Here is a 57,671-nt window from a genome sequence, read left to right as displayed (position 1 = left end):
CACCCACACAAACACCTAACGCGTACGCGGATATCAAATGACCGGCAGTAGCGATGCTAATATGCATATCGGCGGCGATATCGGGCAATATTCCCATCATCACGAACTCGGCAATACCCAACCCTAAGGTTCCGAATGCCAAAGCAACAAGACTCTTTTTCATACACTTCCTTTTATAAACAGAAGTCATACGAAATTTTCAAAGATCGTGTGACTGTCTTAATGCAGAAATAAGTAATATTAACATTCAAACCTCATCGTACCGTGATATGGAAACACCCCTGCTTATACTCGTAACGGACGTAGCATTTCTTCTGCAAGCGCAAATCCTGCAACACGTCTGCCAGCACGCTCTTCAATTTATCCCCGGGGGCATCTTTTCGTCCGTCCTTTTCAAAACGGGCGTACGCGATATCAAACGTGGTACCGTACACGTGGGCAGAGTTGGCACTGGCGTTAATGTTCTTTTTCCGCAAATTCTTCACGCTCGAACCCGTGCGCAACACGCTGGTCACGACAATACTATGCGCAGGCAAGCCCTTTTGGTAAAGCGAATCTTTAAAATTACGGGCTATCGTTCCCAGCAACTCACAAGCCTCCGGCACCAGATAAGGCTCGGAGTGCGTGAGCTTGTCGACTTTGAACAAGCTACAAGTCTTTATCTCTTTCAGCGTCCTGTCGGCTTTACTCAACTCCCCCGATGAAGTCAAGGGAGTTATCCCCAAGCGTTTTGCAGAGGACAGATGCCGATCATTCAGATCATTAAAAGTACGCTGATAATTTGTGAAATACACGAAGGGGCGTTTGCTTTTCTGTTCCTCCTTACAAGCCCCGAATAATACCGCCACGCAACACACCGCGACATACCACCACACGATTCTTCTCATTCTTCAATCTTTCCATTTTTCACAGGTTCCACGTGTACCGCCACATGAGTACGCTTCCCGTACCTTTCACGCAAACGGTTCTCGATGCCCGTGGCCACCACGTGCGCCTCCCGAACCGTCATATCCGGCAGCACCCGGATATGCACCTCGATTGCAAAATCGTTACCGATACGACGAGTACGCAAATTGTGCGGATCTTTCACCTGTGGATCTTTATTTATAATAGTAATAATTTCTTTCTCGACTTCCTCCGGTAACGAACGTTCCAGCAGATCATTCATACAGGGAATCAGCAATTGGATGGATACTTTCACGATAAAAACACTCACGATCACCGCCGCTATCGGGTCAAGAATATGCCAATCCTTCCCCAGAAAGATAGCCCCGGCAATACCTAAAGCCGTACCGATCGAAGAGAAAGCATCCGAACGATGATGCCACGCGTTGGCCACCACCGCCTGACTCTGCACCCGCCGCCCCGCGATCGCGGTATAGCGATAAAGCACCTCCTTTACCACGATTGAAACAATTGCCGCGATGAAAGCGATCATATCGGGACTCCCGATCTCCTCACCTTTTGAAACGGCAATAATCTTGCTTAATCCACTCCAGAAAATCCCCGTCCCGACCATTAACAGCACCAAACCGATGATTGCCGTGGCAAGCGTTTCATACTTCCCGTGCCCGTAATCGTGTCCGGTATCTTTCGGTTTGGCAGAAACTTTGACAAATACCAAAACAATAATATCCGTGATGAAATCGGAAAGGGAATGCACGGCATCGGCAATCATGGCGCTACTCTTCCCGAGTATCCCTGCCACGAACTTGAAAACCAAAAGCCCGAAATTCGCTATCGAACCGACAATAGTGACCCTATATATTTGCTTTTCCCTATTTTTCTCTTCCATTACATCCATTTTTACCCTCACAAAATTACAATAATAATGCAAAATTCTCCCTTCATTTCTACGCAGATAAAAATAATTCATGTAGTTTTACAACATTTTGAGAGTTTAACCGTTCAAATACACAAATTATATAACCAAAAAAATATCGAAATATGAAACTCTTGGATGAATTCAAAGCATTTGCCCTGAAAGGGAACGTGGTGGATATGGCAGTCGGTATCATTATCGGTGGTGCGTTCGGAAAAATTGTATCCTCTCTTGTCAGTGATATCATCATGCCTCTCGTGGGTATGTTGATCGGCGGTATTAACTTCACGAACCTGCACATCGTGCTAAAACACGCCCACACGGACGAGGCGACCGGGAAAATGATCGAGGCTGTCACCGTTAATTATGGTAATTTTATACAGACAACGCTCGATTTTTTGATCATCGCTTTCTCCATCTTTATCGCTATCAAGTTCATGAATAATTTACGGACAAAGAAAGAAGAAGCCCCCGCGGCACCTCCCGCCCCCACGAAAGAAGAAACATTACTAACCGAAATCAGAGATATACTGAAAGAAAAGAAATAAGACAAAAAGAGAGCCGGCTTTTTTAAGTCGGCTCTCTTTTTGTCTTATCTTATTTCTCCAATCTTACAAACTTCAATAAACGAAGCTCCCTTTCCCCGTCCGAAACTACCGCCGACAACCACGACATAATCGTCGTCCTTGATACCCTGCTTCATCAACATTTCGGGAAGGTCGTTCATAAACTCATCACGGGACATCGGTTTTTCCGTGTAATAAGGATATATACCGAAAGACAATGCCAATTCCCGCATCACCCGCTCGTTATAGCAACGGGCATACACGGGCAGATCACTCCGGAAAGCCGACAGGTAACGTGCCGTACGACCGGACAAAGTATCCACCACGATAGCCTTAATGGGCAGCATCAAAGCCGTTTTCACCGCAGAACGGGCTAACGCCGCGGTAATCTCATTATTGATACGTACCAGACTCCTCCCGGCATCCGGCGGCACAGTACCCTCGTTCTCCTCCGCCACTTCCCGCATCACGGTTACTGCCTCCACCGGGTATGCCCCGTAAGCCGTTTCACCGCTCAACATGATAGCATCGGTACCCATGTAGACAGCGTTGGCGATATCACTGATCTCCGCCCGCGTAGGTCTGGGATGCTCGATCATCGTGTGCAACATCTGCGTGGCGATAATCACAGGTTTCTTGCTCTCGATACACTTCTTCACGATATATCGCTGAATCTTCGGTATCTTCTCCGCCTCGATCTCGATTCCCAAATCCCCGCGGGCAACCATTACCCCATAGGCATAATCCAGAATCTCGTCTATATTATCCACTCCGTCCTGATTCTCTATTTTGGCAATCACCTTGATTTTACTGTCACGGGCATCCAGTATCGCCTGTACAGCCATCACGTCTTCCTTGTTGCGCACGAAAGAGTGGGCGATAAAATCCAAATGATTATCCACCGCGAAATCAATAAAAGCCCGGTCTTTATCACTTAAAGATTGTAATTTCAACGAAGCCCCCGGCACGTTCACGCTTTTCCGGTTCTTGATTGTAGCCTCGTTCGTCGCCATCATCTGTAAACTGTGGTGATGTTTTTCCACGACCACAAGTTCCACGTCCCCGTCGTCAATCAGCACCTTGTCCCCCACCTTTATATCTTCCGCAAAATACGGGTAGGAAACATGAATTAATTTACCTTCCATCTTCAACTCCGGATCACCGGTCAGGTAAACCGTTTCTCCCCGGTCCACGTGCATGGGGTCGTCCATCAACATGGTGCGTACTTCCGGTCCCTTCGTATCGATCAATATGGCTATATCGTCAGAAACTTTCCGAACGTTTTCCACTACCTTCAACGCCTGCTCGATATCTTGGTGAGCGGTATTCAACCGCACGACATTCATCCCCGCGCGGTATAAACTCTCCAAAAACTCCACATCACATCTCTTGTCGGATATGGTAGCCACAATCTTTGTCTTCTTCATATTCTATATTATAAATCTAAAAAATCATTCGTCCAATAAAGCCTGCAACGCCAACTCGTAAGATTTCAAACCGAATCCGGCAATCACCCCCCGGCAAACAGCCGTCAAGTAAGAAACGTGCCGGAAAGGCTCCCGTTTCGCCGTATTCGAGATATGCACCTCAATCACGGGGCATGAAATAGCCGAAATAGCGTCCGCGATAGCTATCGAAGTATGCGTGTAAGCCCCTGCATTGAGAATAATACCGTCACACGCGAAGCCCACCTCATGAATTTTATTAATCAACTCCCCCTCCACGTTAGACTGGTAATAATCGATCTCAACCATCTTGTAAAACTCTCTCAACCCCGCCAGATAATCATCGAAAGAAGTTTCTCCATAAATACTTTTTTCTCTGACACCCAACAAATTGAGATTCGGTCCATTTAAAATCAATACCTTCATAACATTTGTTTTTAATCTTTCGCGAAATTAACAAAAAAACGACGAACGGGGATTCCGCGTGCCGCATTTCGGCAATTAAATTTTTATTACAAAAGCCTTCATGGATTTTTTTTACGTTAAACTCGACAAAAGTGTTACAAGTCACGAAAAAAACTTCTATCTTTAGCTGGCGAAAACTTATATAGTTCTCTTTATATAGGTGAAAGTGGTGAATTAGAATTTGTATTATTTATATTGTAACACGGTTAAACATGACTTGGAACGAAACGATAGATAGTTTTCGGACATATTTGGTCTTAGAAAAATCGCTATCTCCAAATTCGGTAGAGGCCTATCTGAACGACATCAGAAAGTTAGCAGCTTATTGCGAAAAATTGACTCCTCCATTAGATCCAAAAGAGGCGTCTTATAATGTATTGAACGAATTTCTCATGGTATTGAAAGATACCGGGGTTACCCCTCGCACGCAAGCGCGAAGTATTTCGAGTATAAAATCTTTCTTCAAATACTTGCTGTACGACGGGACTATCGGACTTAACCCGGCAACTTCTTTGGACTCCCCGAAAATCGGACGTTCGCTTCCAAGCATACTAAGCGTTGAGGAAATCGAAGCGATGATCGACAGTATCGACATGAACAAACAAGAAGGTCAACGCAATAAAGCAATTCTGGAAACTCTTTATTCTTGCGGCTTGCGAGTATCCGAACTCGTGAATTTGAAACTCTCCCAGATCAATTTCCGCACCGGATACATCAAAATCGAGGGAAAAGGCAACAAGGAACGGATTGTTCCGCTGGGAGCAAGAGCTAAAGACGAGATTCGTTGCTATCTAAAGAAAGACCGGGATAAAATGAAAAAAGCGAGAGGACACGAGGACATCCTGTTCTTGAACAAGATGGGAAAAGCCCTCTCCCGCGTGATGATCTTCAATATCATCAAAGAAACGGCTCGCCGTGCAGGATTGAGCAAGGTCGTATCACCCCATACCTTCCGTCACTCGTTTGCATCCCACCTCGTGAACGGTGGTGCGGACATTCGTACGGTGCAGGATATGTTGGGACACGAATCTATTTTAACAACAGAAATTTACACGCATTTGGATAACAACTTCACCCGGGACACGGTTACAAATTTCCACCCCAGAGCGAAGAAATCCCGTAAATGATCCTTATATTTGTATCCGATACTTCCGAGTATCGGATACATTTTTATATATAAGGACAATATGGAAAATAAACAAGATATACTAAAGCAATTGGCAGATAGCGACATGGAAGTCGTGAAAAGTGCCATCGAGCAAATCAAACAAGAAGGCGATATCTCTATCGCGTCGGAATTGCTGGATATTCTATTACGCAGTCAAGATACAACCGTAATAACAAACATCACGTCATTACTTTCAGACGTGAAAGATTCCGACTTCAAAACCATTTTGATGGACAAACTTATCAACACGACAAGCGAGTCGGGGAAAGCAAACCTCCTGCGTATTTGTTGGGAATCCGCCATTGATTTCTCTGAATACCTTGATGTATTCGTGGACATGTTATTAAACGAAGACTTTATCACGGCACTGGAAGCCTCCACCGTAATCGAAAATCTAGGAGGTAAAATCCCCGAAGAAAAAATACATATCGCCATCAAACGCCTCCAAGCAAACAGTGATGAAAACAAGAATTTCCTGCTGGAAGACACGCTCCTGCACCTCGAAGAACTACTTCGCCACGACGATGAAGAAGAGGACGAGAATGACGACCATCACCACCATGATCACCATTGCGGTTGCGACGGGCACTGATTCATCCACTCCATCACCTGCCCGACTTTCTCGTCAAGCGGCATATTGCCGTCGAGCCATTTAATATCAAAACCGTCGCGTTCCATCTTGCGAAACCAAGTCATCTGGCGTTTGGCAAATTGGTGAATAGCGATATTCAATTGCTCCACCATATCGTCATAACTCAATTCTCCGGTAAGATAAAGAGTGAGATACTTGTATTCCAAACCGTAATAAATCAAATCCTCCGGTTTAATACCGCTATCCAGTAATCCTTTCACTTCCTCCACCATGCCGGATTGCAAACGCGCGTGCAGCCGCTCCGTGATTCGTTGACGGCGACTTTCCCGGTCGAACAACACCCCAACAACCAGCGATTGAATTTCGGGGAACTCGCCTTTCACCGGTTCATGTGTTTTATAATACTCCGCGATCTCTATAGCCCGGATAGCCCGTTTGGCGGTATCGGTATCCGTCGTGTTATGCAGATCGCGATAAGACGCCAGTAATTCTGCCAACTCCGGTAAAGACTTCCCGGACAAACGTGCCCGTAATTCCGGATTCTCCGGAACCGGAGTCATGCGATACGCTTTCAATATCGACTCCACGTACAAGCCGCTTCCCCCGCACATCACGGGAAACACTCCCCGACTCCGACAATCATTCCATACCTTCAGAAATTCCTGCTGGTACATGAAAAGATTAAAACGGAAACCTGCATCCGCGATATCAATCAGATGGAAAGGCACCGGCTGCCCCTCGTAAACATATTCTCCCAAATCCTTCCCCGTACCGATATCCATTCCCCGGTAAATCTGCCGAGAATCCGCCGATATGATTTCACCCTTCAATTCCGCCGCCAACCGTACAGCCAAAGCTGTTTTCCCCGTTGCGGTCGCTCCCACGATAGATAATAAATTATACATGAACTACGAGCTATTACAATTCTTGATTCTTAACCTGACAAAGGTAATATTTTTTAATTTATTCCTTGATTTAACAACAACCAAAGCGGGAAATTGCTATATTTGGAAGCGATAAAATGAACTTATACACGAAAATTATACAACAACTATGGTAAAGGATGACACTATTCGCTTGAGAGCCCTCGAACCGGAGGACTTGGAATACTTGTACAAGTGGGAGAACGATATGGATTTATGGGAAGTCAGTGATACACTCACCCCATTCTCTATATTCACGTTAAAAAAATACATTGAAACGTGCCATCTGGATATCTATACCACCAAGCAATTACGCTTGATGATAGAACGGATTGACCCCCAAACGCGTGTAGGATTAGTCGATCTTTACGACTTCGATCCTTATCACCAACGTGCAGGTATCGGTATCATGATTCACGACAGCGAAAACCAGAAACAAGGATTCGCTACTTCTGCTATCCGCCTAATGATAGACTACTGTTTCGAAACGCTGGGACTGAATCAGATATACAGTAGCGTGCCTAGTGGCAACATCGGCAGCCGGAAACTATTCGAGAAACTCGGTTTCGTGCAAACCGGTTACCGCAAAAACTGGCTGCGCCGGGGTAACGGGTGGGAAGATATTGTATATTTCCAACTACTAAATCAATAAACCAGACGAGAGGCTGTTTATGACAGCCTCTCTTAGTTTATAAAGTTCATAAAGTATCCCTTGCGGGAGCTAAAGTTTATAAAGTCAAGAAAACCACTTTATGAACCTTATAAACTTTACAAACCTTATAAACCCATTATCATGAAACACTCTTTATTATTGGTATGTTTATTTACAGGGCTTATCGCAAAAGCCGAGATTCCGGAGAAAACAATACAAGCCACGATCAACGCCATTCAAACCAAAGGCGGTACCGATAAAACTCTCATCGAAGCCGGAGTGCGTCAAACGGCACACCTTTGGCAGACGCAAGATGGGACGGATACAGAATTTCAAGAGTTTTGCGTGAATAACTATATCACTACCGCGGCAGAAAAGGAACAAGTATTCCAAAAAGTAAGTCATTATTTTGAAGCCCTCTGGGGGCATTTCAACGAGATATCGCTCCAGTTGCAGTTGAACCTGCACCAAGATAACGGCCCTCTTCATGACATCGACCCCATGTTCGGGGCATACAGTCCGGGGGCACACCTCATCAACGATTTTTACAACAACAAGATCGGGTTCATCATCGCCCTCAACTTCCCGGAAGTTCCCTTGCAGGACAAGGAGAAACTGGGTACAGACCGCACGGCATGGGCATACGCCCGTCTGGGTGACGTATTCACGGAGAGAGTACCCGCCGAACTACTGCAAGCAGGAGCCAAAGCGGAAAGCGACGCCGACGTCTATATTTCCAGCTATAACATCTACATGGGACATGTGTTGAATCCCAAGGGGCAAAAACTATTCCCGGAAGACAAAATACTACTTACCCACTGGAATTTACGGGATGAAATCAAAGCCAATTACAACAAAGGAAAAGAGGGACTGGACAAACAACGTACGGTGTACGAGGTAATGAAGCGTATCATATCCCAAGAAATCCCGACACAAGTGATCAATTCCGGTGCTTACGACTGGAATCCTTACACGAACACTCTCGCTCAAAACGGGCAATCCGCCACCGGGACACCGGAAGGCACGGAACGTTACCAACGGATGTTGAATAACTTCCACGCCATGCAAGCCATAGATCCTTACGCCGGAAAGAACTTTATCGACCGTAAATTCTCCGGAGAAATGGAGGTTTCCGTGGAAGACGTGAAAGCTCTGTTCAATCAATTTCTCACCTCCCCAGAATTAAAAGAGGTCGGCAAAATTATCTCCAAACGTTTGGGAAGAAAGTTGGAAGCCTATGATATATGGTACGACGGTTTTAAACCCCGCAGCAATCTGGATGAAACCAAACTGGATGCGCAAATACAAAAACTGTATCCCGATGCCGGGGCATTCAAGGCAGGACTTCCCTCTCTGTTAATCCATTTGGGCTTTACCCCGGAGCGGGCGAACGAGATATGCGACAAGATTGCCGTGGATGCAGCCCGCGGCTCCGGTCACGCGTGGGGAGCCGCCATGAAAGGTCAACAATCCCATCTCCGCACCCGTATTCCTTCCGAGGGAATGAACTACAAGGGATACAACATCGCCGTACACGAGTTCGGGCATAACGTGGAGCAAACGATCTCCATGTATAACGTGGACAATTTCATGATGGCAGGAGTCCCTAACACGGCTTTCACGGAAGCCCTCGCTTTCGTGTTCCAGAAACGGGATTTACAACTTCTTGGTATTGAGAACAACGATCCGGAAAAAGACAAAATGGACATCCTCGACAAGTTCTGGAGCCTGTACGAGATCATGGGTGTTTCCATGCTCGACATCTCCGTGTGGGAATGGATGTACGCCCATCCCGATGCCACGGCGGAACAACTCAAAGAAGCCACAATCACACTATCAAAAGAGATATGGAATAAATACTACGCTCCCGTCTTCGGTAAAAAAGACGAAACCGTACTGGCAATCTATTCGCACATGATCAGCTACCCGCTGTATCTATCCGCCTACGCTTTCGGACAAATCATCGAATTTCAATTGGAAGACTATCTTAACGGCAAAAACTTTGCCCAAGAAGTAGACCGCATCTATCGCTTGGGACGCCTCACCCCGAACGAATGGATGATCCAAGCCACGGGTAGCCCTCTAAGCGTGGAACCTCTGGTACACGCTTTACAAAAAGCAATAAAGAAATAAACTCTAAATCGCCTTCGGCGAGTTACAGGTTTCAAGGCTTAAACGTCAGAGAAGCAACCTGCAACTCGCCGAAGGCGAACATATAAAGTTACGATAGCCAGAACCATCCCCCATAAGGTTACGAACAACACCACTTCCCCGTCGGAAAATACTCCAAATAAGCCACTCTTTCCCGAATCATTATATCTAAATTTATTATGCACAAGAATGACCTTTCCACTTCCGTGGTATAGTACATTCTTTTATCGGATGCGACAAATTTGTGATGGAAGAACTTGATTTGATTTTAGAGGGGATAAATAACAGGGAAGAAAAGAGTTGGAAACAACTCTATACCATCTGTTACAAAGCGTTATGTACCTATTCGGAAACAATCGTCAACAACTTTGACGACGCAAAAGATATTGTACAAGACCTCTTCATTAATATATGGTATACAGATACCCGATTCCCGACCTCTCGGGAATTATTAAGTTATCTCTACAAGTCAACATATCGTAATTCACTGATTTTCATTCGTGACAAGAGAAATCAATACCATATTTTAAACAAAATGAAACAAGAACACTACCCGGAAGAGTTTCCGCTGGATTTCTTACTCAAAACCGTTCAAGTCGAAATCATCAGACATTTGCACGCGTATATAGAAAAACTGCCACCCATGCAAAAAAGAATCATAGAACTGAGTATCGCCGGACTATCCGGCAAAGAGATTGCCGCAAAATTAGGAATCAGCATAAACACGGTAAAAGTCCAAAAAAGCAGGGGATTGAAATTTCTCCGGAAACATTTAAAAAACAAATAAAGAATGCCGCCCGAACGGAAAAAACGTACCCGGGCGACCTCTCTACTCACTTTCTCGACTTAATGACTAAATCAACACACTGTGCACTACCAAAAAACTTACGGGCAAAAGACAACACATCTTTAGCTTTTATTCTATCAATAAACGATTCAAAATAATAAGGTGAATCCATTCTTTTCCCTGTTTTATTATAAAATTGAAGATTCTCCGTCCAGAAAGCAATCGTGTTATAAACGGCATCATCCGCAGCCTTCTTCTCCTTCTTTATAGCTAGAACAAAATCTTCCACAGCTTCTTCCGACAGTCCTTTTTCCAGAAATTCCCGCACCTGTTCATGAACAAGTGCCCTCATCTGCGGTCCTTTATCCAATGAAGTCGCAAAGCGGATAAATAATTCTTGCAAACAATGGGGAGAAGTCGTCGTTCCTCCTAAAACCTGAACACCATAAGCAGCCCCTTGCTCACCCCGGATTTTATCCTGCAACGAATATTGGAAATACAATTTCAGTACATGCATACACACTTCATCTATCGGACGAGTTTTTAATGTATTCTGAAACTCTATACTTACCATATATTTTTCATCGGGCATATCAACCTCCACGTCCTCGGTAATATTCCCCAGACGATTATAATTATAATCCACCGCTTTCTCTTTCCGGTAAATAGACGGGAGTGCCCCGATGTATTTAGCCACTAATTCTTGAGCCTCTTCCCGTTTGATATCTCCCACCAGATAAAATACGAAATCGGATGCATCCCGGAAACGATCTTGATAAATCCGAATCATTCGGTCATACTCCATTGCGGCATAGTAAACCGAATCCTTTTTCCAAAGACGCGGTGATTCCACTCGCCGGATTGCACCAAGCACCTCTCGGATCGTATCATTCATCGTTCGACGAGCGTTAGACTGAGTCATTTGACCAACCGTTACAAAGCGATCAAAAACTATCCGGTCGAATCTCGGGTGCTCCATTGCCAAATAAAACAACTGAAAAGCGAAATCAGCATCTTTCAATACCGCCGAAACACTAATACTTTCAGCACGTTCATCCAAAGAAACGTTCATATTTACCGTGCGATCCTTCATCAAATATTTTAGCGTCTGCATATCATACTTGTACAAACCGGATTCTAAAACTAACGCGGACAAAGCATCCGCCGAAGGCAAATCCTCTGCCGCCAGCAAAGAACGTCCGCCGACACTTCCAGCCAATAGGTTAAAAGTTCCCCTATCCCCGTCTGTATATTTATAATACACTTTTGCCCCATTATTTAAAACCCACTCTTCCGCATCCAAATCCTTTAATTTCCTCTCTTTTACAACTCGTCCGCCTTGAATTTCAAAATCAACCAACTCGGTATTGCCATCCATCACCTGCAATTCAACTTGCTTCTCTTCCATTTCAAGCGAACGGGACTGAGCAATCATTCCCTTTATCTCCGCCACACTCGGAAAAGTATACGTGGAATCGCTACCTTGCATCAGGAAAACCCAATTTTTACCATCATCCCACTTGGATATCCATGCTTGAAAAGTTTTAGCCGACAGCGTATCAAGAACCCCCGATAAGGCTGCCAATTTTTCATCCACACTGCACAGCGGCTTCCCAAGCAAAAAATGATCTTTATAAATCTGAAGAAACACATCATTAGGGATATTATTCTCCTGATTCATGCTTGCCTTTACTTCTCTCCGGTAACTCTCGAATGCAGGCTTCAACACCTCATCCGTGAAACCCAAGCGATGTACATATTCCATCTGGTCCAAAAGTTGCTGTAAAGCCTCTTTCTCTTTTCCGGGCAACGATGTCAAGGCGATATTCAGCCCGTCATAATTCCGTTGCATATTAAAAACACCGACACCGGCATTTAAAATATAGGAATCTCCAACCTGCAAGTACTCGGCAAGAGCACCGCGCATAATCCGATTGTAAAAATCACGCAACAACCTCTCTCGCGACATCGCTTCCAATGTACTCTCCGCCTCTTTCCGAATCCGCTTCACCAGCATCACCGAATTATTGGGAATTTCCTTGTCTATCAACTTCGCATACAAAGGTTCATCATTATCCTCTATCCCGTAAACGACACGAGTTTTCGGGTTCTTCCTTTTCGGAATAGGATTAAACAACCGCTTCACTTCAGCCTCCATCCCGCTCACGTCAATATCTCCCAGTATCACCACCGCCTGCAAATCCGGACGATAAAAATCCTTATAATACTCCTTCAACTTCTCCGGTGTAAAATTCTGCACGACATCCACCGAACCGATAATATCATGTGTCGCGTATTTACTTCCATTGTACATATAAGGATCGGACATTTTCTGCACTCTTTTGCTCACAGTCATTCTCGTGCGGCGCTCCTCCCGAATCACCTTACGTTCCTGATCCATATCTTCCGGTTTCAACGTCAAAAAACCCGACCAATCCCGCAATACTAACACGCACGAATCAAGCAATCCCGAGGAAGCCGTAGGGACATTCTTTATATTATACACCGTTTCATCGTACCCCGTCTTGGCATTAAAAAGTGCAATTCCGTTACGTTTTAAAAAAGCAGGAACTCCATCGGGAAAACTTTCCGTGGCGTGAAAAGCCATATGCTCCAGCACATGTGCCAACCCGTTCTGCTCCTCCTCTTCCATCAACGAACCGACATTCTGTATCAGATAAAAATCAGCACATCCGGGTTGCGTTCCCGTGTGGCGTATATAATAAGTCAACCCGTTTCCCAACTTTCCATGACGAAACACAGAAGAACTGTCTTGGGCTAAAGCAAAAGCCCAAGAACATGAAAGGAACAAAAATAATACTATTACGCACTTCATAATGTATTCAATCTACTCTGGATCATTTTCTGTAACTGCAATCTCATCTGCTCGTTATCAATTTCCGCACTCACGATAAATGCCTGATTAAAACATTGCTTTGCCTTTGACAAATCCCCGGTTTCTTTATAACAATCCGCTAAAATACACAACACCCGGGTTTTCAACTGCGGGGTTATCGAAGGGAAAGCCAACGCTCTCTCCAACCATGGTATTACCCGTGGGTAAGCGCCTTCCGGTAAACGTCCTTGATAAAGTGTAAACAAATCCTCAACAGGCATCGTGTAATTGTTCACGGTTAAAACAGTATCCGCCCCATCAAAATATTGATTCATCTTCTCGAAAAAAACATCCGTATTTTTCCGGTTCAAATTATAATACCCGTCTGCCAACAAATTAATCGCCTCGAACGCCGACAACTTTCCAAACGGGATGCTCCCGTAAACAACATTCAAATCCCCGTTCAATCGCTCTAACTCCTGCTTATACTCAGACTTTCCCTCCCGGCAAAGAGATATAATATACCCATTAAATAACGCTATAATATAATTATCCACCTCACTTTTACCAACTTTTTCTACATATTGCTCATAATTCGCCACCAACCCGTCAAAAATAAAATCATTCTTCGCCTTCTTGGAATGGAACATCACCAACAAAGAAAAATCCTCCTCGTTTGCCATATTCTCCAGTTTCTTGCTATTCACGTACTCGTCAAAAAGGGACTCTATACGTACAACCCACTTTTCACGATTATACCCTTCTTGAGTACCTATAAATACAGGAGCCTGCAAAAGCAACTCTTGTCGCAAATCCAGATTTTTCTTCTCTTTCTTTACTTTCTCGTACAACTTCTCAAAACTCAAAGCATCACCTCGTACGACTTTTGCCTCGTGTAATAAAGCCCCCGGCTCCATCACCCCGTTAATCGTGCGGACTACTTCTCCTTTCCCGTTTACAAACAACAGCGTGGGAAGTACTTCCACTTTATACTTCTGCACGATCGTCTTATTCTCCGGAGCCTCCACATTCATCTGAATAGATACAAAGTTTTTATTGAAATACTCCCCCACTTCCGGCAATGTAAAAACCTCACTTGCCATCAATTTACACGGTTGACACCAATCGGCATAAAAATCGACAAAAAGCTCTTTCTTCTCCTTTTTAGCTTTCGCCATAGCGTCCTCAAATGTCCCCTCGAAAAAAGTAATTTGGGCAGAAACCGTCCCAAGCAATCCTAAAAACAGGATCACCAAACTAAATTTTATATATCTCATTGCTATTAAATATTTAGAAGGAGAAAGAAGACAATCTTCTCTCTCCTATTTTGTTAAAACTATTCCAACACGAACGTGAATATATCCGTCAGAATAGCCGAATGACCTTCATTTTCAACTTTCAACGAAACCGTGTAACACCCCTCGGGCGAATCGACTTTTGCATCAACATACATCCGTCCACCACCGATCACAGTCAGATATTTGGTAAAATCCTTTGCAGCCTCCTGTCCATTAGAACTCTTCACTCCTGCAAGTGAATAAGTCAATGGTTCTGTACCCAAAAGTTGCTCTACTTGGGAAGTCACCCATGGGATTGTCACATCAATATCCTCTTCATCAAGGTTCGAGAAACGAGTAATTCTCAACGTATCTTGCGTATAAGATGCATCATCCGTGAACAAAAAACCAACAGCAACATCGCTACACCTCATGAATGCCAACGCCATGAACAACATGACAAAATATAATAGTCCTCTTATCATCTCTATTCATTTTAAATGTACTTAAACTGAAAACTATACCCCAAAGCCTGAACAACGCCATTATTCGTTTGTATATCAGTCGAATAAATCCTATTAACCGCCGTTCCCCCACGAGCGAAAAAATGTAAAGAAATTTCACCCATATCCGGCACTCCCTCGAAAGGTTGTTGATAAGTCCACATGAACAAGCGTCCTCCCAGCGTTCGATACTCGATACCGTCACTCTCCTCTCCCGTATACTCATCCCTCTTTCCCCGGGGCACATCTGCTAGCATAACACGTTGAGGTATAATCAACTTAGAAAGTGTATTTTGACAAAATTCCACCGGAATATCGGTCACTTTTTCATATCCATTTTCTATCATATACAAACGGATACTGTAATTAGTCACACCCAAAAAAGTTATTTGCTCGTGCTCACCTTTTCCTTCGAACAAATCTTTCAATCCGGCATGTTCAATCATAATAATCGTGGAATCCCAATCCCAAGGTTGTGTATGTAAATATTCCCACATCGAACAATCATGAACACCATTCGCCAACTCGCCTTCATGATAATTCCACTTCGTGCACGATCCCAATAACATGATCAATGCAACCCCTTTTAATAAATATATTAATTTTGCCATTGCCAATAAGTATTTTGAGTCATCAACGTATTTTTAGTAAACGCACCCACGCCAACCGGTGCGTACAACGCTCCATTTTTCACATCTTGATCTGTTAGAGTCGTGAAATTACCATACAACACCTCTTTCCAATAACCGTTACGAACGATATCGAAATAATATTGCCCTTCACCGAAAAGCTCGCGTCTTCGCTCATCAAAAATTTCCCGACGCAAAGATTCTTTATCTTTGGAACCCGTGTAATCTCCCAACTCCGCACGATATCGAACCGTATTTAAATCATTTACAGCCGTTGCCATCTCCAGATTCACGCGACACTCCGCTCTCAACAAGATCAAATCGGCCAATCGCCAAATGACCCAATCGCCATCCGTTGCGATAACGACTTCACCGGCCCACGATGTCACCTCCTCACTCGTCTGCTTAATCACGTCCCTCCACTTGGCAATATGCGCATAAGGGGTTACCTCACGTCCCACCTCGATCTCTTCCTCAGTTTCCTCATCATACTCATACACAGGATAAGTCAATTCTCCCAACTCGAACCAGAATTCTCTCCGACGGGCATCCACCTCTTCCGGATAAATGCTTTTAACCGTCTCCACGGTAATCTTTACATATTCATCCCAACTATCATTTACAATATTAGCAATCGCCGCTTCATCTGTCGTCGTGTAAGGATAACTCATCAACATCTGTCCCGGCAACTCGGTCTTCAATTCTGACCACCATTTGCGATCAACATCCAAAGGATCATTATCAATACAAAAAATCGTTTCCCTGCTATTCCGATTCGCACCGAACACGTTTGAAATCAAACCATCCATGCTCTCCAACTCGTACACACCGCATTTACCGTCAATCACTTCCGACGCATACCGTTCCGCTTCCTCCCAGTACTCTTTTTCATGAGTCAAACCTCCTAACCAAGCATAAATATTCGCCAATAACGTATTTACCGTTCCAAGACTCGCGTATTGCTTGGAAGTAATCTTACTCCCGTTAGCATTAATCAATTTATCATGAGTAGGAAGCGTCAAAGCCAATTTTGCCTCTCTCAACGCTTCGTTCAAAACTTCCAATGCCGGTTTCTTACCTTCCGGTTCAATGGATTCCGAACTTTTGGCAATAGGAGCATCCCCCCAGATTTGAGCTAACCGAAAATAAGCAAGAGCTTTAGCGAAATGAGCTTGCCCTAACCAAAACTCCGTGCGCTCTTTTGAAATATTTTCAAAGCGGTATTCGTTTTCCAGCATCACATTTGCCAAGTAAATCACGTTATAAAATTCCCCCCACTCTATATCCAACACCATGCTCTCGTCATCCAAATAAGTAAATGGATCCAACGTGCGGAATCCCTCGTAATACATCCCGACATTATCCGCATCAATCGAAATATAAAAATAGGGTTGAGTTCCCATACAAACCGACTTCATGGAAGCCAAGATGCCATTATACATCGCTTCAACTTCACTCTCGTTCTTGAAATAATTAACGAAAGTCACCGAATCTTCCGGCTCAACCGTCAACCAATCATTACATGAAAGCAATGGAATAAACAATAATAATATTAATAATTTCTTCATTGGGCTACATTTTAAAAATTAACCGTTAATCCAATAGTAAATTTCCGAGGTAACGGGTAAGAATTCAAATTATCTTTTCCAGTCTTAAGATCTATCAATTCCGGATCCAACCCCGAATAGTTAGTCAACGTGAACAAATTCTCTCCCGTGATAAAAACACGCGCCCCGGATATACCGATTTTCTTTGCGATATTCTGGTGCAAATTATAACCTAATGTCAATTGTTTCAAGCGTATAAAACTTACATTCTCTATATCACAATCATACAAACCACTATATTGATTCGGTTCGTAATAATACTGTGCTTTAGGATAATCCGCTTTTTTAGAATCTGCCCCGTTCCAAATATTCACGTCATTCATATCAACAAACAACGGTCTTCCCGCTTTGGAAGGCTCTAACGCCACGTCATCATAAAGTTTCAACACGTGACGCCCCAAAGAGTAATTAAAGAATATATTCAAATCAAAGTTTTTCCAACGCAACTCGTTTATCCAACCGCCATGAGCTATAGGTAGCGGACTAGCTGCATAATACATATCTACATCCTGTCCGATTCTTCCATCTCCATTCAAATCGAGAATCTGTCGGCTACCCGGTGTAAACACAGCATACATAGCATTCCCATATAACGGTTGAGGCTCTCTTTGTGCATTATAATAAACAGGCACTTCATCAAACGAACTGTAAAAACCATCCGTTTTATACACTTTCAGCTGATTCAAGGGTTTACCTATCACTTGATTTTCGAAATCAAAACCGTCCGCACTCTTCTCAAAACGATTCCAGTTCCGTGAAAGATTATACTTCATTCTCCATTTCACCGCCGTATTTCTCAAAATATCGGCTTCCAATTCCAATTCTATACCTTGATTCGAAATCGCCATCCCGTTTTGCCACTGAAAACCATGGAAATAAATATTTCCCGGCAACTCTATCCGATTTAATTGACCTGTCGTATAGCGATAATAATAATCCAAAACCAAACGCAAACGGTAATCGAAGAAACTCAAATCCAACCCTAAATCATATTGATCCGTCTCTTCCCAACTTAATTTCTTATTGATAACCCCTCCACTAATATCGGGAACAATACCGGCTGAGCCATGGAACGTTCCACTTGCCATCAATAATCCTTGCGACAAGTAACGTTGCCCGAACTTTTGCCCGGAAGTACCCCAGCTAGCTCGAATTTTACCGAAACTCAACCAATAACACGATTGCATGAATGCCTCATCCGAAAATGTCCAACCGATAGCAAAAGCGGGAAAGGTTGCCCAACGCACATTCTCCCCGAAGACAGAAGAACCATCCCGACGAATAGTCGCCTCAAACATATACTTCTCTTTGAAATTATATGTCAAACGCCCGAAATAACTATTCATACGCTCCTCCGAAAAAGAAGATTCATACTCAAACGCAGACTCGTAAAAAGGATCTCCCTCTCCTGACACATTCGTGTTATTCAACCCGTAATTACCACCCCATCCGGTTCCCACGTAATGTATTTTATCATTGGGACCGTTTTTCCCAGTTCCTTTATTATTAAAAGACTGATCTTTTTGGAACGACAACCCTAACATAACATTAAAATTATGCTTATTCAAATAACTAAAGGAATAAGTCAATAAATTCTCGTTCAATATCGACAAATCTCTCGAGATTGTCCCTTTTGATTCCGAAAAATGAGTATAAGCATCTAAACTGGCTGGTTTAAAAGTATTCTGATTCTGCTGGTTATAATCAACTCCCGCTGAAACCTTCAAATGCAAATTACGAATCAATTCGTAATCAAAAACCATATTATAACGCAAAGAATAACTCTGATTTTTCTCCGAAACCTCATTCAACTTCTTGGCCATACTCATCCCGAATTCACCTCCTCCCGGCAACAAAGTCGATGTCTTTTTCGGGTCAGAACTAACGCTTTCTATTTTTTGAGCACCATGTCCGGCATTAGAGCCTCGACTACGGTCACTATACGTAAGTCCCAACTGCGTATCCATACGCAAACGTTTAGTCGGATACGCCGTTAAATTGGAAATCACATTAAAACGCGTAAATCCGGTATTAATAACAATCCCCTCCTCATCATAATAACCGGCACCCACAATATAACGTACATTATCGTTACCACCGGAGGCCTGTATATTGGCATTAACCACGTTAGCGGTTTGATAATTCAACCGATACCAATGAGTTGAATTATTATAAAAAGCATTCAAACTATCCTGCAAAACGATTGCATCCTGACGAGTGGATGCGTTACCCCAGAACCAATCGTACATCGGACCATTCGGTTTTCGAATACTCAATACCTCTTCATAAGAAGTCGGCATCTTCCACTTTCCATCGGCAGTCTTATAAGGCAATACCGTATTGCGCAAAGCATTCAAATGGTACATTCTCTCGTAACTTCCCCCGTACTGCACGGGTGCTTTAGGCAACCAAGATGCGGAATACGATACATTCACGTTAAACTGGGCTCTACCGGCACGCCCCTTCTTCGTGGTAATCAAAATTACCCCGTTACCGGCACGAGAACCGTAAATTGCCGCGGAAGCCGCATCCTTCAACACCTCAATAGACTCAATCATCGAAGGATCCAAATCAGACAGTGTATTTGCCCCGGTAACAGCCGAAGTAAAGGATTGCATCGGGATTCCGTCAATCACGTACAAAGGAGTACCGTAGCCCCTGTCTGATCCTTCTCCATCCACAAACAACGAATTGTAACCTCTAATCGCCACAATCGCACCACCACCACCGGGAGAACCGGAAATATTATTTACCTCGACACCCGCCATGTGCCCCTGCAGCAAATTCTCCAGACTATGCGTCGGCAATTCCTTCAAATCATCCCCCTTCACGGAAGATATGGCACTAACCACCGTACGTTTCTTCTGGGAACCGTAAGCAACCACCTGCACCTCATCCAACCCGGATATATCCTCCTGCATCTTCACAACCAACAACTTATCTGCAGTGTAAGCCACTTTCTGGGTCTTAAACCCGATAAAAGAAAACACGAGATACCCTTTTTCTTTGGGTAACGGCAATACAAAACGTCCTGCCGTATCCGTTGCCGTTCCCACTTGAGTACTATCCAGCATCACGGTAACCCCGGGCATAGGCACATTCTTCTCGTCAACCACCTGCCCCTTGATGATATACGTCTTTTTCTTATTATCATCCGCAGCCGCACGAATAATTACCACATTATCATCATAAGAGAAAGTCAAACCTAACGAAGGCAACCATTCCTTCAACACCTCATCCAAAGACTTGTTTTCCACCTTCAAACTCACCTTCCCTTTTTGTTGTATCATCTGATTATTATACAGAAAATCACAACCGGACTGTTGACCGAGTTCCGTAAAAATAGTCTTCAACGAAACATTCTCCATCTCCAGATTAATCACAGTTTGCTGTGAATAAACATTCGCTTGCACCGAGATGAAAAAAACAAACTGAAAAAGACAAAACAATTTCATAAAGATTAACATTTTCCGAACAGGAATCTTGCACAAAGCCCTTATTCGAATTCGACTTTTTTGCATACTTTTGTTTTTTAAGATTATACCATGTACAACAACTACCTAACACGCATTTGTTGTACTTTATCTAAAGTTGGGGATTGGGGAATCCCCAACTTTCATTTTTCTTTAATAATTACATTCTTTCCATTTACTTCAAACACCACCAACCCGGTCTGTTCGAGCTTTTCAAACAAACTCACCACCTCATCATACCGTCTCAAACGTCCCGTAAATTCCAATGATTTAACACCCGGGTTCTGATAAAAAACATTCAAATCATACCACAACGCTAACGTCTCCATAATATCCTCCAGCGTCATCTGGTCAAACTTGTAATATCCATCTTTCCACGCCGTGTACAATTTTGTATCCACCTGTTTAACCTCAAACCTACCATCCTCGATATCATAAATTGCCTGTTTCCCCGGACTCACCTCCACAGACTCCCTTCCATCCGTCAACTGAATTTTCCCCTCTTCCAGTGTCGTTTCTATTCTCCCGCGTCCCGGATAAGCCGTCACGTTAAAAGAAGTTCCCAAGACCTGAATCTGCACATCACCTGCCTGCACGAAAAAAGGACGTCGCTCATCTTTCCGAACTTCAAAATAAGCCTCTCCTTTCAACTTAACCTCTCGCTTATCTCCCGCGAAAACAACCGGATAACTAATTTCCGACCCCGCATTCAAAAACACTTTCGTCCCATCCGCCAAAACGACATTATACTCCGATCCCCGGGGAATAACCAATGTATTGAACTCCACCTTTTCGGGAGCCACAGAATCCGTTGACGTATACCTCAAAGTCGCATTCTCATTCGCGATTTGCACGCTATCCTCACGAATAAACTTTCCATCATACTTCTCAAGCTCCACTACCTCCCCCGTGTTCAACTTCAAATGAGCTATACTCGTGTTCACGTTCTGTCGCAAATCTCGCGGAACAACTTGATTTTCCTGATTCGTCCCCAGCCACCTGTACAACAACACACTACACAACAAAACAGCTATTGCAGCCGCCACGGAATAACTCCATCGAATTTTCAACTTCCTGCCAGCACGTCTGGATACCACCTTCGCCTCTATCTTTTTCATAACGGACGCTCCCCTCGTCCCCGGAGCCTCTTTTACCAACCGAGCACTTCGAAACATCCCCCGTAGCACTTCCACCTCCTTCTCCCCATCATGATCTCGCAACCAAGCCTCCACCTCTTGCCGCTCACTTTCCGACAAGACTTCACCGGACAAATAAGCTGCTATTATTTCACTGATTCTATCATCCATATTAATTCCTTTTCACTAAAGGAACCTAACTATTGATTTCGGGTGACAGCAGATATTATTTTTTTCCTAAAAAAAATAACAACGTCAAATAATCATCCGTTTTCAACGCTTTACGCAAGAATTGCAAAGACCTCCCCATCTGAGTTTTCACCGTGTTAATGCTAACACCTAATTGAGCTGCCACTTCTTGATATTTCATACCTTCCATACACACCATATGCAATATGCGTCTACGCTCTTCCGGCAAGGATTCCATCGAACGATACAACTTCTCCACCAATTCCGGATCCCCCCCTTCCTCTTCATCATACAACTCCTCCCGAATCACATCATGTTTATCCTCCCGTCGCCTCGTGTTCCGCAAATAATTCAAACAACCGTGCTTCACAGCAGAATAAAGATAGTGCTCCAAACTACCGCGCAAACTATTAAAACGCCTGTTAGCCCAGAAATCAACAAAACACTCTTGAACAACATCCGCAGCCTCCTCTGCATCCCCCAACAATTGAGTTGCGAACAAAATTAACGGATCATAAAATGAAGCATACAACAAACGAAATCCTTGCTGCTCATTCTTTCTAAATAACAATAATATCTCCTCGTTGTTTCCCATTTTTATGACCAAACTTATTTTCGGGGCTAAAATAACAAAACTCCTTATTTATTTACTCATTTCACACACTTTTTTTAGATTTAACCACCTATCTTAAACAATATTCATGTATCACTATCACCTACCACCCAGAATCATACACGAAAAAAGAGGAGGTGTTTTGACACCCCCTCTTCATCTAATTTATCTTTCTGCAAACCTATTTCTTTTCCTTAATTACAATCTTATCTTCCGCCTTGTCGTATTCCACGTCAAGCTCCGTACCTTCTGCCACGCCTTTGATGATAACCTCTGCCAGTTCATCTTCAAGGTATTTCTGGATAGCACGTTTCAACGGGCGGGCACCGTATTGCGGATCGTAACCTTTCTCGATAATAAAATCTTTCGCCTCTTTCGAGATCGTGATCACCAATCCTAAATCGTTTACCCGTTTGAACAAGCCTTTCAACTCGATATCAATAATCTTGTAAATATCCTCTTTCGTCAAAGAGTTGAACATGATAATATCGTCAATACGATTCAAGAACTCCGGGGAGAATGTGTTCTTCAAGGCCTTCTGCACGATACCTTTAGCGTAATCGCTATTCTCGGTCATATCTTGAGAACCGAAACCTATTCCGCGGCCAAAATCTTTCAACTGCCGGCTTCCGATATTGGACGTCATGATAACGATCGTGTTCTTGAAATCAATCTTTCGTCCCAAACTGTCCGTCAATTGTCCGTCATCCAACATTTGCAACAAGATATTGTACACGTCCGGGTGAGCCTTCTCGATCTCGTCCAGCAATACCACTGAATACGGTTTCCGCCGTACTTTTTCAGTCAACTGACCTCCTTCCTCGTATCCCACGTATCCCGGAGGCGCCCCGACCAATCGGGAAACGGCAAACTTCTCCATGTACTCGCTCATGTCGATACGAATCAACGCGTCCTCCGAATCAAACAAGTAACGGGCCAGCACCTTCGCCAACTGGGTTTTACCGACACCGGTCGGTCCCAAGAATATAAAGGAACCTATCGGACGATTCGGGTCTTTCAACCCCGCACGATTCCGGTGAATAGCTTTCACGATCTTCTCGATAGCCTCTTTCTGCCCGACAACACTATCCTCCAACTCGTCGTGCATCTGCAACAACTTCATCCCCTCCGTCTTGGCAATACGCTGTACCGGAACTCCCGTCATCATGGCAACCACTTCGGCAATATGCTCCTCGGTCACGGTTACCCGGTTTTCTTCCAGATCACGTTCCCAATTCACTTTCTCGTCCTCCAATTGCTTCAACAACTGACGCTCCTTATCCCGAAAAGCGGCAGCCACCTCGAAATTCTGTTGTTTCACGGCGTCCTTCTTCTTCTCCTTCACCTCTTCCACATCCTTCTCCAACCGCTCGATAATCGGGGGGACATTGATATTGGAAATATGTACTCTCGAACCCGCCTCGTCCAAAGCGTCGATCGCCTTGTCAGGCAAAGCCCGATCGGAAATATATCTCATGGTCAACTTCACGCAAGCCTTGATGGCATCGTCCGTGTAGCGCACGTTATGATGATCCTCGTAACGGGACTTGATATTATTCAAAATCTCCACGGTTTCCTCGACAGAGGTCGGCTCTACCAGTACTTTCTGGAAACGACGTTCCAAAGCCCCGTCCTTCTCAATATTCTGACGGTACTCGTCCAAAGTCGTCGCACCGATACATTGTATCTCCCCGCGAGCCAACGCGGGTTTCAGCATATTGGCTGCATCCAGACTACCGCCGGAGCCCCCGGCACCCACGATCGTGTGAATCTCGTCAATAAACAGGATAATATTCCGGTTCTTCGCCAACTCCGCCAGTATCGCCTTCATTCTCTCCTCGAACTGTCCGCGGTACTTGGTACCCGCCACGATAGAAGCGATATCCAACGAGATCACCCGCTTGTCAAACAGCACGCGGGACACTTTCTTTTGGATGATACGCAAAGCCAGTCCTTCGGCGATAGCCGATTTGCCGACACCCGGGTCACCGATCAATACCGGATTGTTCTTCTTCCGGCGGCTCAATATCTGGGCCAGCCGTTCGATCTCCCGGTCACGCCCCACGATAGGGTCAAGCGTCCCCTCTTCTGCCGCCTTCGTGATGTCTATACCGAAATTATCCAATACCGGAGTATCGGATTTCGACGATACCGGACCACCTTGGCGATATGGGTTATACATGGATGCATCATCATCCCCGTCTTCCGGGTCATCCCCCTCGTCGTTAAACTCGGACTGCATCCGCATCTTTTCCTTCAAGACCGCCTCCTTGAAAGTGTCATAGTCAATATCCATTGATTTAAACAGCTTCGTCACGAACCCGGCTTGATTCTTCAAAATAGCCAGCATCACGTGTTCCGAATCCAATTCATCATCTCCCAAATCCCATGCTTCCTCTGAAACACGCTTCAGCACGCTATTCGCCGCCAACGTGAAATCCAATTCCTCCACCTTGTCCGACTTATAGCGTTTACCATCCAGACGTTGCTCTATCTTATCTTTCACCTCGTAAAAATCCAACCCTAAAGACATCAATATATCAACCGCCCTTCCACTTCTCAACTTCAATAAGCCCAGAAACAAATGCTCCGGGTAAATCTTCGAATTACCCAGCCGCTTCGCTTCTTCACCTGCCGAAGTCATGATCTGTTTTAGTCGTCTTGTATCTTCTTTTCCCATATTCTTATACCGCCTTTCACGGTCCTCACTTATTACAATTTTAATCTCGTAAAGGTACTATTTATCATTCAATCTCCAAACTAGAGTTTATAAAATGTCCTCTTCAAACCTTATGAACCTTATAGACTCATTAATGTGTTAAACTCTTTTTCGTTCAAAATAGTTACATTTAACTTCTGTGCTTTTTGCATTTTGCTCCCGGCATTTTCCCCGGCGAGCAGGTACGTGGTCTTACTTGAAACAGAATCACTGACTTTCCCGCCCGCTTTCAGAATAACAGCCTTGTAATGTTCCCGCGGCAAAGAAAGAGTTCCCGTGATCACGAACGTCATGCCCGCCAATTGATCGGACTCTCCCTCTTCTTCCTGTATCATTCCGCTAATACCATATTGCAAAAAGCGTTCCATCATCTCACGGTTCTCGTTTTTCTCGAAATAGCGAACCACACTTCCCGCCATCTGATCGCCGATATCTTCCACTTCCGTCAACTGTTCAAACGTGGCATCCATCAGCACCCGCAGGTCTTTAAAATGCCGTGCCAAATTACGGGAAGCCGTTTCCCCGATATACCTAATTCCAAGAGAATTAATAAATTCCGGCAAATTCCGTTGCTTCGATTTCTCGATCCCGGCAATCAAATTATCCACCGATTTTTCCTGCAAACGATACACGCTTAACGTGTTTATCTTCCGAATAAACTTATCTTTCCCCTGTAAAAAACGATAAATACGCTCGGCATCCTCACGTGACAATTCGTCAGTTTCCGCAATTTCGTCCGCGGTTGCCGTGTAAAGCCGGTAGATATAATCAAACTTAACAGACAGCAATTCAGACTTATGAAAATCTATCCCCGGTATATCCAGCGCGTAAATCACCGTATCCAACGGTATCATATCAACATCACCCGCCTGCTTCAACCGCTCCAGCGGCTCATTAAAAGGCATCCGGAAATATTCCAGTATCTTGTTGATATTCTTTTCCCTGTCCCCGGGGAACTGCAAGTCCGTCAACGCCAGCAACTCCTCTTTCGTGGCGGAAGCCAATCCCGGAAGCCCCCCGAAACGTCCCGCCAACACCTCCGCGTTCTTTGCCGAAATATTCTTCACCCCGATCTCGAAAGCGTATATCACCCTTGACAGCGGTATACTCGTCATCACGTAACTCTCCGGGTACAGAATCTTTTCCAACCCGATCAATTCTGCCCGTTTGGCAGGTAGCGTATAAATATCCGCGATATCCCTAATAAACCCTTTCGTGAGCAGCAAATCAATCGTTTCGCTTCCCATCCCCTCTATATCCATCGCTTTCCGGCTCACGAAATGCTCCAGTTTCCCGGCTATCTGCGGCGGGCAATGATCCTCGTTCGGGCAATAATGATTCGCCTCCCCCTCGTTCCGAATCAATTCCGTGCCACATTCCGGACAACGGGTAATAAATTCAATCGCGGGTGCATCCGGCAATCTTTTCTCCACGTCAACCCCGACAATCTTGGGAATAATCTCCCCGCCCTTCTCCACGTACACCATATCGTGCAAATGCAAATCCAGTTCCCGGATAATATCCTCGTTGTGCAATGAAGCACGCTTCACCGTGGTGCCCGCGATATGCACGGGTTCCAAATTAGCCACCGGGGTGATTGATCCGGTACGTCCCACTTGGTAATCCACGCTCAACAAGCGGGTTTCCACCCGTTCAGCCTTAAACTTGTACGCCACAGCCCAACGGGGCGACTTCGCCGTGTAGCCCAATTGCATCTGTTGCTTGATACTGTTTACCTTAATCACGATACCGTCTATCGGCACCGGCAGATTCTTCCGGTCGACATCCCATTTATGTATAAAATCCAACACTTCGTCCAGAGTATGACACACCTCCATGTAAGGCGGTACATTGAACCCCCACTCCCGCGCTTTCATCAGATTCCCGTAATGCGTGGCTGTCAGCGTGATCTCTCCCGGAACATAATACAAGTAACAATCGAGTTGTCTTTTCGCCACGACAGACGAATTCTGCAACTTCAATGTCCCGGCGGCGGCATTCCGGGGATTGGCGAACAAAGCCTCTCCCGCCTCCAAACGTTCCTCGTTCAGCCGGTTGAACACGGCAAAGGGCATCAGTATCTCACCCCTTATCTCAAATTCCGCGGGATACCCCTCTCCCTGCATTTTCAAGGGCACTGTCCGGATTGTCCGCACGTTTGCCGTCACGTCATCCCCTTTCACCCCGTCCCCCCGGGTAGAGGCAACCTGCAAATGCCCTTCCTCGTAACGCAAACTGATTGACGTCCCGTCATATTTTAATTCACAAACGTATTCCACCTCATCCCCGCCGATACCTTTACGCACGCGCTCGTCAAAATCCCGTATTTCCTGTTCGCTGTACGTATTTGACAATGACATCATTCCATACTTGTGCGCCACTTGCACAAACTCGTTATTCGTATCGTTACCCACTCGCTGAGTAGGCGAATTGGGATCGTACATCTCGGGATGCTTCGCCTCCAAATCCTCCAACTCGCGCATCAACTTGTCAAACTCAAAATCCGATATCACCGGAGCATTCTTCATGTAATACAAATAATTGTAACGCTCCAATTCCTTTCTCAATTCCAGTATTCTCTCTTTTTCCATCATTTTCCAGTTTTTGCCTGCGGTAAGTTACAAGTTGCAAGTTACATTTGCCTACGGCAAGTTGCAGGTTATCATATCGTATCCGGATAAATCCCAACCATTCAATCGTAAATCTAAAATCATAAATCTAAAATCGAACAGCCGTTTCGCAAAGATAATCGTTCTTCGTGGAGTATCATATCAAAAAAAAATATATTTTAGCAGACTATTTACAAGTAAACAAACTACAAGCATACACTTATGAAATATTACTATACACTGAAAAATGCCAGAATCCTCTTCATCAGCATACTATTCACGCTTCTGTTTATTATTCCGGCAAAAGCCCAATTTGTAGACCTCGGGCAAGACCCTTGCAGCACCCGCTGGCGACAAATCAAGACAGACAATTTCCAAATTATCTACCCCGACTTCTTCGAGCAGAACGCCCAATACCTCGCCAACATTTACGCGAAACTCTACGCCCATGCCAACACGCTAGGCATCAAAGCAAAAAAAATGTCCATGATCGTCCGGGCAAACGGAGGTATATCCAACGGAAACGCCGGTTGGGCACCTAAAAAAAGTGAACTCTACACGGCTCCCCCTCAAGACGTCAGCGATGATTGGCTGGAACACCTGTGCATACACGAATTTCGCCACGTCGTGCAATACGACAAGGTGAACCAAGGATTCACGAAAGCATTATATTACATTTTCGGGGAACAAATCACCATGGCCGTCATCGGGGTATACGTCCCCATGTGGTTTCTGGAAGGGGATGCCACGGTCTTCGAGACCTCCGTCGGTCATAGCGGACGAGGACGCTCCCCCGAATTTCTGAACGAAATGAAAGCCCAAATCACGGAAAAAGGCATCTACACCTATTACAAAGCCGTGCTGGGCTCGTACAAGGATTTCGTCCCGAACCGCTACACACTCGGCTACTACATGGTCGGCAACAGCCGCATCCACTACGGTCCCAGCATCTGGCAGGACGCGTTGACACGTGTCGGCAAACGCCCGTACGGCATCACGCCTTTTGCCCGTAGCCTGAAACTCACGCTAAACGAAAAGCGGGATTCCTTGTGGAACACCCGACACTTCCAGTCCCTTTTCATCCACCCGGACAGCGTGAAAAAGGCAAACACCTATTGCGATGCCAAACGTACCCTATACCGGGACAACTTCAGCGAACTGCAACAAATCTGGAAACGGGAAGCCGATCAAGTGAACCACTTGTTCGACACCATTCCCACCCGCAATGAACTATACGCGAACTACCACTACCCCGTGCCAACCCCCACGGGCGAAGTCATTGCCTACAAAGAAGGATTGGCACAGGAAGGCGCCCTCGTGTTTCTTAAACCCGCGGGCGACGAGATAATTACCCGCACGGGTACTTTATACGATTACAAATTCGCGTACAACAATCACACACTCGTGTGGTCTGAATACAAGGCGCACCCCCGCTGGCAACAAGGTGGAAAAATGGTACTCGCCACGTATGACCTGCTATGCGACAAATACCGCCGCCATCCGGCTCGCCAGAACCGTTACGCCCCGTTTACCGTGGACGACAACTGGGGATTCGTCGAGGTCGATAAAGAAAATCAAGCCTCTCTCGTGATCATGGATGCCCGCTTGAAAAAAGAACTTTTCCGCTTGAAAGGAAACGGCACGGAATTATTCGTGCATCCCTCCCACGACGGTCAAGGCAATATCATCACCATCGTTGTCGACACGCACGGCAAACACATCGAATCCGTGAATATACGCACCGGAAAACGCACACCATTGACGGCAAACACACCCTACGAGATTGACAACCCCGTCGCCGCGGGCAACCGGATCATCTACCGGGGAGCCTTCGACACGAACAACTCGTTCTACTGTCAAGATCACCCGAACGATTTCGGTCACAACGCCTTGAACGCCAAATTCGGATTGCGCTATCCCCAACTGTCCCCCGGCAAAGACTCTCTTTATTTCTCGTTCTACACAGCGGACGGTTACAAACCGGCGAAAATAGCCGTCAACCGACTCGAGAACAACCCGATAGAAAAAGAAAAATTCCCTATCGCGAACACCGTGACACAACAGGAGGACTGGCAATTCGCGTTAAATACCGACTCCACCTATGTCAGTCGGAAATACAACAAAACCCTCCACCTGTTCAACTTCCATAGCTGGGGTCCCATATTTCCGGATGTAGACGACACGGATGTTGATTTCGGTATTGCCGCCAGCTCACAGAATAAACTCAGCACGCTATTCCTCACTGCCGGATACGTGCGGGGCAAGGGATACAAACACGGCAATTGGCAAGTGAAAGCATCTTACAAAGGATTCTGGCCAATACTGGACTTGGAATTCAAAAGCGGACGCAACGACGACTTGTCCCAATCCTACGTGATAAATGACCAACAAACACAACAGAAAGACACGGTACGCGTGATTTACAAATCACAATACACCAAAGGAACCGCAACCCTGCAATTCCCTTTCAACCTGTCCAGAAAAAACTACTACCACAACATCATACCTTACGTGAGATACGAATTACAAACCATCCATGACTATCACAACAAAAACGCCTATCTCCTGTCAAACCGCCGTTGGCAATCCATCCCGACCAACCACCCCTACGTCGGTATTATCGGGAAGCCGGACAATATCACGCTTCAAATCATGCGCTACGGGCTTATCCTAAGCAACCAAACCCGCATGAGCGAACGGGACATCAACCCTCGCTGGGGACAACGTTTAACCTTCGGGTACCAGCATACTCCTTTCGAGAATCTGGATTACGGCAATTCGACATGGGTAGAGGGGCGTTTCTATTTCCCCGGCTTCGCTCCCCACCATTCTTTTTTCCTCTATTTGGGACATCAGGACAAATCCCTGAAAGACCGGAGTTATTACAGCAATCAAATCCAGTCGCCCCGCGGGATCTCCCTGTACGGGTATGACCTCTCCACCCTGCACACCACGTACAGGATGCCGATTTGCTACCCGGACGCCCACGTGGGTCCCATCCTGTACATGAAACGAATCACGGCAGCCGCGTTTTTTGATGTCGGGCACGAGAAAAACCAATATTACAAAAAGACATTCTACTCCTACGGTATAGAGGCAACGGTCGATACTCATTTCTTCCGCCTCCCGTTCCCCATGAATCTGGGGTTCCGTTTAGGATACGAAACTAAAAAACAGTCCATGTTCGCGGACATGATATTCTCCGTGAGCTTCACTATCTAAACGACACGTCCCCCCGACCGAGAGTAGACATGTCAAAACGCTTTTCTCCTGCCCTACTACCCCGTAACAAGGATTTTGGGCGGGTATTGGGCGGCTTGTAGGCGGCATCGCCCACTCATTGCCCACACTTAGCCCACTTATAGCCCACGTTTTAGTAAGAAATAAACATGTTTAACATTCAGACACAATCACACCAAACCACCCCACGGGCGGGCATTAAAACACCGCCGCACACCCGATATGCCAGCCTTCCCCTAAATAAAGTATTGACTCAAGGTAGAATCCCCACCGTCTTCGGAAAGAATTTAGTTACCCTCCGCCTTCGGAAAACCCTTGTAATCCCTCCATCTAAAATCTAAAATTCAAAATTTAAAATCTAATTCAGGCAATCTTGTTGAAAATCCGGATTACTTTATCTAACTTAGGAGCAACCAAAAAACACAATTATGACTCTAAAAGAAGTTGCCGTATTACTTAACGCCCGGATAATCCACGAAAACGGTCATCTCGACAAGGTTATCCGCCACGCCTTCGCTGCCGACCTGATGAGCGACGTACTTCGTTTGGATACCAGCGAAATGCTGCTTATCACGGGACTTGCCAACCTGCAAGTCATCCGGACGGCGGAAATGTCAGATATCTGCTTTGTTCTGTTCGTTCGGGGAAAACAAGCCTCCCCCGACATGATAGACTTGGCAAAAGAATGTAACATTGCCATATTACAATGTAAACAAAGCATGTTCAAGGTATGCGGCGAATTGTACAAGGCCGGGCTGGAACCCATTTATTAAAACAACAAACATGGAATTTAGCTACAACATCGAAGGAGGAAACTTTTCCCGAGCCGGATCTGCTTCCAGCGAAGTAAAAAAAATACTCAAACAACTGAATGTCAACCCATCGGTACTAAAACGTATCGTTGTGGCACTCTACGAGGCTGAAGTGAACGTCGTCGCCCACGCTTACGAGGGCACGATGCAGGTAACCATCGCCCCAACCGTGATCACTGTCGTTATCAACGACCGGGGACCCGGCATACCGGACATCGAATTAGCCATGCAGGAAGGTTATTCCACGGCTTCCCCGGAAGTCCGGGAAATGGGTTTCGGCGCAGGGATGGGACTCCCGAACATACAAAAGAATTGCGACCGGTTAAGCATAGAATCAAAAGTAAACGAGGGAACGAAAGTGACCATGACAACGTATTTCAATTGAAAATGAAAAATTGAAAATTGAAAATGAAAAAACTCCTCCGTCAGCTTCGCTGACACCTCCTCTATAAACAGAGGAGGAGCTGGTGAATCTTGCCAAAGACGGTAATAGAAATTAAGAATGTAGAATGAAGCGTTGGCAGGTGGGGAGAAATCTAAAATCTAAAATCATTAAATCTAAAATTAATAGATGGAACCGTTTTACCACGCCTTGAAAGTAGCCCCGACCGCCTGTATCGGATGCACGCATTGCATGAGTCTATGCCCGACTCAAGCGATACGCATTCAAGACGGTTTGGCCACGATAAACAAAAACGCCTGTGTTGACTGTGGCATGTGCCTCAAGTCCTGCCCCAGACACGCGATATACGTGGAGCAAGACGATTTCAACCAAATATTCAACTTCAAACACAGGATTATTCTCCTGCCCACCGTGCTTTTCGGGCAATTCTCCGAAGAGATCACCGAGCAACAAATCTTCGCGGAACTCCACTCGATGGGATTCACGCAAGTCATTGAAGTGGCTCAAGCGTCGGGAATCCTAACAAAAGCGATGCGCAACTACATGCAGAAAAACTCGCACGACAGACCGTTCATCTCGGCATTCTGCCCCGCGGTCGTGCGATTAATACAAGTACGTTTCCCCTCGCTGATAGACCATATCATCCCGCTCAAACAAGCCATGGATCTGGGAGCCATTTTTGTACGGAAAAAATACATCGACCAAGGTATTTCACCCGAAGACGTGGGTATCTTTTACGTGACTCCCTGCGCGGCAAAAATTGCCGCCGTGAAAAGTCCCGTGGGAGATGACGAATCGAATATCGACGGGGTTATCAATCTCGATTTCATATACAACAAAATACAAATGGGACTCACGCAACACCGGGACCAACCCGTCAATCCCGTTTCGGAACAAACTTACTTGTCCCCGGAGTCCATCGCATGGGCATTAACCGAAGGGGAAGCATCCAAATTTGAAGGACGCTGCCTCGCTATCGACGAGATTCACAACGTGATAGACATCCTCGAGAAACTGGAAAACGATGAATTGACCGATATCGACTTTCTGGAATTGAGGGCGTGCGACCACTCCTGCGCGGGAGGTGCTCTGGCGGTCAACAATCGCTTCCTGACCATCGAGCGTCTGCGCAAGCGCATGGAAACCAGCGAAAAGGTCAATCGCACCACTTCCGACGATATCCAACAATACGAGTCATACCTCTTCAAGGAGGGACAACTAAGCGGAGAAATCCCGCCGCGCTCCATCGAGCAACTGGACGAAAACATGCTCGTTGCCATGGAAAAAATGCAAAAACTCAATCGCATCATGGGAGTCCTGCCCCAGATAGATTGCGGTGCTTGCGGCGCCCCGTCGTGCCAAACTCTTGCCCGCGATGTCGTGCAATGCAAGGCAAAACTCAACCAATGCGTCTTCATGCAAAAGATACTTTGCGCGGAAGACCTCATGACGCCCGACGAATCTCTCGAACTATCCGAGAAAACGTGGGGCATCAAACGATTTGAAAAATAAAAGAAACATACATAAACCCAAACAAACAATAGCATTATGACAGTACAAGACATTATCTCGCGTTTAAATCTTACCGTTTGCTCGGGCAAAGAAGGATTGCAAAGAGAAATCAAAGGAGGTTACACGTCCGACCTGCTAAGCGACGTCATGGGACACGCGCAAGAAGGTGACGTGTGGATCACACTCCAAACACACAAGAACGTGATGGCTATCGCCTCGTTGAAAGAGATTGCCGCGATCATTCTCGTGAAAGGCCATGTGCCCGAAGAGGACACCCTCGCCGAAAGCGAGAACGAGAACATCCCGATTCTCTCCACCCCGTTACAGGCGTTCGAGATCACGGGACAACTTTATAAATTATTACACCCGTAATACCGCCCGTCATGGAAATCCGTGCCGACTTGCATATTCACACCATACTTTCACCTTGCGGGGATCTGGAAATGAGTCCCGCGAATATCATCGGCATAGCTTTAAGGAAAGGCATTTCACTCATCGGGATATCCGACCACAACTCCACCCGACAAGCCCCGCTCATTCAAGAATTGGGAGAAAAACAGGGGCTTCGGGTGCTTTGCGGCACGGAAATCAACTCCATCGAAGAGGTACACGCCCTCGCCTACTTCCCGACTCTGGAAAGACTCGCGGAATTTCAAACTTATCTGGATCATCACCTGCCGGACATAAAGAACAATCCCGACAAATTCGGCTATCAAGTAGTAGTCGATGCCGAGGAACAAATCACCTACGAGGAAGAACGCCTACTGATTTCAGCGCTGGATGTAGACCTCAACACCATAGAACGGGTAGTCCACTCCTTGGACGGCATCTTCATCCCGGCACACATCGACAAATCGCGTTTCAGCATCCTCTCACAACTGGGATTTGTCCCCAAAGACCTGCGCTACGAGGCTCTGGAACTTAGCTTTCGCGTCACACCGGAAGAATTTATCCGGCAAAATGCCTATTTGTCCGGCAACCCGTTTATTCGCTCTTCCGACGCCCATTACGCAGACGACATCGGGAAAGTAACCACCACGCTTTCGCTACCCGATCTATCATTCGATTCCATCCGGAATGCCATACTGGATTTAAAATACAACATCAAGTAAAAAACGGGTGTACACGCTCCTCTAATAAGAATTTATCGCTATCTTCGCTCGTCAAATCAAGAAATATGAGCAAAAAACTCCAAATACATAATAGTACTGCCGAATTTCTTATCTTTCAATTAGAAAGCAAGGAAGAAGGAATCGAAGTATTATATCAAGATGAAACTCTTTGGCTCACGCAGGATGCTATAGCACTCCTATTTGATAAAGGTCGTTCAACAATAGCCGAGCACCTGCAAAATATTTTTCAAAGTCAAGAGTTGCAAGAAGACTCAGTTTGTCGGAAATTCCGACGAACTGCCACAGATGGCAAAGACTATGCTACCAAGTATTATAATTTGGACGCGGTAATATCAATCGGCTATCGCACAAACTCGGTACGAGCCACTCAATTCCGTCAGTGGTGTACATATGTACTTCGTCAATTTGCCATTCGAGGCTACGTGATTGACAAAAAGCGGATGGAGAACGGTACATTCATCAACGAGGACTATTTCGAGCATTTGCTTGCCGAAATTAGGGAAATTCGATTAAGCGAACGCCGTTTCTATCAAAAACTGACTGATATATACGCTACAAGCATTGATTACAACCGAGATGCACCGACAACACGAATGTTCTTTAAAAAAGTGCAGAACAAGATGCACTACGCTATTCATGGACATACTGCTGCAGAACTAATAGTTGAGCGAGCCAATGCAGAAAAAGAGCACATGGGACTTACCACATGGGAAAAGGCGCCTGACGGTAAGATTGTAAGAACGGATGTGGCTATTGCCAAGAACTACCTTAAAGCGGATGAATTAGAGTCGATGGGACGCATCGTCAACGCTTTCCTTGATTTGGCTGAAGATAGAGCAAAACGGCATATTCCCATGACTATGGAGGATTGGTCTACTAGAATAGATAAATTTTTGGATAGTGATGACCGCCCGATATTGACTGATACAGGAAAAATATCGGCAGAACAAGCCAAACTATACGCAGAAAGTGAGTTTGAAAAATACCGTATCATTCAAGACCGATTATTTCAATCCGATTTTGATAAATACAATACAGATAATCTGCTTGATTTTAATTGTGAAGAAAAATAATAATGAGGAGATAATTAAAGTTTGAAGAATTACTTCACCTTTATAGGTTAAATAAAGACAATTTTGAAATACCGAGATTATGTTCGTAGAATCCATGACCGCTGAAGAAATCATCAAGGAAACCAGACGGGACCTTGCGCTCCTTGAAAACTACAAGGAAAAAATATACCAACTCCACCGCCGGGATTTCCTTTTGGCTAAAAAATATCCCGTGACATTCCAGCATGAATGGGTATCGCCCGCCACACGCAACAAATGGTGCGTCACGATCACTTGTCACAGCAAAAAGACACGGGAAGCCCCCGAAATATACCACTACTCCCCTTACGCGACATCCCGGGGAGTCGGCGTCATTTTTCCTTTTTACGATCTGGATACCGAAGACTGGGCATTCAGCAGATTCACCGGACATTTTTTCAGCCGCTACCGCAACCGTTATTTGATACCCAACAATCTATGCACGCCCGGTATGGATGTCATTGATTACTTCATCAAAGATAACATATCCTTTTCTTTATCTGAAAAAAAGAAAGAAGACAATAGCTTCACTTGTTGCCTGAAAGACGGTATCGCTCTTGGTATTTTTGACTCGATTCTCACGGTTTTCCGCACGTTCGTATCACACGATATGCTCTTTAGAATACAGAAACGCTCCCTGCAATCCAGTATCGAATATCAAAAAACACTGGACGATTTCCTCACGAACAAACTTCCCAATTCCTACAAGCAATACTGCCTGCAAGGACGAGTAGGACGGGTTGCAGGTCCCGAACCCATACCCCATCTATCCTTGGACGACGTGAAAGACCTCCTGAAAGATAAACCCAAAATACCGTTGTTCTCTCCACTCACGGGAAAAATCGAGTTCGAGGACTAAGGAAAGGGTTTATAAAGTCTGCGGCTACCGCGGTGCTTCGTTCACGGCAGCAAAGCTGCCAAAGAAACAGTACACGTGCAGGTTTTCCCGAGTTCTTTTCCCCGTGCATCCCTAGGGATATTCTAAGGTATCTTAGATTGCAATTAATTGATTATTACATTATTATCATACTATCATTCTATTAATATATGATAACAATAGAATAACAAGGAGTGTAACCACTGGGAATCAATAGGATATACATGGGGAAAACTTTATTGTACGCGAACTTTTTTATAGTCGCCTTCGGCGAGTTGCAGGTTACAGGTTGCATTTGCCTTCTGCAAATTACAGGTTGCTTTTCTTGCGTTGTAGACTGTATTCAATATTCACAATCCGCTTAAGCGTAACACCCTCTCAATATGAACTTAAACCCCTCAAAAAACATCTCAAAAAACGAACGTTTAATTAGAGTACAAATATAGGCAATAAATCCAATATGTAAAGAAAGCAGGTTTGATTTTAAGAAATTAAATATCAATATACATAGCGATATAGCCTGCTCTTCGACTTCGGGAATAAAAAACGACGTATTAAACGTTCATTTTTTGAATGTTCAAAACAAACCGAATGAACAGTAATAACGATAGAGTTGAAACATCAAAAAGCAAAACGATACTCGTTGCCGAGGACAACGAGAGTAATTTTCTTTTGGTCTTCACGGTGCTAAAAAAAGACTACTCTATCATCCGGGCACATAACGGCGTGGAAGCCATTGACAAATTCAAATCAGAAAGCCCGGATATTATTCTGATGGATATCAAAATGCCCGAAATGGACGGACTGACCGCCACCAGAAAAATCCGGGAATACGACACCCGAATCCCGATCATTGCCCTTAGCGCCTTCGCTTTTGAAACCGACAAACAAGAAGCCATATCAGCCGGATGTAATGATTATATCACGAAACCCGTGGACTTCAATTTACTGAGAGCAACACTTAAACGACACCAGACGGAATAATTATACCCCGCCATTCATATCATTGTTTTCCAACGCAAAGCTAAAAACATTCAGGGCACAACAATTAAGGAATAAATTCTTCATTAGAAGCAATCTATATTATTACAAGTTAAGGATAAAATGCTTGTTTCTATTAATAATTTAATTATATTTGAAGCGATTTTTCTCGCGATTGAAACTAAACGAGAGAAAAAAAGAAAAATTTATAAGAGCGTGCGAATCTTATTCAAGAAAAAAAGTGTAAATTAACAGGTGTGGAATGCAAACGTTATCGGACCATATCCTAGATATCGCCCAGAATTCAATACGAGCCAATGCCTCTCGTGTCGAAATCAGCTTGCAAGAGAAACCAAGTACGGATTCTCTTGTATTCACCATTCATGATAACGGACGCGGGATGGACGAAACCACGCTGGCAAAAGTAACCGACCCTTTTTTCACGAGCAGAACGGTACGCAAAGTGGGACTCGGCATACCCTTGTTGAAACAAAATGCCGAAGCAACGGGAGGGACACTGAAAATAGAATCAAAGGAAGGAGTGGGCACGACACTGGAAGCCAGTTTCTCTCTCTCGCACTGGGATCGTCCGCCAATGGGCGACGTGGCAGGTTCTATCGTGATACTTGTCTCGGCAAACCCCGACATTGAATTTATCTACCGTCACATCACGGAGAAAGGAGATTACACTTTTGACACGGAAGAAGTAAAAGAAATCATGGAAGGAGTACCCATTAACGATCCTGAAATCGTTATGGCTCTGCGCCAGATGATACGGGAAAATATAAAAGAAATAACACAAACAACATAAGACAAAATAACCTTAATCATTTAATAATGGAAAAAATTAAATCACTTGCAGACCTCAAACGTATTAAGGAAAACGTGCAGACGAAGATCGACCTTCGCGAGAAGAGCGAACAGGTAGAGAACTTGGTTCAGATAAAAGTAGCCATGGCAACTTGCGGTATCGCCGCGGGTAGTAAGGAAACCATGAATTATTTCATCGAGAACCTCGAGAAGAACGGGATCACTGCCGTTGTCACCCAAACGGGATGCATGGGATACTGCTATGCGGAACCGACAGTTGAGATTACCAAGCCGGGAAAAGACCCGATCGTTTTCGGTCACGTTACCACGGAAAGAGCGGAAGAAATCATTCAAAAGTATTTAAAGAATGACGAGCTGGTGGCTGACATCATTCCGGTTAATTTTGATACAATCAGAGACAGATAAAACAACTAATCAAAAACCCGAATATCTATGAGTTATAAAATGCATGTCCTCGTTTGTGGTGGAACGGGATGTAGAGCATCTGCCAGCCAACAGATCATTACCCGGCTGGAAGAAAGTTTAAGAGAGAAAAACTTGGACGACGAAGTTCAAGTGATCGCTACCGGTTGTTTCGGTTTCTGCGAGAAAGGACCGATCGTGAAAATCATGCCGGACAACACTTTCTACGTTCAAGTGAAACCGGAGGACGCCGAGGAGATCGTGAACGAACACGTGATCAAAGGAAGAAAAGTAGAGAGATTATTATACAAGGATCCGGAAAAGAAAGAAGCCGTGAGCGACTCCAAGCACATGGGATTCTACAAAAAACAACTCCGGATTGCTTTACGCAACTGCGGATTCATCAATCCCGAAAACATCGAGGAATACATCGCGCGTGACGGGTACTCCGCCCTCGCGAAATGTATCACCGAACTGAAACCGGAAGAGGTAATCCAAGAAATCAAACTGTCCGGCTTGCGCGGTCGCGGCGGCGGCGGTTTCCCGACAGGATTGAAATGGGAATTTGCCAGCAAATACCCGGCTGACCAAAAATACGTGGTTTGTAACGCCGACGAGGGTGACCCGGGTGCTTTCATGGACCGTTCCATCATGGAAGGTGACCCCCACTCCGTTATCGAGGCAATGGCCATCTGCGGGTACAGTATCGGGGCTACCAAAGGTTTGGTATACATCCGCGCCGAATACCCGCTTGCTATCCAACGTTTGAAAATCGCTATCCAGCAAGCTAAAGAATACGGGCTGTTAGGAGAAAGTATCTTCGGTACCGATTTCTCCTTCGAAATAGAATTACGCTACGGCGCGGGAGCATTCGTGTGCGGGGAGGAAACCGCGTTAATCCACTCCATGGAAGGACACCGCGGGGAACCGACCATGAAACCGCCCTTCCCGGCTGAATCCGGTTATTTGAATCGCCCGACCAACGTGAACAACGTGGAGACTTTGGCGAACATCCCGGCTATCATCATGAAGGGAGCCAACTGGTTCAACAAAATCGGAACGGAGCGTTCCAAGGGTACGAAAGTATTCGCCCTCGCCGGAAAAATCAACAACGTGGGACTTATCGAAGTACCCATGGGAACCACTTTGCGCGAAGTGATCTACGAGATCGGCGGCGGTATCAAGAACGGCAAGAAATTCAAAGCCGTACAAACAGGGGGGCCTTCCGGCGGTTGCTTGACCGAGAAACACCTTGACGTGCCGATTGATTTCGACAACTTGCTGGCTTCCGGCTCCATGATGGGATCAGGTGGTATGATTGTCATGGACGAAGACGACTGTATGGTATCCGTGTCCAAATTTTACCTTGAATTCACGGTAGAGGAATCCTGCGGAAAATGTACGCCCTGCCGTGTAGGAAACAAACGCCTTCACGAGATACTGGATAAAATAACCCAAGGCAAAGGCACGATGGAAGATATCGACACGCTGAAAAACCTCAGCCGCGTGATCAAGGATACAGCCCTTTGCGGGTTGGGACAAACATCCCCGAACCCGGTACTGTCTACCCTTGATAATTTCTACGACGAATATCTGGCACACATCAAAGACAAGAAATGCCCGGCAGGACAATGTAAGGCATTATTAATGTACCATATCGATCCGGAACTGTGTATCGGTTGCGGGTTGTGCGCGCGCAATTGTCCCGTTGACGCTATCGTGGGAGAACGGAAAGAAGTGCATTTCATCAACACGGCAAAATGTATCAAGTGTGGTGCTTGTATGGAGAAATGCAAGTTCAAAGCAGTTAGCACGAGATAATTGAAAATTGAGAATTAAAAATTGAAAATTGCTTAGGCAACCTGCTAAGCTAAGGAGATTTTAAAGATGGAAAATAATATAACACTAAAAATAGATAATCGAGAAATCAGCGTTCCCAAGGGAACCACGATTCTTGAGGCAGCCCGGGAACTGGGTATCGACATCCCCACCCTTTGCTACATGAACCTGAAAGATTTGTGCATCAAGAACGCCCCGGCATCTTGCCGTATCTGCGTGGTCGAGGTGGAAGGCAGAAAAAATCTTGCCCCCTCTTGCGCCACCCGGTGCGAGAACAATATGGTGGTACGTACCAACACCATGCGCGTGTTGAACGCCCGTAGAACCGTACTCGAACTGATGCTGTCGGATCACCCGTCAGACTGTTTGGTCTGCGCCAAATCAGGCAATTGCGAATTACAGGACACGGCCATCAAATTAGGTATCCGTGAAATTCCGTTCGCCGGCGAGAAATCAGAATTCAAAGTGGATTTGTCACCCTCCATCCGCAGGGATGCAACCAAATGTATCTACTGCCGCCGTTGCGAAATGATGTGCAACGACGTGCAGACAGTCGGCGCATTAGGCGCCGTGAACCGCGGGTTCGCCTCCGTGGTAATGCCCGCGTTCGATGACGCGTTGATAGACTCGGAATGTACATTCTGCGGCCAGTGCGTTGCCGTGTGCCCGGTAGGTGCCTTGACCGAATTGTCACACACCAATCGCCTGATCAACGATCTGGCTAACCCGGACAAAACCGTAATCGTGCAAACAGCTCCCGCCGTTCGTGCCGCCTTGGGTGAAGAGTTCGGTTTGGCAGCCGGAACATCCGTTACCGGAAAAATGGTTGCCGCTTTACGCAAACTGGGTTTTGCCAAAGTATTCGACACCGACTTTGCTGCCGACTTGACCATCATGGAAGAAGGAACCGAATTGTTGGGACGTCTGAACGCGTTCCTGAATGGCGACAAAGAAGTGAAATTACCGATAATCACGTCATGCTGCCCGGGTTGGGTGAACTTCTTCGAGAAACAATTCCCCGATTTGCTGGACAGACCGTCAAGCGCACGTTCCCCGCAACAAATGTTCGGGGCGATAGCCAAAACTTACTGGGCTGAAAAAATGGGTATCAAACGCGAGAACTTGATCGTGGTATCCGTGATGCCTTGCCTCGCGAAGAAATTCGAGAGCGAGCGTGACGAGTTCAAGACAGACGGTGACCCGGATGTAAATTACTCCATCTCCACGCGCGAATTGGCAGCCTTAATCAAAGAAACGAACATCAACTTCATGCAGCTGGAAGACGAAGACTTCGACGCGCCGTTAGGTGAATCCACGGGAGCCGCTGTTATCTTCGGCGCCTCGGGTGGCGTGATGGAAGCCGCCCTGCGTACCGCTTACGAAATCCAAACGGGTAAAACGTTGGAGAACGTGAACTTCGAAGGCGTGCGGGGTATCGAGAACTTGAAGGAAGCAACCATCGACGTGGACGGATTCGAATTGAAAGTCGCCGTGGCTCACAGCTTGGGCACAGCACGCAAATTGATGAATGACCTGCGCGCAGGTAAATCACCGTACCACGCGATCGAAGTGATGGCTTGCCCCGGCGGATGTATCGGTGGTGGCGGTCAACCGTTCCATCACGGGGATTCTGCCCGTATCATGGCCCGTTCCAAAGCTCTTTACACAGAAGACTCGGAAAAAAGCTTCAGAAAGTCGCACCAGAACCCGTACATCATCTCGTTGTACGAAGAATTCTTGGGCAAACCCATGAGCGAGAGAGCACACCATTTATTGCACACGTGCTATTTCAACAGAGGAAAAGAGATTATTGAACAATAATTATTCGGAAATATCATTATGACACAAATATCATTAGCAAAGTGCAAAGTTGACCAGCTGGTAAAACTGTGTGAAGAGTTCGGAAACCAAGAGGGCGAATTGATCAACGTCTTGCACAAAGCGCAGGAACTGGTCGGTTACCTTCCCAGAGAAGTACAGGAAGTTATCGCGCGTCAACTAAATATACCCGTTTCAAAAGTGTACGGGGTCGTGACCTTCTATTCTTTCTTCACCATGACTCCGAAAGGGGAACACCCGATTTCCGTGTGCATGGGAACAGCCTGCTACGTGCGGGGCGCGGAGAAAGTACTGGATGAATTCAAACGAGTTCTGAAAATCAACGTCGGGGAAACTACCGCCGACGGGAAATTCTCTCTCACCAGTTTACGCTGCGTGGGAGCTTGCGGACTTGCCCCGGTTGTATTGATCGGAGAAAAAGTGTACGGTCGGGTAACTCCCGGAGAAGTCGAGAAAATTCTAAAAGAATTTGAATAAAGTAAAGGGGCGGTCAGTGTGATCGCCCCTTTATTATTTTTATACAGTTTATTAATTTTAGATTGAACGATTTTAGATTTTAGATTGAACTCCTCCGTCAGCTTTGCTGCCACCTCCTCTATAAACAGAGGAGGAACTAAAATACAGTCTTGAACGCTAGAGAAGCAACTTGCCGAAGGCAAATGCAACCTGTAACCTGCAACTCGCCGAAGGCGACTAAACCGTGGTAAAATCACTTTAACGGTAACGAGAAGCAAAAATCAGATCCCGCACCGGGTTTCGATGTAAACCAGAGTTGCCCGTTATTTTTAGCCACAAAGTCCTTGCATAACAACAAGCCTAAACCGGAACCTTCTTCGCTATTCGTTCCGAACGTGGTAAAATGAGTTGCCTCGTTCAACAATTTCGGCTGATCTTCCTCTTTTATCCCGCATCCTTTGTCTGACACGATCACTATGACCTCGTTCAGCCCGTTTCTCTCGTCCATTCTTGTCTCAACACGTGTTGTAACTGTCGTATCCTTATGACTGAACTTTATAGCATTAGAAATCAAATTACGCACGACCGATTTAATCATCTCTACATCCACCACGACCTCGACACTCTCGATTGAACGTTCTAATGCCAAAGCGATTGACTTACTTTCGGCGATCGGTTTAAACACCTCGATCACGCCGTCAACAAGCCCCACGAGGTCGATCGGCTGAGGTACATTCGACAACTTGCCCAACTGACTCTTCGTCCATTTCAAAAGATTATCCAGCAACGAGAACACTTCCTCGGAAGTCTTATTCGCCATTTCCAGCATCTCGAATACATCTTGGGGAACCGAGCCCGGTTCGATGCTCATCATGATGGTATTACACAACATCTTTATCGATGCCATAGGCGACCGCAAATCATGAGCGATAACCGAATAGAGTTTATCCCGTCCGGCAATAGTCTTTCTCAACTCTTCCGTCTGTCTCAGAATAATACGCCGGGCATCCACCAAAGAAAGCTGGTGCTCCACACGAATCAGTAATTCCTCCCTGCGGAACGGTTTGGAAATAAAATCATTCGCGCCCAGTTGGAAACCCTTCACAACGCTGGCGGAATCATTCAAAGCGGTTAAAAATATAATCGGTATCTCGGCTTGTGACGGTTCCACCTTCAAGCGTCCCGCTACCTCGAACCCGTCCATGTCCGGCATCATGACATCCAATAAAACCAAATCCGGGGACTCACTCTTCACCTTCTCCAAAGCCTCCGTCCCGTTCATGGCGTAAATAATATTAAACCCCTCACGTCCAAGCAATGCTTTCAACAATAAAACATTTGACTGAACATCATCCACAACCAATATTTTATATTCAGCTGGATTTATCTTCATACACATCATATTTTAAATAACGCACGTAATTACAGCCACAAATGTACAAACTATAATTCATTTTTATGGCATCTTTCCGACGATAGTTTTTAACTTTCCACCTCTTGTTACCCGTGTCATGGCATCACATTTTCCCTCGTTCGAAATATAAAACGAATGAATATTCAAAAAAATAAGTTTTTAATACATAAAACTAGCAAAAACTGCTCTATGTCGTAGTAATGTTGTATATTTGTATTATCAAAAAGAGAGAGCGTTTGTTATGAGTAAGAGTATTTTAATTGTTGATGATAAGCCTGAAATAGCGAAAGTTATCACAATACAATTATCCAAAGACTATGATGTGCACTCGGAAAGCAATCCGATAGAAGCACTAGCATGGATGCACGCCGGGAATATTCCGGATCTGATTATTTCCGATGTCAATATGCCGGAAATGGACGGAAAGACATTCCTGAAACACCTGAAAGCCAGTTCCATGTTCAACTTTATCCCGGTCATTATCTTATCCAGTCTGGAGAGTAGTAACGATCGGATCGAGTTACTGGAAGCAGGAGCTTCTGATTTCGTGCTAAAGCCTTTTAATCCGCAGGAATTAAAAATCAGAGTCCGGAATTTATTGAGATAACAGCATGTATGCCTATTATATCGGGGAAAATCCGGATTGGATAAAAAGAATATCCGAGAATCTGGAAAATGAGATTACTGTTTTCAGTAACCCCATTAAAACGATATTGTTTATAAACAAACAAGACAGGCACGAAGATTCCCCCGTGTACATCTTCATCGAATCCCGGAACAAAGAACAAGACCTCCAATGGTTGGAAGCCACGGTAAGCAACAACGTGAAAGATGTATACATACTTCTTCTCACGGATAAAGTCGTGAAAGAATACATCCCGCAATATTTGCAGGCGGGAGCGAATGAAGTCATCGATATCAATTCTTCGGCAGAAGATATCCAAACCACGTTGGCTTTTCTCCCGAAACTTAAACTTTACCAAACGGCAAAAAAGAACAGTTGTCCCCGCAGATTCAAACTTCCTCTATGGAAACGGATTTTTGACATCACGTTCTCGACCATCGCGCTCCTGTGCCTCTCCCCGTTCCTGCTCCTGACCGCTCTTGCGATACGGTTGGAAAGTAAAGGCCCTATCGTTTACAAATCCAAAAGAGTGGGGAGTAATTACGATATATTCGACTTCTTAAAATTCCGTTCCATGTACATGGATGCGGACAAACGACTGAAAGAATTTCAAGCTTTAAATCAATACCGGGAAGAATCCGCGGAAGAGGAAACGCTCACCCGGGATATTGCGGAAACAAACAGTACAACTCTTTTGGTTGCCGATGATTTTATCACGACCGAACAAGAGTTGTTAAAGAATCGCCGTACACAACGGAAAAACGCCTTCGTGAAATTCGAGAACGACCCGCGTATCACCAGAGTCGGACGCTTTATCCGGAAATACAGTATCGATGAACTCCCGCAATTAATCAACATCCTGAAAGGAGATATGTCTATCGTGGGAAATCGTCCCCTCCCCCTGTACGAGGCGGAATTACTGACCACGGACGAATACATCGAACGCTTTATGGCTCCCGCCGGGTTAACCGGTTTGTGGCAAGTCGAAAAACGAGGCGACCAAGGAGCCTTATCCGCCGAAGAACGAAAACAATTGGATATAAAATACGCCCGGGACTTTTCGTTCTGGACTGACATAAATATTATTTGCAGAACATGCACGGCGTTTGTGCAGAAAGAGAATGTGTAATTAACAACGTTTTAGCAAGATGGACACGAAATATATTATCATCGGTTGTCTTTTATTTTTAAACCTTGTTTGCTTGGGACAAAACAGGCAAACAACGGACTCTGTGTCAAATCCCACAAGATTCATCCCACAGACATTAACAACCAATGAATTTATCAATTATCAACTGCCTCCATTGGATACCCTATTCGAAAGCGCGAAGAAAAATCCTCGTCTAAAAGCAATACAAGCCTCCATCGAAGCTGCCCGCAACGATTTGAAAGTATCAAAGCGGGATTGGTGGCAATACTTTTCCGTGCGTGCAGGATATAATTATGGTATTCTGGGTACTTACACTGACCAAGAAACACAATACACTCCATTAACTACAGTTTATTCGGGAGCGACTCAAAGCAGTTGGTCTGTCGGGGCAAATATCAGCATTCCATTTGACAAACTATTCACTCATCGCCCCTCGGTAAAAAAACAAAAAGAACTTGTCAAAAACGCAGAATATTCTCAACAAGTTACATTTGACGAAATTAAGAATGAAATTATCGAATTATATTGTAATATTCAATATCAATTAAAATTACTAAAATTAGCGACAGAAACAATTACATTATATCGTGCAGAATACCAAGTAGCAGAACTTGATTACATTAATGACAACAGTAATGCCAATCGCTTATTAAGTGATATTAAGAATTCACAGAAAGTAGCACAAGTAGAATATGAACAAATTATTAATGAACTTAATATCATGTTCTTAAAACTAGAAGTGATTAGTAACATACAATTTAGAAATAAATCATTATGAAATATATTACCTACTTTATTAAATTCTTCTACAAAATACGCTTCTGGCTAATCATAGCACCTCTTGTTGTGGCTCTATTTGTTTATTTACAGACCAATAATACTCAAAGAGATTACACAACAACCTGTTCCATCTACACGGGAATTATCACAGGTGTAAACATACTTTCTGAAAGTGGGATTACTACAACGTCATATACACAAGGCAGTATGATGGACAATTTATTAAGCATTATTACCGCTGATCAGACTTTAAAGCAAGTATCTTTACGACTATATGCCCGTATTATGGTATATGGCGATCCGAATAGAGACAATAAATATGTCAAAGCCAGTAATTATCGCCATTTATACGATCGTGGGCAAGTGATCCATGATTTAATAGATAAAACATCCACGAAGGATTCCATTAACGAGCAACGCACGTACGAAAATTTGCTCGCATATGAAACAAATGATCCGTCTAATTATGTCTACGGGATATACCTATGGAATCTTCCCTACGTGAATCGGGAAGCCTTGCATAAAATAGATGTCCGACGTTCAGGAGACAGCGATGTACTTGATGTTACGTATACAACCGATGACCCTGGTATAGCTTATCAAACCTTACTCATATTGATAGACGAATTCAACAAACAATACCAAGAATTACGTTTCGGAGAAACCAATAATGTCATTGCCTATTTTCGAAAAGAACTAGCCAAAATTGGAAAGGAACTCGAAACAGCAGAAAATATCCTCACCGACTATAGAGTAGAAAATCAAGTTATTAATTACGAGGAAGAAACCAAAGCGGTTGCCGCATTAAACAGAGATTATGAATTACAGTATTGGCAATCATTGAACGATTACAACGTATCTGATAGCTTGAAAAAAGAGTTAGAAACAAGAATGCAATTACACACGGAAATCATTCAAAACAACAACTTATTCATTCTTTATAACAATAAAATAAGCGAGATCAATGAAAAGCTCGCCATGGCTAAGTATTATCCGGAAGAAACGATTTCCCAACAGACTATTGATACGCTGATTCATGAATTAGACCACAACAAAACAGCTTTAGCAAAATCCCTTGAGAAAATGGGTTATATGAAATACAACAAAGAAGGGATATCCAACCAAAGTGTCATTGAGGAATGGTTAAAACAAGTCATCAACTATAAAAAAGCGGAAGCCGAATTAAAAGTACTAAATCAACGAAAATTATACATGGCGCAAAAGTACGTCCACTTTGCCCCTATCGGTTCTACTCTGACTCGTAAAGAACGGCTGGTAAACATCAATGAAAGAAGATATCTTGCCATCTTGGACGCACTGAATGCTGCTTTGCTAAGACAGAAAAGTATCCAAATGAACTCGGCAAGTCTAAAAGTTATGAATGAGCCTTTTTATCCATTAGCGCCGTCCTCCGTCAGCAAACGTAAATTATTGACAATCGGAGCTTATGCGGCTGCCTTGATATTCACAATTTTCTTTTTCTTGATTATCGAGATTCTGGACCATACCTTACACAACGTATTCAAAGCAGAACAATTAACGGGTTGTAGAGTTCTGGGAGCATTTACCCGTCAATTATCGTTGGGAGCCAGAAGATATAATAAAGAATATACATTACTTTCAGCTCAAACTTTATGCAATTCTATTGTAACCTATTTTAAACCAGACCAAAATAATATAATCAATCTGATCAGTAATGAACCGGGTGAAGGGAAAAGCTATATTATGGAGCAAATTGCCCAACAGTTTACAGAACGGGGATTCGATGTAGCTCAATTGTCATGGCAAAACGAATTTCAAACGGATGCTCAAGCTTTTATTCAATCTTTTAACCTGAAAGATCTAGATTCAGATGAGAAATCCAATTTAAAAGATAAGGTCATCATCGTTGAATATCCTTCATTAAAAGATGCCGCTTTAACTACAAATATTCTACAAAATGTTAGTTTAAATTTACAAATCGCAGATTCCAGACGTACATGGAGAAACACAGACCAACTGCTTTTTGAGCGAACAAAAGAGATGTGCCAAGATACCCCTTTATTTCTAGTATTAAATTACACGAAACGGGATGCAGCTGAAGACGTGAATGGATTAATGCCACCTTACACGTTTTTACGCAAATTACTCTATCGATTTGCACAATTAGGATTAACCTCAAACGATAAAACTATACGAACGGAAAGAAATAAACCGTTAAATAATGCTTAAGAATAGTTCGTCCTATATTACGACGATTGCATTTATCATTGGATTATGCGCTATATACCTTTTAACAATAAAAGGAGGAATCATTCCGACTTTACTTTTTGCTTGTTTACCGGTATTAGCACTTGTCTCTGCAGGATTCTGTCAAAAACAATACTATTTTTACGCATTCTTTATTGTAAACTATATAATCTCAGGTATCAGTAGATATTACCCGATGAAAAATGGAGTGATCATGCTTGGTTTCACTTTGGGTATTATCATTCTTCTTTTCATAAAAAACATATTTCAATCTTATGAATGGAAACGTGGTATTAACCTATTGACAGTTTTATGGGGTATTTGGTTCATATATTGTTTATTGGAAATATTCAATCCTTTAGCTGTCACGGATGCTTGGTTTATTGCTATAAATGGGTATGCTTTTTTCCCTTTAGTAAGTGCCATTCTCATTCCGGTTCTTTTCACCCGTTTTAAAGATTTCAAATGGCTTTTAATTATTTGGGCAGTACTATCCATATTAGCCGCATTAAAAGGATATTGGCAAAAAAATCACGGATTTGATTCGGCTGAATTATATTGGTTATTCGTGGAAGGAGGAGCCAAAACCCACATTATCTATTCCGGTATTCGTTATTTTTCATTTTTTACGGATGCAGCCAATTTCGGAATATCCATGGGATTATCCATGACTGTTTTTGGCATTTCTAGCTTTTTCATTAAGATACGTTGGATTAAATATTTATTTTGGGTTACAACTATAGCTTCTAGTTATGGATTATTAATATCCGGAACACGAAGTGCCGTAGCAGTTCCCTTAGCAGGATTATGCGTATATACTCTCCTATGCAAAAATATAAAAAATTTATTTATAGCAGGGGGGCTATTAATCATCATATTACTATTTTTAACCCAAACCAATATAGGAAACAGTAATACTCTAATTCGTCGAGTGCGTTCTACTTTTAATAAAGAAGATTCGTCTTTTAAAGTCAGAGAAATCAATAAAGAAAAAATGAAGCCGCTGATGAAAGATAAACCTTTCGGAATAGGCTTAGGATTAAGTGGGAAACGCTCCAAACGTTTTAATGTACATGACAAATTATCAGAGTTACCCCCTGACTCCCTACTTACCATGTATTGGATCGAAACTGGCATCATTGGTTTATCCCTCTATCTTACATTATTAGTGATTATTCTAATACGAGCTTCTTATATAGCCATGTTTATCATTAAAGACAAATTATTAAAAAATATATCATTCGCTATTATTGCAGCAATCTCAGGAGCATATGTCGCCGCTTATGCTAATGATATTACCACGTTCCCGAACGGGATCCTCATCAATGTTTTATTTGTATTCCTGTTTGTTGCACCCTATTATGATAAAGAATTAGCCGAGCATGAAGCAACAGCCTGATATATCCATTGTTACTATTAATTACAACGGTCTACAAGAGACAGAGCAATTAATAGAATCCCTACAACAAAACCCTCAAAAATGTTCGTACGAGGTCATTGTCGTGGATAATGGGTCAGTACAGAATGAGGCAAAAATATTGCAGGCAAAATACCCATACATTCAGAGCATCCGCAGTGAACGGAATCTAGGCTTTTCTGGGGGTAACAATTTAGGTATTTGTGTTGCAAAAGGGAAATGTATCTTCCTGCTGAATAACGATACGCTTGTATCTGACGATAGTTTGGTCTATTTATATGAAACACTGATGAGTTCATCAGACATCGGAGCCGTAAGTCCGAAAATCAAATTTGCCTTTCCGCCCCGGAACATACAATTCGCGGGATTCACCCCGTTAAGCAAATATACATTACGCAACCGGGCTATCGGTTATAATGAACCGGATAAAGGTCAATTTGACGTTCCGAAAGTAACCCATTTTCTTCATGGAGCTGCCATGATAGTAAAACGTGAAGTAATAGAAAACATCGGATTGATGCCGGAAATCTATTTCCTTTACTATGAAGAAATGGATTGGTGTACCCGGATGCAGAATCACGGGTATCAACTCCGGTATGAACCCCGTTGCACGATATACCACAAAGAAAGTTGCAGCACGGGAAAAGACAGTCCGTTAAAGACCTACTATCTCACCCGCAATCGTCTGTTATACACGTGGCGAAACCGACACGGGAGAACATTGTTTATTTCGTTAATCTATCAGCTTCTAATTGCTGATTTCAAAAATATTGTCGTAAATTTGCTACATGCAAAATCGGCACAAGCAAGAGCTATTTTTGAAGGTTGCGTAGACTTTTTTCGTTTAAAACATAAAAGGGAATAATATGAATATTCAGGAAATCTTATATCTATTCGAATATATATGTTGGATTTTGGCAAGCATTGCCGTGGCGTATCCGTTAATATATTCTCTTGCTTCTCTGGGGACAAGAAAATCATATTACCCGCAAGCAAAGAAACAACATCGATTTGCCATACTTTTTCCCGCCTACAAAGAAGACCGGATAATCGTATCCGTCGTGGAATCTTTTCTAAAACAGAACTACCCGCGGGAACTTTATGACGTGGTTGTTATATCCGACCACATGCAAGAGGCAACCAATGACCGTTTATCACAACTCCCGATCACCTTACTAAAGGCAGACTATCCCGAAAGTTCCAAAGCGAAAGCACTCAATTTTGCCATGAATCACTTCCGACGGGACGAATTTGATGTTGTCGTGATTCTGGATGCAGACAACGTTGTCGATACAAATTTCTTACAAGAAATAAACAAAGTCTTTGATGCCGGGGTACAAGCCATTCAAGCACACAGAACAGCTAAAAACCGCAACACGGAGATTGCCGTGTTGGATGGCCTCAGTGAAGAAGTGAACAATTCCATCTTCCGTCGCGGACATGTAAGATTAGGTGTTTCCTCTGCCCTCATCGGTTCCGGTATGGCTTTCAATTACCAATGGTTTCATGACAATGTCAAACATCTATCCACCGCAGGCGAGGATAAAGAGTTGGAAATTCTACTACTTAAACAAAGAATTTTTATAGAATACTTGGATGAAGTATACGTGTATGACGAGAAAACCCAAGGAGAAAAAGGCTTCTACAATCAGCGCCGCCGCTGGTTGGCTACCCAATTCGCCCAGTGGGGACGTGTTTTCAAGGATCTTCCGAAAGCTATTATCACCGGAAATATCGATTATAGCGATAAATTGATTCAATGGATGCTCCCCCCTCGCCTAATTTTGTTTGGTGGAATTATCGTGATGGGATGCGTTATGCAAATTGTAGATTGGCCGCTTGCACTGAAATGGTGGGGATTGTTTCTCGTCATGGGCATCACGCTATGCCTCGCCATACCGGATAAACTCGTTGATGAGCAATTCAAAAAATCAATCAACAAACTCCCCCTGTTATTTATCATGATGGTAGCTAATTTATTCCGGATGAAAGGCATGAATAAAAAGTTTGTCACCACCGAAAAAAACGGTTCTTCCACCCTATAATATTATGCCCATGAAAATAGCAATTGAAGCACAACGGATTTTTCGGACAAATAAACACGGGATGGATTTCGTGGCTCTCGAAACAATTCGGGAACTACAGAAGACTGATCACGAGAACGAGTACTATATACTGGTCGCTCCCGGAGAAGACCGATGCTTACAGGCATCGGACAATGTCCATATTGTCGAAATAAAATGCCCGACTTATCCCTTGTGGGAACAAGTCGCCTTGCCTTCGGCTATACGCGAGATAAAACCGGATATCATACACTGCACAAGCAACACCGCCCCTTTATTCTGTCCGGCGCCACTTGTTCTCACGTTGCATGATATCATTTTCCTTGAAAAAAGGGCACACAACAATAAATCCATGTACCAGAATATGGGCTGGTATTATCGCCGTTTTGTTGTTCCCCGCGTATTGGCAAAATGCAAACAAATCATCACCGTATCACAGTTCGAATGCAACAGGATTCGTGAAACATTACATCTGCCGGAAGAACAGATTATCGCCATTCATAACGGTTTTAGTAACCGCTTCCATCCTTTGAAAGAAACTTATACCGTCACGAAAAAATATATACCTGCTAAAGAATATTTATTTTTCCTCGGTAACACCGATCCGAAAAAGAATACTCCATGCACACTAAAAGCATATAGCATTTACGTGAAACAATCTTCAAATCCTCTCCCTTTGTTGATCGCAGATTTAAAAGAAGAAGTCATCCATCAGATATTAAAGCAGGAAGGAATTGAAGAAATAAAACCGATGCTTTATTCCCCCGGGTATATCACTCATTCTGACCTCCCGGCAATCTACAATGCCGCTAAAACATTCCTTTACACGTCATTGCGGGAAAGTTTCGGGATTCCGTTGTTGGAAGCAATGGCGTGCGGTACCCCGGTCGTCACGTCCAACACCTCCGCGATTCCCGAAGTTGCAGGAGAGGGCGCAATACTGGTAGACCCGACGGATGCCGACGCGATTGCCGCACAGATATTGAAACTGGAACAAGATACGGCGTATCGTGAACAACAGATCGCTTATGGCTTGGAAAGAACTAAACAATTCTCTTGGCAACATACGGCGGAACAGTTATTAAAAGTGTATCGATCTATTAAAAAATAAGGTTATGAATAATTATATATCCATCATCAGTTCTCTAATTATATTTCTATTTCCATACATTGGACGGAAATGGTTTAACATTCAGTTACTAAGTTCAACTGTAATAAGTTTGGGGTTACTTGGTACTTTTGGAGGTATTATATATGGTTTATGGATTTTCCGTGTTGATGAACTAGATCTCGCCATTCCTCAGCTATTAGAAGGACTGAAAACAGCTTTCCTAACCTCTATCGCAGGAATGCTATCTTCATTATTCCTTAAACTTACTCCTGCATTCTACGGAATAAAGAAAGAAAAAGAGCACCAAGAAGAATTCACGGATAAACAATTATTCGAATTACTCGGAAACATTGAAAAAAACACGAAGTCAACAGATTCTAATGAACTTATTCAAGTAATCAAGCAATCGAACGAACGTCTGGGAGATAATTTCCAAGCCTTGAATAATAGTCTCTTGAAAATAACTTCCCGTGAACTCTCATTTAACACGGAAGCCCTTACTGAAACATTACAAATGGTCATCTCTCGTTTGGATAATAAGGTATCGGAACAAATAAATCAAACGATTCTCAAAATACACGTTATACAAGAACAACAATTGCAATACTTGGCACGTGCCCAAGAGTTCACGCAAACCATGCAAGAACAACTCCGTGATACACTCTTAAAACTGGAAGAAACGAACAAGAATATCGAAATATTCTTGGGAAAAACCAACAACATGAACATGAAACAGAATCATGCTTTCATGGAGCAGGTGTCATCATTCGGCGATTTCATAAAAGGTTCAGAACAACAAATGAGTTCACAACTAACCCGAATGGAAGAAAAATACGAGCGAGAATTAACTGAATTGGAGAAGTTTACCAAAACATTAACGACTATTATTAAAAAGTTATCACAAGACCATGATACTCTTTATAAAAAAACAAATGAAATAGAATAATCAACCATGAAGATAATTAAATCATCGAAAGAAGAAAATCAATGGATGTCAATCTCAGATCTGATGTCTGTACTTATGATGATATTCCTTTTCATTTCTATCGTATACATGAAAAATATTTCTTTAGAGAAAAATAAAATAACTTCAATCGCTCAAACTTACGAAAAGACTCAAGTTGAAATTACTCATGATTTAAAAAAAGAATTTGCAAAAAATCTTCAAATTTGGAATGCCGTACTAGATTCTTTGACTCTTTCTATTCGTTTTGAAAATCCGGAAATATTATTCCAAGTAGGAAGTGCAGAGTTAAATGAACACTTTAAAAATATTTTAGATAGCTTCTTTCCTCGTTTTATACAAATCCTTACAGATCCTAAATACAAAAAATATATAGAAGAAATCCGTATAGAAGGCCACACATCCAGCGAATGGATTGGAGAATCCTCCTCCCGTCAAGCTTATTTCTATAATATGGAACTTTCCCAAAATAGAACTCGCAAAGTATTAGAATACATACTTTCAAAAATAGAAAATGAAGATTTATTCCATTGGACAAAAAGTAAACTCACAGCTAACGGTCTATCTTCCAGTAAACCCATCTATAATAATGACAAAACAGAAAACAAAGAGCGTTCACGACGAGTCGAATTCAAAATTAAAACTAACGCAGAAAAACAAATAACCAAAATCATAAAACAGATATAAATATAAATAATATAACAACGATAATATTTACAAAACTAATATGGTTCAAGAAATTAAATTAATAATATCTTATATGTGTTTTTTTGCAACATTACTTAAATAAACTAACATGAAAACCACAATAAAAAATAAACTCAAAAGTAATCCTAAATTGAAACAATTTATTCTTAATCTTATTGTTCACCCAATAAAAACACGTCCGAGACGTTGGATTCGATTATTTCAATTCCTTTACATGAAAAGAGGTCATAAATCAGTTATATACAGGAATGTAAGGAAAGATATAGTTCCTTTCAACTCTTTCAAATTAGGGGAAAAATCCATTATAGAAAGCTTTTCAACCTTAAACAACATGGTCGGAGATATTATTATAGGTTCACAAAGTCGTATCGGCTTAAGCAACACAATAATCGGTCCCATCATAATAGGTAACGATGTAAATCTTGGTCAAAATATCACAATTGTAGGATTTGATCACAATTATCAAGATCCAAACAAATCAATTATATCACAAGGTGTAAATACTTCATTAATTACTATTGAAAATGATGTTTGGATTGGTGCAAACTCCGTCATTTTAGCAGGCGTAACAATTGGTAAACATTCGATCATTGCCGCTGGCAGCGTTGTAACCCATAATGTTCCATCCTTTTCTGTCGTTGCCGGTAATCCGGCTAAAATCATAAAACAGTATAATCCTGAAAAAAAGGAGTGGGAAAGAATACATCATAAAATCGAAAAAAAATGAGAACTCGCAGACCAGTAGATAGATGGGATTTATCCATACGAAAGAAAGATCGAGTACTTGAAGTTGGTCCCGGACATAATCCTTCTTTCCGTTCCAATGTTATTGTGGACAAATACGTGAAAGATAATACGCACCGATGTGGAGATATTAAAATCTATTCTCATCAACAATTTATAAATGCTGACGGAGAGCACTTACCTTTTAAAGATAAAGAGTTTGATTATGTTATTTGCAACCAAGTATTAGAGCACGTGGATAATCCGACACTATTTATACAAGAAATCTGTCGGGTTGGGAAACGCGGATATATGGAAACGCCTAGTCTTATCGGGGAATTTCTATTTCCTAAAGAAGCACACAAATGGGTAATTCTAGATATTGATGATAAACTGGTCTTATATGACAAAAATTTAGTTCCCGGAAATTATAAAAACAACTACGGAGAATTATTCCTCAACTATCTGCCATATCAATCATTACCCTACAAATTATTAGGATTGACGGAAGGGGAATTAATGATTAATCGCTATGAATGGGAAGATGACATTGATTTTATTATTAATCCCCAAGACGAGTATTATCTTCCTTTTTTCACTCAAAAATGGGACAGAACAATGGTTGAAAAACTATTTCCTCCTCGTAATGTTCTTAGCGAAATAAGGAAAGTATGTTCAGGCAGTTATCATCTTATAAAAGGGAAAATAAGACAACGAATCACACGAGGGGAAGAATGTCTGACACTTGAACAATATCTTAAGAACCAAGATCAAAATTCATCACATCATGAAAGTACTGATCGTTTTTGAAGATAAAAACGTTGACAATCTGTTTGTCCCAATTCTTTGCAGAGGTTTGCAAGCCATAGGTGTAGAAGTAGAATGCTCTGTCGAGAAATTCTGGAATGA

The 57,671-nt window shown here is 43.6% G+C and carries 50 protein-coding genes (2 of these 50 cut by a window edge); 33 read left to right on the top strand and 17 right to left on the bottom strand.

The annotated features are described in order from the left end of the window. The 3 genes from araJ to Q5866_RS05675 all read right to left on the bottom strand — a co-directional run. Nucleotides 1-163, bottom strand: the 5' end (the start) of a protein-coding gene (gene araJ / locus Q5866_RS05685) for an MFS transporter AraJ (protein WP_303179394.1). Its footprint begins 986 nt before the window's first position; only the first 163 of its 1,149 coding nucleotides appear in the window; it begins with the start codon at nucleotides 161-163; its stop codon lies off the left edge, out of view. Nucleotides 164-254: 91 nt separating this feature from the next. Beyond that, on the bottom strand, nucleotides 255-887 hold the full coding sequence (locus tag Q5866_RS05680) for a DUF5715 family protein (protein ID WP_099293469.1): 633 nt from the start codon (nucleotides 885-887) through the stop codon (nucleotides 255-257). Next, nucleotides 884-1,804 carry a cation diffusion facilitator family transporter gene (locus Q5866_RS05675; RefSeq protein ID WP_292266432.1) on the bottom strand — a complete coding sequence of 307 codons (921 nt, stop codon included), beginning with the start codon at nucleotides 1,802-1,804 and terminating at the stop codon, nucleotides 884-886. Before Q5866_RS05675 ends, Q5866_RS05680 begins: the two co-directional genes overlap by 4 nt. Nucleotides 1,805-1,947: 143 nt before the next feature. Here Q5866_RS05675 and mscL point away from each other — a divergent pair, with 143 nt between their 5' ends. Then, a complete protein-coding gene (mscL, locus tag Q5866_RS05670) occupies nucleotides 1,948-2,370 on the top strand; it encodes a large-conductance mechanosensitive channel protein MscL (RefSeq protein ID WP_099293473.1) in 423 nt (140 codons plus the stop codon). A 44-nt stretch (nucleotides 2,371-2,414) separates the two neighbouring features. Here the strand turns inward: mscL and pyk are convergent, their stop codons facing one another. Then, nucleotides 2,415-3,815 (bottom strand): pyruvate kinase, encoded by a 1,401-nt coding sequence (gene pyk / locus Q5866_RS05665; protein WP_303179389.1) that lies wholly within the window; start codon nucleotides 3,813-3,815, stop codon nucleotides 2,415-2,417. A 24-nt stretch (nucleotides 3,816-3,839) separates the two neighbouring features. After that, nucleotides 3,840-4,259: a type II 3-dehydroquinate dehydratase gene (gene aroQ, locus Q5866_RS05660; protein ID WP_186976400.1), complete on the bottom strand. Its 420-nt coding sequence runs from the start codon at nucleotides 4,257-4,259 to the stop codon at nucleotides 3,840-3,842. A 251-nt stretch (nucleotides 4,260-4,510) separates the two neighbouring features. Between aroQ and xerD the strand changes: the two genes are divergently transcribed. Continuing rightward, complete coding sequence (gene xerD, locus Q5866_RS05655) at nucleotides 4,511-5,425, top strand: site-specific tyrosine recombinase XerD (protein WP_186976398.1); 915 nt, start codon at nucleotides 4,511-4,513, stop codon at nucleotides 5,423-5,425. Nucleotides 5,426-5,485: 60 nt separating this feature from the next. Continuing rightward, entirely contained in the window at nucleotides 5,486-6,058 is a 573-nt protein-coding gene (locus tag Q5866_RS05650; RefSeq protein WP_141560992.1) for a hypothetical protein, read from the top strand. Here Q5866_RS05650 and miaA read toward each other — a convergent pair. Next, nucleotides 6,031-6,963, bottom strand: coding sequence for a tRNA (adenosine(37)-N6)-dimethylallyltransferase MiaA (miaA, locus tag Q5866_RS05645; protein ID WP_099293483.1), 933 nt, complete (start codon nucleotides 6,961-6,963; stop codon nucleotides 6,031-6,033). The two genes, Q5866_RS05650 and miaA, sit on opposite strands and share 28 nt — an antisense overlap. Before the next feature lie 148 nt (nucleotides 6,964-7,111). Here miaA and Q5866_RS05640 point away from each other — a divergent pair, with 148 nt between their 5' ends. The 3 genes from Q5866_RS05640 to Q5866_RS05630 all read left to right on the top strand — a co-directional run bounded on the left by Q5866_RS05640 (nucleotide 7,112) and on the right by Q5866_RS05630 (nucleotide 10,571). Further along, a complete protein-coding gene (locus Q5866_RS05640; RefSeq protein ID WP_303179385.1) occupies nucleotides 7,112-7,633 on the top strand; it encodes a GNAT family N-acetyltransferase in 522 nt (173 codons plus the stop codon). A 141-nt stretch (nucleotides 7,634-7,774) separates the two neighbouring features. Beyond that, on the top strand, nucleotides 7,775-9,766 hold the full coding sequence (locus tag Q5866_RS05635; RefSeq protein WP_303179383.1) for a hypothetical protein: 1,992 nt from the start codon (nucleotides 7,775-7,777) through the stop codon (nucleotides 9,764-9,766). Nucleotides 9,767-10,031: 265 nt separating this feature from the next. Next, entirely contained in the window at nucleotides 10,032-10,571 is a 540-nt protein-coding gene (locus tag Q5866_RS05630; protein ID WP_099293489.1) for an RNA polymerase sigma factor, read from the top strand. Nucleotides 10,572-10,617: 46 nt separating this feature from the next. Here the strand turns inward: Q5866_RS05630 and Q5866_RS05625 are convergent, their stop codons facing one another. The 10 genes from Q5866_RS05625 to ligA form a co-directional block, all read right to left on the bottom strand. Next, nucleotides 10,618-13,407: a pitrilysin family protein gene (locus Q5866_RS05625; protein ID WP_303179380.1), complete on the bottom strand. Its 2,790-nt coding sequence runs from the start codon at nucleotides 13,405-13,407 to the stop codon at nucleotides 10,618-10,620. Continuing rightward, complete coding sequence (locus Q5866_RS05620; RefSeq protein WP_303179379.1) at nucleotides 13,404-14,684, bottom strand: thioredoxin fold domain-containing protein; 1,281 nt, start codon at nucleotides 14,682-14,684, stop codon at nucleotides 13,404-13,406. The genes Q5866_RS05625 and Q5866_RS05620 overlap by 4 nt, the downstream gene beginning before the upstream one ends. Before the next feature lie 59 nt (nucleotides 14,685-14,743). Next, on the bottom strand, nucleotides 14,744-15,169 hold the full coding sequence (locus tag Q5866_RS05615; protein ID WP_303179377.1) for a hypothetical protein: 426 nt from the start codon (nucleotides 15,167-15,169) through the stop codon (nucleotides 14,744-14,746). An 11-nt stretch (nucleotides 15,170-15,180) separates the two neighbouring features. Continuing rightward, a complete protein-coding gene (locus Q5866_RS05610) occupies nucleotides 15,181-15,798 on the bottom strand; it encodes a hypothetical protein (RefSeq protein ID WP_099293497.1) in 618 nt (205 codons plus the stop codon). Beyond that, nucleotides 15,786-17,384, bottom strand: coding sequence for a RagB/SusD family nutrient uptake outer membrane protein (locus Q5866_RS05605; RefSeq protein WP_303179375.1), 1,599 nt, complete (start codon nucleotides 17,382-17,384; stop codon nucleotides 15,786-15,788). Before Q5866_RS05605 ends, Q5866_RS05610 begins: the two co-directional genes overlap by 13 nt. 11 nt (nucleotides 17,385-17,395) lie before the next feature. Then, nucleotides 17,396-20,878, bottom strand: coding sequence for a SusC/RagA family TonB-linked outer membrane protein (locus Q5866_RS05600; protein ID WP_303179373.1), 3,483 nt, complete (start codon nucleotides 20,876-20,878; stop codon nucleotides 17,396-17,398). Between the two features lie 161 nt (nucleotides 20,879-21,039). Next, nucleotides 21,040-22,203, bottom strand: a complete 1,164-nt coding sequence (locus Q5866_RS05595; protein WP_303179371.1) for a FecR domain-containing protein — start codon at nucleotides 22,201-22,203, stop codon at nucleotides 21,040-21,042. Nucleotides 22,204-22,258: 55 nt separating this feature from the next. Continuing rightward, nucleotides 22,259-22,816, bottom strand: coding sequence for an RNA polymerase sigma-70 factor (locus Q5866_RS05590; RefSeq protein ID WP_303179369.1), 558 nt, complete (start codon nucleotides 22,814-22,816; stop codon nucleotides 22,259-22,261). A 199-nt stretch (nucleotides 22,817-23,015) separates the two neighbouring features. Beyond that, complete coding sequence (locus Q5866_RS05585; protein WP_303179367.1) at nucleotides 23,016-25,514, bottom strand: ATP-dependent Clp protease ATP-binding subunit; 2,499 nt, start codon at nucleotides 25,512-25,514, stop codon at nucleotides 23,016-23,018. 119 nt (nucleotides 25,515-25,633) lie between these two features. Next, complete coding sequence (ligA, locus tag Q5866_RS05580) at nucleotides 25,634-28,147, bottom strand: NAD-dependent DNA ligase LigA (protein ID WP_303179366.1); 2,514 nt, start codon at nucleotides 28,145-28,147, stop codon at nucleotides 25,634-25,636. 237 nt (nucleotides 28,148-28,384) lie between these two features. Between ligA and Q5866_RS05575 the strand changes: the two genes are divergently transcribed. From Q5866_RS05575 to nuoE, 14 genes are all read left to right on the top strand, one after another. Continuing rightward, a complete protein-coding gene (locus tag Q5866_RS05575; protein WP_303179364.1) occupies nucleotides 28,385-31,384 on the top strand; it encodes a hypothetical protein in 3,000 nt (999 codons plus the stop codon). 446 nt (nucleotides 31,385-31,830) lie between these two features. After that, nucleotides 31,831-32,175: a DRTGG domain-containing protein gene (locus Q5866_RS05570; RefSeq protein ID WP_099293512.1), complete on the top strand. Its 345-nt coding sequence runs from the start codon at nucleotides 31,831-31,833 to the stop codon at nucleotides 32,173-32,175. A 10-nt stretch (nucleotides 32,176-32,185) separates the two neighbouring features. Continuing rightward, complete coding sequence (locus Q5866_RS05565) at nucleotides 32,186-32,599, top strand: ATP-binding protein (protein ID WP_099293514.1); 414 nt, start codon at nucleotides 32,186-32,188, stop codon at nucleotides 32,597-32,599. 186 nt (nucleotides 32,600-32,785) lie between these two features. Then, nucleotides 32,786-34,129: a [Fe-Fe] hydrogenase large subunit C-terminal domain-containing protein gene (locus Q5866_RS05560; RefSeq protein ID WP_186976370.1), complete on the top strand. Its 1,344-nt coding sequence runs from the start codon at nucleotides 32,786-32,788 to the stop codon at nucleotides 34,127-34,129. Between the two features lie 36 nt (nucleotides 34,130-34,165). Continuing rightward, a complete protein-coding gene (locus Q5866_RS05555; RefSeq protein ID WP_099293518.1) occupies nucleotides 34,166-34,501 on the top strand; it encodes a DRTGG domain-containing protein in 336 nt (111 codons plus the stop codon). 11 nt (nucleotides 34,502-34,512) lie between these two features. Then, nucleotides 34,513-35,241, top strand: a complete 729-nt coding sequence (locus Q5866_RS05550; protein WP_303179360.1) for a PHP domain-containing protein — start codon at nucleotides 34,513-34,515, stop codon at nucleotides 35,239-35,241. A gap of 65 nt (nucleotides 35,242-35,306) precedes the next feature. After that, nucleotides 35,307-36,335: a virulence RhuM family protein gene (locus Q5866_RS05545; protein ID WP_186976366.1), complete on the top strand. Its 1,029-nt coding sequence runs from the start codon at nucleotides 35,307-35,309 to the stop codon at nucleotides 36,333-36,335. 79 nt (nucleotides 36,336-36,414) lie between these two features. Beyond that, the gene (locus Q5866_RS05540; protein ID WP_303179358.1) at nucleotides 36,415-37,212 is read left to right on the top strand and encodes a hypothetical protein; all 798 of its coding nucleotides are present in this window, start codon (nucleotides 36,415-36,417) and stop codon (nucleotides 37,210-37,212) included. A gap of 609 nt (nucleotides 37,213-37,821) precedes the next feature. Then, nucleotides 37,822-38,214 carry a response regulator gene (locus tag Q5866_RS05535; RefSeq protein WP_227215845.1) on the top strand — a complete coding sequence of 131 codons (393 nt, stop codon included), beginning with the start codon at nucleotides 37,822-37,824 and terminating at the stop codon, nucleotides 38,212-38,214. A gap of 259 nt (nucleotides 38,215-38,473) precedes the next feature. Continuing rightward, the gene (locus tag Q5866_RS05530) at nucleotides 38,474-39,022 is read left to right on the top strand and encodes an ATP-binding protein (RefSeq protein WP_099293528.1); all 549 of its coding nucleotides are present in this window, start codon (nucleotides 38,474-38,476) and stop codon (nucleotides 39,020-39,022) included. A gap of 26 nt (nucleotides 39,023-39,048) precedes the next feature. Then, nucleotides 39,049-39,447, top strand: coding sequence for a ferredoxin (locus Q5866_RS05525; protein WP_186976364.1), 399 nt, complete (start codon nucleotides 39,049-39,051; stop codon nucleotides 39,445-39,447). Between the two features lie 27 nt (nucleotides 39,448-39,474). Beyond that, nucleotides 39,475-41,265 (top strand): NADH-quinone oxidoreductase subunit NuoF, encoded by a 1,791-nt coding sequence (locus Q5866_RS05520; RefSeq protein WP_099293532.1) that lies wholly within the window; start codon nucleotides 39,475-39,477, stop codon nucleotides 41,263-41,265. 66 nt (nucleotides 41,266-41,331) lie between these two features. Beyond that, complete coding sequence (locus tag Q5866_RS05515) at nucleotides 41,332-43,104, top strand: NADH-dependent [FeFe] hydrogenase, group A6 (RefSeq protein WP_292266368.1); 1,773 nt, start codon at nucleotides 41,332-41,334, stop codon at nucleotides 43,102-43,104. An 18-nt stretch (nucleotides 43,105-43,122) separates the two neighbouring features. Beyond that, the gene (nuoE, locus tag Q5866_RS05510) at nucleotides 43,123-43,599 is read left to right on the top strand and encodes an NADH-quinone oxidoreductase subunit NuoE (RefSeq protein ID WP_099293548.1); all 477 of its coding nucleotides are present in this window, start codon (nucleotides 43,123-43,125) and stop codon (nucleotides 43,597-43,599) included. 232 nt (nucleotides 43,600-43,831) lie between these two features. On the opposite strand, the gene Q5866_RS05505 is transcribed toward nuoE, so the two are convergent. Next, on the bottom strand, nucleotides 43,832-44,977 hold the full coding sequence (locus Q5866_RS05505; RefSeq protein WP_099294679.1) for a response regulator: 1,146 nt from the start codon (nucleotides 44,975-44,977) through the stop codon (nucleotides 43,832-43,834). 256 nt (nucleotides 44,978-45,233) lie between these two features. Here Q5866_RS05505 and Q5866_RS05500 point away from each other — a divergent pair, with 256 nt between their 5' ends. The 13 genes from Q5866_RS05500 to Q5866_RS05440 form a co-directional block, all read left to right on the top strand. Then, on the top strand, nucleotides 45,234-45,599 hold the full coding sequence (locus Q5866_RS05500; RefSeq protein WP_099293550.1) for a response regulator transcription factor: 366 nt from the start codon (nucleotides 45,234-45,236) through the stop codon (nucleotides 45,597-45,599). A gap of 4 nt (nucleotides 45,600-45,603) precedes the next feature. Beyond that, nucleotides 45,604-46,746: a sugar transferase gene (locus Q5866_RS05495; protein WP_303179351.1), complete on the top strand. Its 1,143-nt coding sequence runs from the start codon at nucleotides 45,604-45,606 to the stop codon at nucleotides 46,744-46,746. A gap of 19 nt (nucleotides 46,747-46,765) precedes the next feature. Then, nucleotides 46,766-47,545, top strand: coding sequence for a TolC family protein (locus Q5866_RS05490; RefSeq protein ID WP_303179349.1), 780 nt, complete (start codon nucleotides 46,766-46,768; stop codon nucleotides 47,543-47,545). Beyond that, nucleotides 47,542-49,758 carry an exopolysaccharide biosynthesis protein gene (locus Q5866_RS05485; RefSeq protein WP_303179347.1) on the top strand — a complete coding sequence of 739 codons (2,217 nt, stop codon included), beginning with the start codon at nucleotides 47,542-47,544 and terminating at the stop codon, nucleotides 49,756-49,758. Before Q5866_RS05490 ends, Q5866_RS05485 begins: the two co-directional genes overlap by 4 nt. After that, complete coding sequence (locus tag Q5866_RS05480) at nucleotides 49,751-51,175, top strand: O-antigen ligase family protein (protein ID WP_303179346.1); 1,425 nt, start codon at nucleotides 49,751-49,753, stop codon at nucleotides 51,173-51,175. Before Q5866_RS05485 ends, Q5866_RS05480 begins: the two co-directional genes overlap by 8 nt. Next, the gene (locus tag Q5866_RS05475) at nucleotides 51,159-52,058 is read left to right on the top strand and encodes a glycosyltransferase family 2 protein (RefSeq protein ID WP_303179344.1); all 900 of its coding nucleotides are present in this window, start codon (nucleotides 51,159-51,161) and stop codon (nucleotides 52,056-52,058) included. Before Q5866_RS05480 ends, Q5866_RS05475 begins: the two co-directional genes overlap by 17 nt. A 1-nt stretch (nucleotide 52,059) precedes the next feature. Then, nucleotides 52,060-53,238 (top strand): glycosyltransferase family 2 protein, encoded by a 1,179-nt coding sequence (locus Q5866_RS05470; protein ID WP_227215853.1) that lies wholly within the window; start codon nucleotides 52,060-52,062, stop codon nucleotides 53,236-53,238. A gap of 10 nt (nucleotides 53,239-53,248) precedes the next feature. Then, nucleotides 53,249-54,367 (top strand): glycosyltransferase family 1 protein, encoded by a 1,119-nt coding sequence (locus tag Q5866_RS05465; RefSeq protein ID WP_292266358.1) that lies wholly within the window; start codon nucleotides 53,249-53,251, stop codon nucleotides 54,365-54,367. Between the two features lie 4 nt (nucleotides 54,368-54,371). Continuing rightward, nucleotides 54,372-55,313, top strand: a complete 942-nt coding sequence (locus Q5866_RS05460) for a hypothetical protein (RefSeq protein WP_292266356.1) — start codon at nucleotides 54,372-54,374, stop codon at nucleotides 55,311-55,313. Nucleotides 55,314-55,319: 6 nt separating this feature from the next. Beyond that, entirely contained in the window at nucleotides 55,320-56,018 is a 699-nt protein-coding gene (locus tag Q5866_RS05455) for an OmpA family protein (RefSeq protein ID WP_292266354.1), read from the top strand. 109 nt (nucleotides 56,019-56,127) lie between these two features. Beyond that, nucleotides 56,128-56,766 (top strand): DapH/DapD/GlmU-related protein, encoded by a 639-nt coding sequence (locus tag Q5866_RS05450; protein WP_292266352.1) that lies wholly within the window; start codon nucleotides 56,128-56,130, stop codon nucleotides 56,764-56,766. After that, the gene (locus tag Q5866_RS05445) at nucleotides 56,763-57,572 is read left to right on the top strand and encodes a class I SAM-dependent methyltransferase (RefSeq protein ID WP_292266350.1); all 810 of its coding nucleotides are present in this window, start codon (nucleotides 56,763-56,765) and stop codon (nucleotides 57,570-57,572) included. The genes Q5866_RS05450 and Q5866_RS05445 overlap by 4 nt, the downstream gene beginning before the upstream one ends. Continuing rightward, on the top strand, nucleotides 57,550-57,671 hold the 5' end (the start) of the coding sequence (locus Q5866_RS05440) for a glycosyltransferase family 1 protein (protein ID WP_292266348.1). It continues 955 nt past the right edge of the window; the window shows 122 of its 1,077 coding nt (coding positions 1-122); the start codon lies at nucleotides 57,550-57,552; its stop codon lies off the right edge, out of view. The genes Q5866_RS05445 and Q5866_RS05440 overlap by 23 nt, the downstream gene beginning before the upstream one ends.

The organism is uncultured Butyricimonas sp. (assembly GCF_959596855.1).
In the GTDB taxonomy this organism is placed as follows: domain Bacteria; phylum Bacteroidota; class Bacteroidia; order Bacteroidales; family Marinifilaceae; genus Butyricimonas; species Butyricimonas muris.
This window is presented reverse-complemented; position numbering and strand designations above follow the sequence as displayed.

Bases quoted from the DNA above. Each gene is read 5' to 3' on its own strand.
- Q5866_RS05680 (WP_099293469.1), bottom strand. From the start codon at position 887: ATGAGAAGAATCGTGTGGTGGTATGTCGCGGTGTGTTGCGTGGCGGTA.
- Q5866_RS05675 (WP_292266432.1), bottom strand. From the start codon at position 1,804: ATGGATGTAATGGAAGAGAAAAATAGGGAAAAGCAAATATATAGGGTC.
- mscL (WP_099293473.1), top strand. From the start codon at position 1,948: ATGAAACTCTTGGATGAATTCAAAGCATTTGCCCTGAAAGGGAACGTG.
- pyk (WP_303179389.1), bottom strand. From the start codon at position 3,815: ATGAAGAAGACAAAGATTGTGGCTACCATATCCGACAAGAGATGTGAT.
- aroQ (WP_186976400.1), bottom strand. From the start codon at position 4,259: ATGAAGGTATTGATTTTAAATGGACCGAATCTCAATTTGTTGGGTGTC.
- xerD (WP_186976398.1), top strand. From the start codon at position 4,511: ATGACTTGGAACGAAACGATAGATAGTTTTCGGACATATTTGGTCTTA.
- Q5866_RS05650 (WP_141560992.1), top strand. From the start codon at position 5,486: ATGGAAAATAAACAAGATATACTAAAGCAATTGGCAGATAGCGACATG.
- miaA (WP_099293483.1), bottom strand. From the start codon at position 6,963: ATGTATAATTTATTATCTATCGTGGGAGCGACCGCAACGGGGAAAACA.
- Q5866_RS05640 (WP_303179385.1), top strand. From the start codon at position 7,112: ATGGTAAAGGATGACACTATTCGCTTGAGAGCCCTCGAACCGGAGGAC.
- Q5866_RS05635 (WP_303179383.1), top strand. From the start codon at position 7,775: ATGAAACACTCTTTATTATTGGTATGTTTATTTACAGGGCTTATCGCA.
- Q5866_RS05630 (WP_099293489.1), top strand. From the start codon at position 10,032: ATGGAAGAACTTGATTTGATTTTAGAGGGGATAAATAACAGGGAAGAA.
- Q5866_RS05625 (WP_303179380.1), bottom strand. From the start codon at position 13,407: ATGAAGTGCGTAATAGTATTATTTTTGTTCCTTTCATGTTCTTGGGCT.
- Q5866_RS05620 (WP_303179379.1), bottom strand. From the start codon at position 14,684: ATGAGATATATAAAATTTAGTTTGGTGATCCTGTTTTTAGGATTGCTT.
- Q5866_RS05615 (WP_303179377.1), bottom strand. From the start codon at position 15,169: ATGATAAGAGGACTATTATATTTTGTCATGTTGTTCATGGCGTTGGCA.
- Q5866_RS05610 (WP_099293497.1), bottom strand. From the start codon at position 15,798: ATGGCAAAATTAATATATTTATTAAAAGGGGTTGCATTGATCATGTTA.
- Q5866_RS05605 (WP_303179375.1), bottom strand. From the start codon at position 17,384: ATGAAGAAATTATTAATATTATTATTGTTTATTCCATTGCTTTCATGT.
- Q5866_RS05600 (WP_303179373.1), bottom strand. From the start codon at position 20,878: ATGAAATTGTTTTGTCTTTTTCAGTTTGTTTTTTTCATCTCGGTGCAA.
- Q5866_RS05595 (WP_303179371.1), bottom strand. From the start codon at position 22,203: ATGGATGATAGAATCAGTGAAATAATAGCAGCTTATTTGTCCGGTGAA.
- Q5866_RS05590 (WP_303179369.1), bottom strand. From the start codon at position 22,816: ATGGGAAACAACGAGGAGATATTATTGTTATTTAGAAAGAATGAGCAG.
- Q5866_RS05585 (WP_303179367.1), bottom strand. From the start codon at position 25,514: ATGGGAAAAGAAGATACAAGACGACTAAAACAGATCATGACTTCGGCA.
- ligA (WP_303179366.1), bottom strand. From the start codon at position 28,147: ATGATGGAAAAAGAGAGAATACTGGAATTGAGAAAGGAATTGGAGCGT.
- Q5866_RS05575 (WP_303179364.1), top strand. From the start codon at position 28,385: ATGAAATATTACTATACACTGAAAAATGCCAGAATCCTCTTCATCAGC.
- Q5866_RS05570 (WP_099293512.1), top strand. From the start codon at position 31,831: ATGACTCTAAAAGAAGTTGCCGTATTACTTAACGCCCGGATAATCCAC.
- Q5866_RS05565 (WP_099293514.1), top strand. From the start codon at position 32,186: ATGGAATTTAGCTACAACATCGAAGGAGGAAACTTTTCCCGAGCCGGA.
- Q5866_RS05560 (WP_186976370.1), top strand. From the start codon at position 32,786: ATGGAACCGTTTTACCACGCCTTGAAAGTAGCCCCGACCGCCTGTATC.
- Q5866_RS05555 (WP_099293518.1), top strand. From the start codon at position 34,166: ATGACAGTACAAGACATTATCTCGCGTTTAAATCTTACCGTTTGCTCG.
- Q5866_RS05550 (WP_303179360.1), top strand. From the start codon at position 34,513: ATGGAAATCCGTGCCGACTTGCATATTCACACCATACTTTCACCTTGC.
- Q5866_RS05545 (WP_186976366.1), top strand. From the start codon at position 35,307: ATGAGCAAAAAACTCCAAATACATAATAGTACTGCCGAATTTCTTATC.
- Q5866_RS05540 (WP_303179358.1), top strand. From the start codon at position 36,415: ATGTTCGTAGAATCCATGACCGCTGAAGAAATCATCAAGGAAACCAGA.
- Q5866_RS05535 (WP_227215845.1), top strand. From the start codon at position 37,822: ATGAACAGTAATAACGATAGAGTTGAAACATCAAAAAGCAAAACGATA.
- Q5866_RS05530 (WP_099293528.1), top strand. From the start codon at position 38,474: ATGCAAACGTTATCGGACCATATCCTAGATATCGCCCAGAATTCAATA.
- Q5866_RS05525 (WP_186976364.1), top strand. From the start codon at position 39,049: ATGGAAAAAATTAAATCACTTGCAGACCTCAAACGTATTAAGGAAAAC.
- Q5866_RS05520 (WP_099293532.1), top strand. From the start codon at position 39,475: ATGAGTTATAAAATGCATGTCCTCGTTTGTGGTGGAACGGGATGTAGA.
- Q5866_RS05515 (WP_292266368.1), top strand. From the start codon at position 41,332: ATGGAAAATAATATAACACTAAAAATAGATAATCGAGAAATCAGCGTT.
- nuoE (WP_099293548.1), top strand. From the start codon at position 43,123: ATGACACAAATATCATTAGCAAAGTGCAAAGTTGACCAGCTGGTAAAA.
- Q5866_RS05505 (WP_099294679.1), bottom strand. From the start codon at position 44,977: ATGTGTATGAAGATAAATCCAGCTGAATATAAAATATTGGTTGTGGAT.
- Q5866_RS05500 (WP_099293550.1), top strand. From the start codon at position 45,234: ATGAGTAAGAGTATTTTAATTGTTGATGATAAGCCTGAAATAGCGAAA.
- Q5866_RS05495 (WP_303179351.1), top strand. From the start codon at position 45,604: ATGTATGCCTATTATATCGGGGAAAATCCGGATTGGATAAAAAGAATA.
- Q5866_RS05490 (WP_303179349.1), top strand. From the start codon at position 46,766: ATGGACACGAAATATATTATCATCGGTTGTCTTTTATTTTTAAACCTT.
- Q5866_RS05485 (WP_303179347.1), top strand. From the start codon at position 47,542: ATGAAATATATTACCTACTTTATTAAATTCTTCTACAAAATACGCTTC.
- Q5866_RS05480 (WP_303179346.1), top strand. From the start codon at position 49,751: ATGCTTAAGAATAGTTCGTCCTATATTACGACGATTGCATTTATCATT.
- Q5866_RS05475 (WP_303179344.1), top strand. From the start codon at position 51,159: ATGAAGCAACAGCCTGATATATCCATTGTTACTATTAATTACAACGGT.
- Q5866_RS05470 (WP_227215853.1), top strand. From the start codon at position 52,060: ATGAATATTCAGGAAATCTTATATCTATTCGAATATATATGTTGGATT.
- Q5866_RS05465 (WP_292266358.1), top strand. From the start codon at position 53,249: ATGAAAATAGCAATTGAAGCACAACGGATTTTTCGGACAAATAAACAC.
- Q5866_RS05460 (WP_292266356.1), top strand. From the start codon at position 54,372: ATGAATAATTATATATCCATCATCAGTTCTCTAATTATATTTCTATTT.
- Q5866_RS05455 (WP_292266354.1), top strand. From the start codon at position 55,320: ATGAAGATAATTAAATCATCGAAAGAAGAAAATCAATGGATGTCAATC.
- Q5866_RS05450 (WP_292266352.1), top strand. From the start codon at position 56,128: ATGAAAACCACAATAAAAAATAAACTCAAAAGTAATCCTAAATTGAAA.
- Q5866_RS05445 (WP_292266350.1), top strand. From the start codon at position 56,763: ATGAGAACTCGCAGACCAGTAGATAGATGGGATTTATCCATACGAAAG.